Origin of the sequence: Streptomyces sp. NBC_00209 (genome assembly GCF_045206345.1) — a bacterium.
Classification (GTDB): domain Bacteria; phylum Actinomycetota; class Actinomycetes; order Streptomycetales; family Streptomycetaceae; genus Streptomyces.
On record NZ_CP108121.1, the window covers coordinates 396262 to 452448 of the forward strand.

Annotated in this window: 52 protein-coding genes (2 of these 52 cut by a window edge); 18 read left to right on the forward strand and 34 right to left on the reverse strand. The window is 71.5% G+C overall.

The features are described from left to right. From OG867_RS01830 to OG867_RS01840, 3 genes are all read right to left on the reverse strand, one after another. On the reverse strand, window positions 1–270 hold the beginning of the coding sequence (locus tag OG867_RS01830) for a tetratricopeptide repeat protein (RefSeq protein WP_406281924.1). It extends 543 nt beyond the left edge of the window; only the first 270 of its 813 coding nucleotides appear in the window; it begins with the start codon at window positions 268–270; its stop codon lies off the left edge, out of view. Window positions 271–322: 52 nt separating this feature from the next. After that, entirely contained in the window at window positions 323–934 is a 612-nt protein-coding gene (locus tag OG867_RS01835) for a TetR/AcrR family transcriptional regulator (RefSeq protein WP_406281927.1), read from the reverse strand. A 71-nt stretch (window positions 935–1005) separates the two neighbouring features. After that, window positions 1006–1980: a GNAT family N-acetyltransferase gene (locus OG867_RS01840; RefSeq protein WP_328903659.1), complete on the reverse strand. Its 975-nt coding sequence runs from the start codon at window positions 1978–1980 to the stop codon at window positions 1006–1008. Window positions 1981–2167: 187 nt separating this feature from the next. On the opposite strand from OG867_RS01840, the gene OG867_RS01845 reads away from it, so the two are divergent. Next, a complete protein-coding gene (locus OG867_RS01845; protein ID WP_328903658.1) occupies window positions 2168–2899 on the forward strand; it encodes a MerR family transcriptional regulator in 732 nt (243 codons plus the stop codon). A 55-nt stretch (window positions 2900–2954) separates the two neighbouring features. Here the strand turns inward: OG867_RS01845 and OG867_RS01850 are convergent, their stop codons facing one another. The 4 genes from OG867_RS01850 to OG867_RS01865 are packed head-to-tail and all read right to left on the reverse strand — an operon-like array spanning window position 2955 to window position 8738. After that, complete coding sequence (locus OG867_RS01850; protein ID WP_406281930.1) at window positions 2955–5162, reverse strand: 3-hydroxyacyl-CoA dehydrogenase NAD-binding domain-containing protein; 2208 nt, start codon at window positions 5160–5162, stop codon at window positions 2955–2957. Window positions 5163–5192: 30 nt separating this feature from the next. Next, the gene (locus tag OG867_RS01855) at window positions 5193–6407 is read right to left on the reverse strand and encodes an acetyl-CoA C-acetyltransferase (RefSeq protein ID WP_406281933.1); all 1215 of its coding nucleotides are present in this window, start codon (window positions 6405–6407) and stop codon (window positions 5193–5195) included. 37 nt (window positions 6408–6444) lie between these two features. Then, window positions 6445–7587: an acyl-CoA dehydrogenase family protein gene (locus OG867_RS01860; RefSeq protein ID WP_328903655.1), complete on the reverse strand. Its 1143-nt coding sequence runs from the start codon at window positions 7585–7587 to the stop codon at window positions 6445–6447. Continuing rightward, window positions 7587–8738: a CaiB/BaiF CoA-transferase family protein gene (locus OG867_RS01865; RefSeq protein WP_328903654.1), complete on the reverse strand. Its 1152-nt coding sequence runs from the start codon at window positions 8736–8738 to the stop codon at window positions 7587–7589. Before OG867_RS01865 ends, OG867_RS01860 begins: the two co-directional genes overlap by 1 nt. Before the next feature lie 213 nt (window positions 8739–8951). Here OG867_RS01865 and OG867_RS01870 point away from each other — a divergent pair, with 213 nt between their 5' ends. Further along, window positions 8952–10142 (forward strand): saccharopine dehydrogenase family protein, encoded by a 1191-nt coding sequence (locus tag OG867_RS01870; protein WP_406281937.1) that lies wholly within the window; start codon window positions 8952–8954, stop codon window positions 10140–10142. 6 nt (window positions 10143–10148) lie between these two features. On the opposite strand, the gene OG867_RS01875 is transcribed toward OG867_RS01870, so the two are convergent. Further along, a complete protein-coding gene (locus tag OG867_RS01875; RefSeq protein ID WP_406290704.1) occupies window positions 10149–10811 on the reverse strand; it encodes an endonuclease V in 663 nt (220 codons plus the stop codon). Window positions 10812–10878: 67 nt separating this feature from the next. On the opposite strand from OG867_RS01875, the gene OG867_RS01880 reads away from it, so the two are divergent. The 4 genes from OG867_RS01880 (at window position 10879) to OG867_RS01895 (ending at window position 14828) form a co-directional block, all read left to right on the forward strand. Then, window positions 10879–11172 carry a YciI family protein gene (locus OG867_RS01880; RefSeq protein ID WP_328903652.1) on the forward strand — a complete coding sequence of 98 codons (294 nt, stop codon included), beginning with the start codon at window positions 10879–10881 and terminating at the stop codon, window positions 11170–11172. Window positions 11173–11320: 148 nt separating this feature from the next. Further along, window positions 11321–11734, forward strand: coding sequence for an SsgA family sporulation/cell division regulator (locus tag OG867_RS01885; RefSeq protein WP_328903651.1), 414 nt, complete (start codon window positions 11321–11323; stop codon window positions 11732–11734). A gap of 315 nt (window positions 11735–12049) precedes the next feature. After that, a complete protein-coding gene (locus tag OG867_RS01890; protein ID WP_328903650.1) occupies window positions 12050–13681 on the forward strand; it encodes an ATP-binding cassette domain-containing protein in 1632 nt (543 codons plus the stop codon). Window positions 13682–13853: 172 nt separating this feature from the next. Then, entirely contained in the window at window positions 13854–14828 is a 975-nt protein-coding gene (locus OG867_RS01895; RefSeq protein WP_328903649.1) for an acyl-ACP desaturase, read from the forward strand. A gap of 4 nt (window positions 14829–14832) precedes the next feature. Here OG867_RS01895 and OG867_RS01900 read toward each other — a convergent pair whose 3' ends face one another. Further along, window positions 14833–18210 carry a hypothetical protein gene (locus tag OG867_RS01900; RefSeq protein ID WP_406281942.1) on the reverse strand — a complete coding sequence of 1126 codons (3378 nt, stop codon included), beginning with the start codon at window positions 18208–18210 and terminating at the stop codon, window positions 14833–14835. Window positions 18211–18282: 72 nt separating this feature from the next. Here OG867_RS01900 and OG867_RS01905 point away from each other — a divergent pair, with 72 nt between their 5' ends. Further along, on the forward strand, window positions 18283–19197 hold the full coding sequence (locus tag OG867_RS01905) for a chitosanase (RefSeq protein ID WP_406290707.1): 915 nt from the start codon (window positions 18283–18285) through the stop codon (window positions 19195–19197). Between the two features lie 28 nt (window positions 19198–19225). On the opposite strand, the gene OG867_RS01910 is transcribed toward OG867_RS01905, so the two are convergent. Further along, window positions 19226–20809 (reverse strand): GMC family oxidoreductase, encoded by a 1584-nt coding sequence (locus tag OG867_RS01910; RefSeq protein WP_406281945.1) that lies wholly within the window; start codon window positions 20807–20809, stop codon window positions 19226–19228. 97 nt (window positions 20810–20906) lie between these two features. Beyond that, window positions 20907–21161 (reverse strand): WhiB family transcriptional regulator, encoded by a 255-nt coding sequence (locus tag OG867_RS01915; RefSeq protein WP_018100193.1) that lies wholly within the window; start codon window positions 21159–21161, stop codon window positions 20907–20909. 145 nt (window positions 21162–21306) lie between these two features. Here OG867_RS01915 and OG867_RS01920 point away from each other — a divergent pair, with 145 nt between their 5' ends. Next, window positions 21307–23490 carry a DEAD/DEAH box helicase gene (locus OG867_RS01920; RefSeq protein WP_406281948.1) on the forward strand — a complete coding sequence of 728 codons (2184 nt, stop codon included), beginning with the start codon at window positions 21307–21309 and terminating at the stop codon, window positions 23488–23490. 13 nt (window positions 23491–23503) lie between these two features. Here the strand turns inward: OG867_RS01920 and OG867_RS01925 are convergent, their stop codons facing one another. The 3 genes from OG867_RS01925 to ligD all read right to left on the reverse strand — a co-directional run bounded on the left by OG867_RS01925 (window position 23504) and on the right by ligD (window position 26664). After that, entirely contained in the window at window positions 23504–24451 is a 948-nt protein-coding gene (locus OG867_RS01925; protein ID WP_406281951.1) for a multicopper oxidase domain-containing protein, read from the reverse strand. Between the two features lie 147 nt (window positions 24452–24598). Continuing rightward, window positions 24599–25660 (reverse strand): ABC transporter permease, encoded by a 1062-nt coding sequence (locus OG867_RS01930; protein WP_328903644.1) that lies wholly within the window; start codon window positions 25658–25660, stop codon window positions 24599–24601. Further along, window positions 25657–26664, reverse strand: coding sequence for a non-homologous end-joining DNA ligase (gene ligD / locus OG867_RS01935; protein WP_328904524.1), 1008 nt, complete (start codon window positions 26662–26664; stop codon window positions 25657–25659). The genes OG867_RS01930 and ligD overlap by 4 nt, the downstream gene beginning before the upstream one ends. Before the next feature lie 97 nt (window positions 26665–26761). Between ligD and OG867_RS01940 the strand changes: the two genes are divergently transcribed. After that, on the forward strand, window positions 26762–27826 hold the full coding sequence (locus OG867_RS01940) for an ATP-dependent DNA ligase (RefSeq protein ID WP_406281954.1): 1065 nt from the start codon (window positions 26762–26764) through the stop codon (window positions 27824–27826). 147 nt (window positions 27827–27973) lie between these two features. After that, a complete protein-coding gene (locus OG867_RS01945) occupies window positions 27974–28927 on the forward strand; it encodes an IS481 family transposase (protein ID WP_331720360.1) in 954 nt (317 codons plus the stop codon). Here OG867_RS01945 and OG867_RS01950 read toward each other — a convergent pair. The 14 genes from OG867_RS01950 to OG867_RS02015 form a co-directional block, all read right to left on the reverse strand. After that, a complete protein-coding gene (locus tag OG867_RS01950; RefSeq protein ID WP_406281957.1) occupies window positions 28924–30117 on the reverse strand; it encodes a lytic transglycosylase domain-containing protein in 1194 nt (397 codons plus the stop codon). The genes OG867_RS01945 and OG867_RS01950 overlap by 4 nt on opposite strands. Before the next feature lie 28 nt (window positions 30118–30145). After that, entirely contained in the window at window positions 30146–30874 is a 729-nt protein-coding gene (locus OG867_RS01955; protein ID WP_406281960.1) for a hypothetical protein, read from the reverse strand. Window positions 30875–30907: 33 nt separating this feature from the next. Beyond that, window positions 30908–31438, reverse strand: coding sequence for a hypothetical protein (locus tag OG867_RS01960; protein WP_406281963.1), 531 nt, complete (start codon window positions 31436–31438; stop codon window positions 30908–30910). 75 nt (window positions 31439–31513) lie between these two features. Continuing rightward, on the reverse strand, window positions 31514–32125 hold the full coding sequence (locus OG867_RS01965) for a hypothetical protein (protein WP_328903639.1): 612 nt from the start codon (window positions 32123–32125) through the stop codon (window positions 31514–31516). Then, entirely contained in the window at window positions 32122–32643 is a 522-nt protein-coding gene (locus OG867_RS01970) for a hypothetical protein (protein ID WP_406281966.1), read from the reverse strand. Before OG867_RS01970 ends, OG867_RS01965 begins: the two co-directional genes overlap by 4 nt. Then, window positions 32640–33902 (reverse strand): MCE family protein, encoded by a 1263-nt coding sequence (locus OG867_RS01975; protein WP_406281969.1) that lies wholly within the window; start codon window positions 33900–33902, stop codon window positions 32640–32642. Before OG867_RS01975 ends, OG867_RS01970 begins: the two co-directional genes overlap by 4 nt. Then, window positions 33899–35065 (reverse strand): MCE family protein, encoded by a 1167-nt coding sequence (locus tag OG867_RS01980; RefSeq protein WP_328903636.1) that lies wholly within the window; start codon window positions 35063–35065, stop codon window positions 33899–33901. The genes OG867_RS01975 and OG867_RS01980 overlap by 4 nt, the downstream gene beginning before the upstream one ends. Beyond that, window positions 35062–36174 (reverse strand): MCE family protein, encoded by a 1113-nt coding sequence (locus OG867_RS01985; protein WP_406281972.1) that lies wholly within the window; start codon window positions 36172–36174, stop codon window positions 35062–35064. Before OG867_RS01985 ends, OG867_RS01980 begins: the two co-directional genes overlap by 4 nt. A gap of 1 nt (window position 36175) precedes the next feature. After that, a complete protein-coding gene (locus tag OG867_RS01990; RefSeq protein WP_328903634.1) occupies window positions 36176–37192 on the reverse strand; it encodes an MCE family protein in 1017 nt (338 codons plus the stop codon). Then, entirely contained in the window at window positions 37189–38220 is a 1032-nt protein-coding gene (locus OG867_RS01995) for an MCE family protein (RefSeq protein WP_406281975.1), read from the reverse strand. The genes OG867_RS01990 and OG867_RS01995 overlap by 4 nt, the downstream gene beginning before the upstream one ends. Then, window positions 38217–39521, reverse strand: coding sequence for an MCE family protein (locus OG867_RS02000; RefSeq protein ID WP_406281978.1), 1305 nt, complete (start codon window positions 39519–39521; stop codon window positions 38217–38219). The genes OG867_RS01995 and OG867_RS02000 overlap by 4 nt, the downstream gene beginning before the upstream one ends. After that, window positions 39521–40324 carry an ABC transporter permease gene (locus OG867_RS02005; protein WP_026171148.1) on the reverse strand — a complete coding sequence of 268 codons (804 nt, stop codon included), beginning with the start codon at window positions 40322–40324 and terminating at the stop codon, window positions 39521–39523. Before OG867_RS02005 ends, OG867_RS02000 begins: the two co-directional genes overlap by 1 nt. Window positions 40325–40327: 3 nt before the next feature. Then, window positions 40328–41188, reverse strand: a complete 861-nt coding sequence (locus OG867_RS02010) for an ABC transporter permease (protein WP_328903631.1) — start codon at window positions 41186–41188, stop codon at window positions 40328–40330. Further along, complete coding sequence (locus OG867_RS02015) at window positions 41185–42180, reverse strand: ABC transporter ATP-binding protein (protein WP_164398591.1); 996 nt, start codon at window positions 42178–42180, stop codon at window positions 41185–41187. Before OG867_RS02015 ends, OG867_RS02010 begins: the two co-directional genes overlap by 4 nt. Window positions 42181–42950: 770 nt before the next feature. On the opposite strand from OG867_RS02015, the gene OG867_RS02020 reads away from it, so the two are divergent. Further along, window positions 42951–43886: a hypothetical protein gene (locus tag OG867_RS02020; protein ID WP_328903629.1), complete on the forward strand. Its 936-nt coding sequence runs from the start codon at window positions 42951–42953 to the stop codon at window positions 43884–43886. Between the two features lie 69 nt (window positions 43887–43955). Here the strand turns inward: OG867_RS02020 and OG867_RS02025 are convergent, their stop codons facing one another. The 3 genes from OG867_RS02025 to OG867_RS02035 all read right to left on the reverse strand — a co-directional run bounded on the left by OG867_RS02025 (window position 43956) and on the right by OG867_RS02035 (window position 46794). Further along, window positions 43956–45470, reverse strand: coding sequence for a DUF6801 domain-containing protein (locus OG867_RS02025; protein ID WP_406281983.1), 1515 nt, complete (start codon window positions 45468–45470; stop codon window positions 43956–43958). Between the two features lie 51 nt (window positions 45471–45521). Further along, window positions 45522–46064 (reverse strand): hypothetical protein, encoded by a 543-nt coding sequence (locus OG867_RS02030; RefSeq protein ID WP_406281986.1) that lies wholly within the window; start codon window positions 46062–46064, stop codon window positions 45522–45524. A gap of 112 nt (window positions 46065–46176) precedes the next feature. Then, window positions 46177–46794 (reverse strand): hypothetical protein, encoded by a 618-nt coding sequence (locus OG867_RS02035; protein ID WP_406281989.1) that lies wholly within the window; start codon window positions 46792–46794, stop codon window positions 46177–46179. A 746-nt stretch (window positions 46795–47540) separates the two neighbouring features. Between OG867_RS02035 and OG867_RS02040 the strand changes: the two genes are divergently transcribed. From OG867_RS02040 to OG867_RS02065, 6 genes are all read left to right on the forward strand, one after another. Then, complete coding sequence (locus tag OG867_RS02040) at window positions 47541–48755, forward strand: helix-turn-helix domain-containing protein (protein ID WP_406281992.1); 1215 nt, start codon at window positions 47541–47543, stop codon at window positions 48753–48755. A gap of 217 nt (window positions 48756–48972) precedes the next feature. Beyond that, on the forward strand, window positions 48973–49236 hold the full coding sequence (locus tag OG867_RS02045; RefSeq protein ID WP_406281995.1) for a hypothetical protein: 264 nt from the start codon (window positions 48973–48975) through the stop codon (window positions 49234–49236). Window positions 49237–49328: 92 nt separating this feature from the next. Further along, window positions 49329–49802, forward strand: a complete 474-nt coding sequence (locus OG867_RS02050) for an SCP2 sterol-binding domain-containing protein (protein ID WP_406281998.1) — start codon at window positions 49329–49331, stop codon at window positions 49800–49802. 4 nt (window positions 49803–49806) lie between these two features. Then, on the forward strand, window positions 49807–51021 hold the full coding sequence (locus OG867_RS02055) for an acyl-CoA dehydrogenase family protein (protein WP_406282001.1): 1215 nt from the start codon (window positions 49807–49809) through the stop codon (window positions 51019–51021). An 82-nt stretch (window positions 51022–51103) separates the two neighbouring features. Next, window positions 51104–51931: a hypothetical protein gene (locus OG867_RS02060; RefSeq protein WP_406282004.1), complete on the forward strand. Its 828-nt coding sequence runs from the start codon at window positions 51104–51106 to the stop codon at window positions 51929–51931. 217 nt (window positions 51932–52148) lie between these two features. Continuing rightward, window positions 52149–54221: an MDR family MFS transporter gene (locus OG867_RS02065; RefSeq protein ID WP_406282007.1), complete on the forward strand. Its 2073-nt coding sequence runs from the start codon at window positions 52149–52151 to the stop codon at window positions 54219–54221. Window positions 54222–54234: 13 nt separating this feature from the next. Here OG867_RS02065 and OG867_RS02070 read toward each other — a convergent pair whose 3' ends face one another. From OG867_RS02070 to OG867_RS02080, 3 genes are read right to left on the reverse strand one after another with little or no spacing between them, the layout of a single operon-like run. Then, entirely contained in the window at window positions 54235–54690 is a 456-nt protein-coding gene (locus OG867_RS02070; protein ID WP_328903619.1) for a YchJ family metal-binding protein, read from the reverse strand. 56 nt (window positions 54691–54746) lie between these two features. Further along, entirely contained in the window at window positions 54747–54983 is a 237-nt protein-coding gene (locus tag OG867_RS02075; RefSeq protein WP_018100225.1) for a DUF397 domain-containing protein, read from the reverse strand. Further along, on the reverse strand, window positions 54983–55843 hold the full coding sequence (locus OG867_RS02080) for a helix-turn-helix domain-containing protein (protein WP_406282010.1): 861 nt from the start codon (window positions 55841–55843) through the stop codon (window positions 54983–54985). Before OG867_RS02080 ends, OG867_RS02075 begins: the two co-directional genes overlap by 1 nt. A 208-nt stretch (window positions 55844–56051) precedes the next feature. Here OG867_RS02080 and OG867_RS02085 point away from each other — a divergent pair, with 208 nt between their 5' ends. Beyond that, window positions 56052–56187, forward strand: the start of a protein-coding gene (locus OG867_RS02085; RefSeq protein ID WP_328903617.1) for an ATP-binding protein. It continues 323 nt past the right edge of the window; the window shows 136 of its 459 coding nt (coding positions 1–136); it begins with the start codon at window positions 56052–56054; the stop codon falls past the right edge of the window.

The following is a 56187-nucleotide window of genomic DNA, read 5'->3' on the forward strand; positions in this document are numbered from 1 at the left end:
CTGCAAGTGATCGGGCCCGAAACTCTCGCGGCAGAACGACAGCGCCTCGTCGTACGCGGTCACGGCCTCGGCGTGGCGGCCCTGGGCGCCGGTGGCGACGGTGACCAGGGTCAGCGCCACCAGGAGCTCTCCCCGGGCGTCGGGCCGTGACCGGGCCACGGCGCGCGCCTGCGCCTCCGCCTCGGCGTAGCGGCCTGCCTGGTGCAGCTCGGCGGCGCGGATGACGGGGGACGGTTGCGTACGTCTGACGCGTGATCGGAAGAACTTCATGGCCGGAGCTTAGAGAGGGGGCGCGTGGTGTCCCGCGCCGGGGCGCTCCGCCTCAGGCGGCGAGCAGCGGCACCAGGCAGCGGCGGGCGAAGTCGCGGACCTGGGTGTCGTCGTCCAGCTCGAAGCAGCTGACCGGGTTGAGGAGGAAGGAGACGGTGATCCGGACCATGAGCTCGGCGACGGGTGTCGGGTCGGTCTCCGGTCCGCCCTCCAGCCGCCGCACCTCGCGCAGCCTGCCCGCCAGATAGCCCCGGATCGCGAGGAAGGCGGGGCCGCTCCCCACGGTGAGGAAGGGCAGCATGGTCTCGGGCTCCAGGCGCAGCAGCCCGCCGATGAGCGGGTGTTCGCGGATGTGCCGGAGCACGGCGACGAAGCCCTCGACCAGCCGGTCCTCGGGGGTGGGCAGCGCGGCGACGGCCTCGTCCACCTCCTCCACGAACCTGCGGTACTCACGCAGCAGGCACGCGGACACCAGGCTGTCCTTGTTGCCGATCCGCCGGTACACGGTCACCCGGGACACCCCGGCGCGCCTGGCGATGTCGTCCACGGTGGACCGGCGCAGCCCGAAGGTCATGAACTGCTCGCGCGCGGCATCGAGGATCTGCTCCCCCAGTGCGTCGGTGGGTGCGCCGGGCCCCGCCTCTTCCCTGCCGCGTACCCCCATGAGCCCTCCCCGGTCAGCCCGCACACCCGCAACAGAGTGACACGCCTCGTATCCCCGTGCCAGGCGGGGCGTCAGCCCGGCAGCGGCTTGCGGTAGCGCACGTACTCGTTGCGGCGCCGGAAGCCGACGCTCTCGTAGAGGTCGTACGAGCGGTGGGGGTTGGCCGTCCCGGTGTACAGGCGGGCGCCGGCGGCGCCGTGTTCGCGCAGGCTGCGCAGGCCCGCGAGCAGGACGGCCCGCCCGACGCCCAGCCGCCTGGACCCGGCGCGCACGCTCACCTCCTCGACCTCGCCGGTCGTGCGGTCCCGGGCGCGGAGCGAGCAGAGGGCGACCCCCGCCATCTCCTCGCCCTGCCAGGCGGCCCGCCAGCAGGCCGGGTCCGCCGTGGCCAGGAAGCGGTCGTACGGCCACTCCTCGGTGAAGGCGGCGTCCCGGTACGAGTCGACCACGGTCCGCCAGGCCGCGCGGTAGTCGTCCGGCCCGACGGGCCCGATCCGGATGCCGGGCGGCGGCTCCCCGGCGTCCGGCAGCGCGCCCAGGTCCGGCAGTTCCAGCTCGACCAGGCTGAACACGCGCCGGTATCCGGTGTCCGTCAGCAGCCGCGCGGCCTCCCGCTCCCCGGCCATGGCGTTGGCACCGAACACCGCTGTCGCCGCCGTGCCCTGCTCCGCGACGAGCCCCCGGACGTGCCCCTCGGCCCACGCGAGCATGGCCGAGCCGACGCCGCGCCCCCGGTGGCCGGGCAGCAGGTGGCCCCGGTGCAGATACAGCCAGGTCCCGTCCCGCTCCCGCCACCACCGGACGGCCGCGTACCCGACGACGGCACCGCCGTGCTCGATGAGGACCTGGTCGCGGGCCGGGTCCGCGAGCGCATCGGACGCCGTGCCGATCGCCTCCGCGTCCGGCAGCCCCTCCACGACCGAGCCGGGGTCGACCCGGTCGTGCTCCGCGCTGCCCGCGCGCACGGCGGCCATCGCGCTGTGGTCCTCGGCGCCCCGGTACGCCCTCAGCACGTACCCGGGCACGCCGGTCCCGCTCTCCGCCATGACTCCCCCTCCCGATGCCCCGCCGGGGCCTCAGCCGAAGTCGTCCACGGTCACCGACAGGCGCCGGGCCGTCAACCGCGTTTCTGTTCATGCTGGGCGGCGGCACCGGCAGCGGCCCGCCCGCACTTTCACATCAGTGGTGAGACAGCAATACTGTTGCACCGAGCACCGGACACGAGGAGCGGACATGGCGACCGAGGCCGAGGAGCCGAGGCTCACCGTTGACGAGCTGGCGGCTCGCGCCGGGGTGACCGTGCGGACGGTGCGGTTCTACAGCACCCGGGGGCTGCTGCCGCCCCCGGTGATCGGGCCGCGCCGGGTCGGGCACTACGGGCACGACCACCTGTCGCGGCTGGCGCTCATCGAGGAGCTTCAGCACCAGGGCATGACGCTCGCCGCGATCGAACGGTACCTGGAGCAGCTGCCGCCCGATCTGAGCGCCCACGATCTGGCCATCCACCGCGCCCTGGTCGCCTCCTGGGCGCCGGACTCGCCGGAGGACGCCTCGCGGGCGGAGCTGGAGCGGCGGGCCGGACGGTCGCTGAGCGGTCAGGACCTCGACCGGCTGGCCGCGCTGGGGGTGCTGGAGCGGGCCGCGCCCGAGGACGGGGTCTTCCGGCTGGACCCGGGGCTGCTCCGGCTCGGCGTGGAGCTGCTCGACGTGCCGATCGCGCACGAGACGATCCTCGCCGCCCGTACGGTCCTGCTGGAGCACACCCGGTCGGCCGCGCAGGAGCTGACCCGGTTGTTCCGGGACGAGGTGTGGAATCGGTACCGGGAGCGGGAGGCGGACCCCGAGCACGTCAAGGCGATGAAGTCGCTGTCCGCGCACATGCAGCCGATGGTGCTCCAGGCCCTGGTGACCGCGTTCCAGCGGTCGCTGAAGGAGGAGCTGCGGGCGGCGTTCACCGCCGAGTGAGCGCACGGAGTGCCGTACCGCCCGGGAACGGCGGTACGGCACTCGGCGGACCGGGTCAGTCGTGGAAGGTCTCGCCCTTCTCCGCCTTCTCCACCAGCAGCGCGGGCGGCAGGAAGCGGTCCCCGTAACGCTCGGCGAGTTCCCGGGCGCGGGCCACGAAGCCGGGCAGGCCGCCCTCGTAACCGTTGATGTACTGGAGCACGCCGCCGGTCCACGGCGGGAAGCCGATGCCCATGATGGAGCCGATGTTGGCGTCGGCGACGGTGATCAGGACGTTCTCCTCCAGGCAGCGGACGCTGTCCAGCGCCTCGGAGAAGAGCATGCGCTCCTGCATGTCGGTGAACGAGATCTCCGTGTCCCGCTTCGCGCTGTGCCCATCCGGGGAGCGACCCCCGGAACCCCCGAAATGCTCGCGCAGGCCCGGCCACAGGCGGGTGCGCCTACCCGTCGCGTCGTACTCGTAGAAGCCCGCGCCACCGCTGCGGCCGGGGCGGCCGAACTCGTCCACCATCCGGTCGATCACGGTGTCCGCCGGGTGCTCGGGCCAGGTGCCGCCCGCCTCCTCGACGGCCTTGCGGGTCTCGTTGCGGATCCTGCGCGGCAGGGTGAGCGTCAGCTCGTCCATCAGCGAGAGCACCTTCGCCGGGTATCCGGCCTGCGCGGCGGCCTGTTCGACGGAGGCGGGCTCGACGCCCTCGCCGACCATGGCGACGCCCTCGTTGATGAACTGGCCGATGACGCGCGAGGTGAAGAAGCCGCGCGAGTCGTTGACGACGATCGGGGTCTTCCTGATCAGGCGGACCAGGTCGAACGCGCGGGCCAGCGCCTCGTCCCCGGTCTTCTCGCCCTTGATGATCTCGACCAGCGGCATCTTGTCGACCGGCGAGAAGAAGTGCAGCCCGATGAAGTCGACGGGACGCGAGACGCCTTCGGCAAGGACCGTGATCGGGAGGGTGGAGGTGTTGGAGCAGAGCAGCGCGTCGGGCTCGATGACGTCCTGGATCTCCTGGAACACCTTGTGCTTGAGCGCGGTGTCCTCGAAGACGGCCTCGATGACCGCGTCGCAGCCCGCGAGGTCGGCCACGTCACCGGTCGGGGTGATGCGCGCCAGCAGCTCGTCGCGCTCGGCCTCGGTCGTACGGCCCCGGGACAGCGCCTTGTCGAGCAGTTTCTCGCTGTACGCCTTGCCCTTGGCGGCGGCCTGCGCGGAGACGTCCTTGAGGACGACCTCGATCCCGGCCCTGGCGCAGGAGTACGCGATGCCCGCGCCCATCATCCCGGCGCCGAGGACGGCGACCTTGCGGACCCGGCGCTCCTCGATGCCCTGGGGGCGGCTGGCACCGGAGTTGACGGCCTGGAGGTCGAAGAAGAACGCCTGGATCATGTTCTTGGAGACCTGGCCGGTGACCAGCTCGGTGAAGTACCGGGCCTCGATGGTCAGGGCGGTCTCGAAGTCGACCTGGGAGCCCTCGACGGCGGCGGCGAGGATGTTGCGCGGCGCGGGCATGGGCGCGCCCGCGATCTGCTTCTTCAGGTTCGACGGGAAGGCCGGCAGGTTCGCGGCGAACTTCGGGTGCGACGGGGTACCGCCGGGGATCTTGTAGCCCTTGACGTCCCAGGGCTGCCGGGACTCCGGGTGGGCGTCGATGAAGGCGCGGGCCTTGTCCAGCATCTCCTCGGGCGTGGCGGCGACCTCGTGGACGAGGCCGTTCTCCAGCGCGCGGCGCGGGGTGTACTGGGTGCCCTGGAGGAGGACCTTGAGCAGGGCGTCCGCGATGCCCATGAGGCGCACGGTGCGGGTGACGCCGCCGCCCGCGGGGAGCAGGCCGAGGGTGACCTCGGGGAGGCCGATGCGGGAGCCGGGCGCGTCGAGGGCGATGCGGTGGTGGGAGGCGAGCGCGATCTCGTAACCGCCGCCGAGGGCCGCGCCGTTGATGGCGGCGACGACCGGCTTGCCGAGGGTCTCGATGCGGCGCAGCGAGTTCTTGATGGCGGTGCCGGTGTCGAACGCGAGCTGCGCGTTGTCCGGACCGATCCGGATCATTTCCTTGAGGTCGCCGCCGGCGAAGAAGGTCTTCTTGGCGGAGGTGTAGATGACGCCCCGGATGGAGTCCTTCTCGGCCTCGGCGCGGTCGGCGACGGCCGCGATGGAGTCCTTGAACGCCTGGTTCATCGTGTTGGCGGACTGGTGGGGATCGTCCAGTACGAGGGTGACGACGCCGGTCTCGTCCTGTTCCCAGCGGATGGTCGTGCTCTCGGTCATGGGTGTGTCTTCTCCGTAGGAAGGGGACGGTCAGAGACGCTCGATGACGGTGGCGACGCCCATGCCGCCGCCGACGCACAGGGTGGCGAGGCCGTAGCGCTGGTCCCGCCGCTCCAGCTCGTCGATGAGGGTGCCGAGGATCATGGCGCCGGTGGCGCCCAGCGGGTGGCCGAGCGCGATGGCGCCGCCGTTGACGTTGACCTTGTCGAGGGAGACGCCCATGTCCCGGACGAAGCGCAGGACGACCCCGGCGAAGGCTTCGTTGATCTCGATGAGGTCGATGTCCTCGATGGTCAGTCCGGCCTTGGCGAGCGCCTTGCGGCTGGCGGGGGCGGGGCCGGTGAGCATGATGGTCGGCTCGGAGCCGGAGACGGCGGCGGAGACGATACGGGCGCGCGGGGTGAGTCCGTAGCGCTCGCCGATCCCCTGGTTGCCGATGGCGACGAGGGAGGCGCCGTCCACGATGCCGGAGGAGTTGCCCGCGTGGTGGACGTGGTCGATCTTCTCGACCCAGTGGTACTTCTGGAGCGCCACCGCGTCGAAGCCGCCCATCTCGCCGATCGTCGCGAAGGAGGGCTTGAGCGCGGCCAGCGAGTCGGCGGTGGTGCCGGGGCGCATGTGCTCGTCGTGGTCGAGGACGACGAGGCCGTTGCGGTCCTTGACGGGGACGACGGACCGGGCGAAGCGGTTGTCCTTCCACGCCTCGGCGGCGCGCTCCTGGGAGAGCGCGGCGTACTCGTCCACATCGCGGCGGGAGAAGCCCTCGATGGTGGCGATGAGGTCGGCGCCGATGCCCTGCGGGGCGAAGCCGGTCTCGTAGTTGGTCATCGGGTCCATCGCCCAGGCGCCGCCGTCGGAGCCCATCGGCACGCGGGACATCGACTCGACGCCGCCCGCGAGGACCAGGTCCTCCCAGCCCGAACGCACCTTGGCGGCGGCCAGGTTGACGGCTTCGAGGCCCGAGGCGCAGAAGCGGTTCTCCTGGACGCCGGCGACGGTGTCGGGCAGGCCGGCCGCGATGGCGGCGATCCGGGCGATGTCGGAGCCCTGGTCGCCGAGCGGGCTGACCACGCCGAGGACGATGTCGTCCACGGCGGCCGGGTCCAGGCCCGGGAAGCGGGCGCGGATCTCGTGGATCAGGCCGACGACGAGGTCGATGGGCTTGGTGCCGTGCAGGGCGCCGTTGGCCTTGCCGCGGCCGCGCGGGGTGCGGATCGCGTCGTAGACGAATGCTTCGGTACTCAAGACAGCTGCCTTTCGAGGGTGGTCCGGGGAGGCGGGGTCAGGCGAGCAGCGAGCGGCCGATGATCTCCTTCATGATCTCGGTCGTGCCGCCGTAGATGGTCTGGATGCGGCCGTCGGTGAATGCCCTGGCCACCGGGTACTCCGCCATGTAGCCGTAGCCGCCGTGGAGTTGGAGGCAGCGGTCCGCGACGCGCTTCTGCAGTTCGGTCGCCCACCACTTCGCCATCGAGGCGTGCACGGCGTCGAGGGTGCCGTCGGAGTGGTCCACGATGCAGCGGTCCAGGAAGGCCCGGGTGACGGCGCACTCGGTGGCCATCTCCGCGATCTCGAAGCGGATGTGCTGGAGCTTGGCGAGCGGCCGGCCGAACGCCTCGCGCTCCTTCACGTACGCGGTGGTGATCTCCAGGAGGTGTTCGGCGGCGGCGATCCCGGCGACGGCTATGCCCATGCGTTCCTGGGCGAGGTTGGTCATCAGGTGGAGGAAGGCGCCGTCGCGCTCACCGAGCAGGTTCTCCTTGGGGACACGCACGTCGTTGAAGAACAGCTCGGCCGTGTCCTGCGACTTCTGGCCGATCTTGTCGAGGTTGCGGCCGCGCTCGAAGCCCTCCGCGCCGCGCTCGACCACGATCAGCGAGAGGCCCTTCGCACCGCCCTCCGGGGTGGTCTTCGCGACGACGACCACCAGGTCGGCCAGGATGCCGTTGGAGATGAACGTCTTGGAGCCGTTGAGCAGCCAGTGGTCGCCCTTGTCCTCGGCGGTGGTGCGGATGCCCTGGAGGTCGGAGCCGGCGCCGGGTTCGGTCATCGCGATGGCGGTGATGGTCTCGCCGCTGCAGAAGCCGGGCAGCCAGCGCCGCTTCTGCTCGTCGGTGGCGAGGCCGGTGAGGTACGGGCCGATGATGTCGTTGTGCAGCCCGAGCGCGATTCCGGGGGTGCCGGCCCGGGTGAACTCCTCGGCCAGGACCGCGCTGTAGCGGAAGTCGGTGGTGCCGCCGCCCCCGTACTCCTCGGGCACCGCGAGGCCGAGGAGGCCCTGCCGGCCGGCGGCGCGCCACGCCTCGCGGGAGACGATGCCGTCCTTCTCCCACTGCTCGTAGTGCGGAAGGACCTCCTTGGCGAGGAAGGTGCGCACGGTCTCGCGGAACGCGTCGTGCTCTTCGGTGAAGATCTGCCGCTGCATCAGGGAGTGGGGTCCTTCCGGGTGGTCCGCAGGCCGGGCACGTCCCAGTCGGCGGCGACGGCTTCGGTGTCCGCGCCCGGCAGGACGGGCCCGGTGCGCACGGACGTGGGTGTGGCCGAGAAGCGGGGCGCGGGCGCGGGCTGGGTGAGTCCGCCGTGCTCCACGAAGGTGCCGCGGGCGGCGAGATGCGGGTGGTGCGGGGCCTCACGGAGCGAGAGGACCGGCGCCACACAGGCGTCCGACCCGTCGAAGAGCTCGGTCCACTCGGCGCGGGTACGGGTGCGGAACCGGTCCGCGACGGCGGCGCGCAGCTCGTCCCAGCGGCCCAGGTCGTTCCGGTCCGGGACGGTGTCCGCGATACCGAGGAGCTGCGCGAACTCGTCGTAGAACCGCTGTTCCAGCGGGCCCACCGCCATGTACTGCCCGTCGGCGGTCTCGTACGAGCCGTAGAACGGGCAGCCGCCGTCCAGCAGGTTGGCGCCGCGCCGGTCCTGCCAGCCGCCGGCCGCGAGCATGCCGTGGATCATCGTGGCGAGGTGGGCGGCGCCGTCCACGATCGCCGCGTCGACCACCTGTCCGGAGCCGCCGGGCGTACGGGCGTGCTGGAGGGCGGCGAGGATGCCGACGACGAGGTAGAGCGAGCCGCCCGCGTAGTCGCCGACCAGGTTGGCGGGGACGGTGGGCGGCTCGTCCGGCCGGCCGATCATGGAGAGGGTGCCGGTGAGCGCGATGTACGCGATGTCGTGCCCGGCGCGCTCGGCGAGCGGTCCGTCCTGGCCCCAGCCGGTCATCCGCCCGTAGACCAGTCGCGGGTTGCGGGCCAGGCAGGCGTCGGGGCCCACGCCGAGGCGTTCCGCGACGCCCGGCCGGTAGCCCTCGATGAGGACGTCGGCGCGGGCGGCCAGGTCCAGGACGGCGGCCGGGCCGTCCGGGGCCTTGAGGTCGACCAGCACGGAGCGCTTGTTGCGGTTGGTGAGGTCGCGGGCCGGGTCGATGCCGAGTCCGGCGCCGCCGGGGCGGTCGACGCGCACCACGTCGGCGCCCAGATCGGCCAGCAGCATCGCGGCGAACGGGCCGGGGCCGATACCGGCGAGCTCCACCACCCGGATCCCGTCGAGGGGCCCGCGCGGGCCGTTCCCTGTACTCGCCATCGAGCCCCCAGCGGTATGACACAACTGATGTAACATCGATGATGCTAAGAACGCACCGCGCTCCGCACAACCCCCTGGGCCGAGCAAGCGCTTAGTTCTTTTCGCGGATCCTCATGGATACTCCCCCATGGCCCCCTCCCGCCCGCACACCGCCACGGCGGCCGCGCTAACCTCTGCTCGCCCCATCCGGTGCCGTCCCCCGCGGAGGCTTTCGTGAACAGGCAGAACGGGGCCGCACGCCCCTATGACGTAGTCCTTTTCGGCGCCACCGGCTTCGTGGGCGCGCTCACCGCCGAGTATCTGGCCCGGCACGCCCCCGACGGCTGCCGCTGGGCCCTCGCCGGGCGCGACCGCGCCAAGCTGGAGAAGCTGCGCACCCGGCTGACCGCCCTCGATCCGCGATGCGCGGACCTGCCCCTGCTGGAGGCGGACGCGGCCGACTCCGCTTCGCTGCGCGCGCTCGCCGAGTCGGCGCACGTGGTGGCCACGACCGTCGGCCCCTATGTCTGGTACGGCGAGCAGCTGGTCGCCGCCTGCGCGGAGGCGGGGACGGACTACACGGACCTGACGGGCGAGCCGGAGTTCGTGGACCGGATGTACGTGGCGCACGAGACCCGGGCCCGCGAGACCGGCGCCCGCATCGTGCACGCCTGCGGTTTCGACTCCGTGCCGCACGACCTCGGCGCCTACTTCACGGTCCGGCAACTGCCGGAGGACGTGCCGCTGCGCGTCGACGGCTTCGTCCGCAGCAACGCCGTCTTCTCCGGCGGTACGTTCGCCTCGGCGCTCACCGCGATGGGCCGGGGCGCCCAGACGGCGCGCGCCGCGAAGGAGCGCCGGCTGTACGAACCCCGGCCGGCCGGCCGCCGCGTCCACGCCCCGCTCGGCCGCCCCCGCTTCAGCCCGGAGACCGGCACCTGGGCGCTTCCGCTGCCGACGCTCGACGCGCGGGTCATCGCCCGCTCGGCGAAGGCGCTGCCCCGCTACGGCCCCGACTTCCGCTACCGCCACTACGCCTCGGTCAAGCGCCTCCCCGTGGCCCTCGGGTCCACCGCCGCGCTCGGCGTGCTGCTCGGCGCCGCGCAGGTGCCGGCCGCGCGGGAGTGGCTGATGGGGCGTTACGAGCCCGGCGCGGGCCCGGACGCGGAGCGCAGGCGGCGCAGCTGGTTCACCGTGCGGTTCGTCGGCGAGGGCGGCGGGCGGCGGGTGTTCACGGAGGTGTCGGGCGGCGATCCGGGGTACGACGAGACGGCGAAGATGCTCGCGGAGTCCGCGCTGTGCCTGGCGCTGGACGAGCTGCCGGCCACCTCGGGGCAGGTCACGACGGCCGCCGCGATGGGCGACGCGCTGCTGGACCGGCTGGTGGCGGCGGGGCTGCGGTTCCGGGTGGCGGCGGTGCACTGAGCGGCTTCAGCCGGTGGCCTCGCGCAGGGCCCTGCGGCAGAGGGCGTCCGCCCTGCGCGTCGTCTCCGGCTGCCGGAAGTGCCGGGCGAGCGCGAGGGTGTGCGCGACGGCGTTGTCCAGACCGGTGCGGTGCCCGACGGAGACGTAGACCGGTTTGGTGCCCGCCCGGGTGCGCAGGGCCCGGCCGACCTCCTCCGCCCCGTCCAGCAGCGGCGACTGGTCCCCGCGCTCCGGTCCTGGCGGTTCGTGGGTGAAGGTGAACGGGCTCTTGGCGACGCCGATGACCGGGAGCCCGGTGAGGACGCCGAGGTGGCTGGCGAGGCCGAAGCGGCGGGGGTGGGCCCTGCCGTACCCGTCGCAGACGACGAGCCCGGGGTCGGCGCCCAGGTTCTCCAGGGCCGCCAGGACGGTCGGCATCTCGCGGAAGGCCAGCAGCCCCGGGACGTACGGGAAGCTGACCCGGCCGACGGCGGTCGCCTCCTCCACCACCTCCAGCGTCGCGGCGTCGAGCACGACGGCCGCCGCCGCCACGATGTCCCGGTCGTCGTCGTAGGCGACGTCGACCCCGGTCACCCGGCCGGTGCCTGGTGGCGGGCCCGGCTCGTCGAGGATCACCCGGCCGCGCAGGGTCTCCTGCACGGCACGGGCCTCGGCGGCGTCGGAAGGCATGGGAAGCGCTGTCATGGTGCGCCACCCTAGGCGGTGCTCTCAACGCCCCCGCCGGTAGCCTGAGATCATGTTCGTACTTGAGCTGTCCTACACCGCCCCGCTGGACCGCGTCGACGCGACGCTGGACGCGCACGTCGCCTGGCTCGACCAGCAGTACGAGGCCGGGGTGTTCATCGCCTCCGGGCGCAAGAACCCCCGGGACGGCGGGGTGATACTCGCGGTCGGGGACGACCGGGCGGCGATCGAGCGGCTGGCGTCGAGCGATCCGTTCGTGGTCGAGGGCGTCTGCGCGTACCGGATCACCGAGTTCATCGCCACCAAGACGTCGGACGCGCTCGCCCCGTACCGCCAGCGGCTCTGACGGATGCTCCGCCCGTAACGGGGCACGTGAACAGGCAGCGGCGTGCGGTGATACAGCTCACGCCGTTTCCCGATGCACGGATCGGCGGCTTCCGTCGTCTTTACGGGTGCCGGGAACCGTTCGTCCGGTCGCGAGAGGGAGCAGGTTCGTGTCCACGGTCATCGAACAGTCCGTACAGGCCCGCATGGTGGCGTCCGCGCCGCGGATGGAGACGCTGCCCGCCGTCCTGAGCTATGACCGGGCGGACCCCTTCGCCGTACGCATGGCGTTCCCCGCGCCGGCGACGCTGGAAGGGACGGAGGTGTCCTGGCAGTTCTCCCGGGACCTGCTCGCCGCCGGGATGGAGGTCCCGTCCGGGCTCGGGGACGTACGGGTCAGACCGTTCGGTTACGACCGCACGGTGCTGGAGTTCCACGCCGCCGAGGGGATCGCGATGGTGCATGTGCGCACCGAGGATCTGCGGCGTTTCCTGCGGCGGGCCCAGGAGCTGGTGCCCGGCGGCCACGAGCACCGCTTCCTCGACCTGGACCGGAATCTGACCGAGCTGTTCGGTTCCCGCTGAGTCCACGCCCCTTGCGCGCGGGGCCCGTCAATTCGGTTGCCCCCTCTCCGAGCCCCGCGTAACTTCTCCGGTGTCCTTGTCGTCGCTGAATGGAGCAGGCCGTTGAAGGTCTGAGGTCCCGAGACACCGTGTCGCGTGCCATGACCGGCCTATGCCGTGTCCGCGCGCCCGAGTGCGACCTCAGCTCTCCGAGCCGTCCTCCGCGACCAGGGCCTTCCCTCCGCGATCCCGGAATTTCCGCCGGAACGCGTCGAATGCCAGTGGCCGGTGTCTCGTCCCGTTGCCCTGTCCTTCCTCGCAACCGGGAGATTCCTCATGTCTGCCCCCACCGCCCACATCACCTGTTCCGCGCTCTCCCTGGTCTGGCCCGACGGCGGCCGGGCCCTGGACGGCCTCCAGCTCTCCGTGGGCCCCGGCCGCACGGGGCTCATCGGCCTCAACGGGGCCGGAAAGTCGACCCTGCTGCGGCTGCTGGCCGGGGAACTCGAACCCACCGGGGGCCGGATCACCGTCTCCGGCGACGTGGGCTACCTGCCGCAGAACCTGGTCCTGGACACGGAGTTGCGCGTCGACGCCGCGCTCGGGATCGACACGGTCCGTGCGGCGCTGCACGCCATCGAGGCCGGTGACGTCGGCGAGGAGCACTTCGCCGCCGTCGGCGACGACTGGGACGTCGAGGAGCGGGCCCGCGCCACCCTCGACGGACTGGGCCTCGGCCACATCGGGCTCGACCGCACGATCGGCGAGATGTCGGGCGGCGAGTGCGTGATGCTGCGGCTGGCCGCGCTCCTGCTGGCCCGGCCCGATGTGCTGCTGCTCGACGAGCCGACGAACAACCTGGACATGTACGCCAGGCAGCGCCTGTACGCGGCGGTCGACGCCTGGCACGGGGTGCTCGTCCTCGTCAGCCACGACCGGGAACTCCTGGAGCGCGTCGACCAGATCGCCGACCTGCGGGACTCCACCGTCACCTGGTACGGCGGCAACCTCTCCGCGTACGAGGAGGCGTTGGCCGTCGAGCAGGAGGCGGCCGAACGCATGGTGCGCGTCGCCGAGGCCGACCTGAAGCGGCAGAAGCGCGAACTGGTCGAATCGCAGGTGAAGTCGGCCCGGCGCAGACGGTACGGCGAGAAGCTGTTCGAGCAGGGCAGCGTGCCGAAGATCGCCGCGAGCGCCCGCAAACGCTCCGCCCAGGAGTCGGCGGGCAAACAGCGCCTGATGCACACGAGCCGGCTGGCCGACGCCAAGGAGCGCCTGGACGAGGCCGTCGACGCCGTCCGCGACGACGACGAGATCAGAGTCGAACTGCCGCACACCCGGGTCCATCCGGGCCGGGGCGTGCTGGTCCTGCGCGATCTGGAACTCGCTCACGGGGCACGGGTGCGGGGCCGGTACGAGGTGCGCGGTCCGGAGCGCATCGCGCTGGTGGGGCGCAACGGGGCGGGCAAGACCACGCTGCTCCGTACGCTCGCCGGCGAGCTGGCACCGGTCTCCGGGGAAGCGGTCACCGAGGTCCCGCTGCGCTTCCTGCCCCAGCGGCTCGACGTGCTGGACGACGGGCTGAGCGTGGTGGAGAACGTGGCGCGGTTCGCCCCGGACGCCACCAACAACCACATCAGGGCGAGGCTGGCGCACTTCCTCTTCCGGGGTGCGCGGGCGGACCGGGCGGCGGGGACGCTGTCGGGCGGGGAGCGGTTCCGGGCGGCGCTGGCCGCGCTGCTGCTGGCCGAGCCCGCGCCCCGGCTGCTGATGCTGGACGAGCCGACGAACAACCTCGACCTGGCGAGCGTACGACGGCTGACCGAGGCGCTGGGGGCGTACGAGGGGGCGCTCGTCGTGGCCAGTCACGACGTGCCGTTCCTGGAATCGCTGGGGATCACCCGCTGGCTGCTGCTCGACGGCGAGCTGCGGGACACCACGGCCGAGGAGGTACGTGCCGGGCTCTGACGCGGGAACGAGGGGGTGTGCGCCGGTCCGGCGCACACCCCCTCCGGCCTTCGGTCACGCAGAGTGAGCGACGCTCGCCCGTTCGGGCTTGGCCAGAGCCTTACCGCCGCTTTAACCTACGGTCTCGTAACCTACGAGTCCGTAGGTAGTTCTCCCGTCCCCAGGAGCCCCCGTGACGATCACTTCTCCCCACCTCGGCAGTTCACAGGCGTGGACCGATGCCCACCTCCTGTTCGCGCTGGAAGAGGTGGTCGAGAAGGAGCTCAACCGGCACCTCAAGGTCGCCAAGGACTGGATGCCGCACGAGTACGTCCCCTTCTCGGACGGGCGCAACTTCCCCGGCGTCTTCGAGGACGGCGAGGCGTGGCAGGCCGAGCAGTCCAAGGTCACCGACATCGGCAAGATCGCGCTCGTGGTGAACCTCCTCACCGAGGACAACCTCCCCAGCTACCACCACGAGATCGCCTCGCTCTTCGGCCGCGACGGCGCCTGGGGCACCTGGGTGCACCGCTGGACGGCCGAGGAGGGCCGGCACGGCATCGTGATGCGGGACTACCTGCTCACCTCGCGCGCCGTCGACCCGGACAAGCTGGAGCAGTTCCGGATGGCGCACATGGCGGAGGGCTTCGAGTCCGACAACCGGCACTCGATGCTGCACTCCGTGGCCTACGTGGCCTTCCAGGAGCTGGCGACCCGCGTCTCGCACCGCAACACGGGGCACCAGTCGGGCGACCCGGTCTGCGACCGGATGCTGGCGCGCATCGCGACCGACGAGAACCTGCACATGGTCTTCTACCGCAACCTGCTGGGCGCGGCGTTCCAGCTGGCCCCCGACCTGACGATGCAGTCCGTGCGCGACGTCGTCGTCAACTTCCGGATGCCCGGCCACGGCATGCCCGGCTTCGAGCGGGCCGCCGCGCAGATGGCGATCGGTGAGATCTACAACATGCGCATCCACCACGACGACGTCATCCAGCCGGTGCTGCGCTATCTGAAGGTGCTCGACATCGACGGCCTGGGCCCGGAGGGCCTGAAGGCGCAGGAGGAGCTGGGCCTGTACCTGCACGGCCTGGACACCGAGGCGGCGAAGTTCGACGAGAAGCTGGCCGCCCGGAAGGCCCGGGTGGCGGCCCGCGCCCAGGGCTGACCGCTCACTCCCGGACCGTCACCTCCGCGTACGCCGCGTCGCGCACCTCCGCCTCCGGGTGGCGCCGCAGCAGCCGCAGCTGGGTCCGCCACGGACCGGTCCACCCCGTGTGCCGTCCGCCGGCCGCGACCAGCCGCACCGCCAGCAGGCCGTGCGCGAGGCCGCCGTCCTCGGCGAGGCGCCCCGCCACCGCGAGCATCGTCGCCGCCCCGTCCTCGCCCCGCGGGACACCGTGGTGTGTGCCGTACAGGAGGGCGACGCGGGCGGCGAGCACGGGCCGGCCGGTGACCAGCAGGGCGATGCGGTCCAGCGCGGCGTGCAGCGCGTCCGCGTCGCCCTCCGGGTCCACCGCCCTGGCCAGCAGCTCCGCGGCCTGCGGTACGTAGTCGCGGTGGCCGGCCAGCCGGTCGCCGGCGGCGGCGAGCACGGAGCGCAGGGTCGCGTCCGCGCGCGCCCCCGCCGCCGAGACCAGGCGGTTCACCAGATGCACGGCCCGCTGCCGCTCGGGCCGGTCGCGGTCGCTGCCCGCGTCGTCCATGGCCACGGAGTCCGCGAGCGTGGCCAGCGCGCCCATCAGCGCCCGCGCGGCCTCCCCGGAGGCGGCGGGCGCGGCACCGGCCAGCGCGTCGGCGGAAGAGCGCCAGGAGCGGCGGCGCGCCAGGTCCGTCGTGGCGGCGGCCAGCACCTCGCAGATGCCCGGCTCCCACGGTATCCAGCGGGCCACCACGGCATGGGCGGCGGCGGCCGACTCCTCGTCGTCCGTGCCGCACACCTCCCGCACCAGGCGCGCGTAGCCGGTGCGGTGCGCGCCGGGCAGGTCCATGGGCCGCACGCGCAGGACGGCGGTGCGCAGCACGGTGGGCCCGGCGGCGGCGTCCGCGAGCAGCCGCCACATCCGCTCGTCGCCGAGCAGCCCGATGGCCCCGGCCACGCAGGCGGCCCGGACGTCCGGGTGCTGGTCGGGGGTTTCGTAGCCCTCGGTGACCAGGTCGGCGGCGGTCTCCCGGGGCAGCCGGGCCACGGCGAGCCGGACGGTCTCCTTGCGGCTGGTGACCTTGCCGGTGCCCGGGGCCAGCCGGGCGCGGAGCATCGGGGCGAGGACGGAGGGGCGGACGTCCTGGGAGGCGCGGCCGGCCGCGAAGACGGCGACCCGGGCGCGGTCGTCCCCGGTGTGGGCGAGCAGGACGGGCAGCACCTCGGGGGCACGGTCGGTGTGGCCGAGCGCGGTGAGCGCGGCCTCGGCGAGCACGACGTCGTCGGAGCCGGTCCACTCCCCCAGCGACTCGGCGCCGCTCCCGGGGATGCGGGCCAGGGCTGCGACGGCGTGCGCCCGTCCGTGCAGCGGCAGCTTCCCGTCGCGCGCCGCGTGGCGCAGGGCGCGTTCGGCGGCGCGGTGCTGGCGGGGCACCCAGCGGCGGATCTCGGGTCCGGGGTGGACGGTCCAGGGGCGGCCGGGGGTCAGGAAGCGGCCGTGCGGCGGCGGGGTGGCGAGGTACGGGTCGAGGAGGTCGGTCCGGGTGCGGGTGAGGACCGCCAGCACCTCGGGCAGGGTGCCGGCCGAGGGGTCGAGCGCGAGCAGCCGTTCGACGCGCTCGCCCCGGTCCGTGTCCGGTTCCAGCCACAGCCGGACGGCGGTCCGCGCGGTGGTGACCGAGCCGAAGCGGATCGCCTGCCACAGCAGGTCCTGGAGCTCGGGCAGCCCGGCCGCGCGGCGGCCCAGCGCCCGGACGAGCGCGAACGCGAGCCCGTAGTCGCTCTTCTCGGCGCCTGCCTCCAGCCAGGGCCGCAGGGCCTCGAACACGTCGTGCTCCTGGCCCCTGCGCAGAGTGCGGTCGAGCCGCCCGAGGTCGGCGCCGCCGGTGTTGCCGGAGATCCGGACCAGGGTGCGCAGCGACCAGCTGACCAGGCCCTGTCGGCCCGGGGCGCGACGGCCGGTGACGGCGTGTTCGCGCAGCAGCCGCACGGCGAGGGTGCTCAGGGCGCGCCGGGTGGCGTAGGAGGAGTCCCGGGCCTCGACGGCGTCGGCCGCGATCCGGTCCAGGGCCGGTTCCATGGCCTCGGTGAACAGGGCGGCGGGGATGTCCGCGAGGGCGAGGAGGGCGGCCGAGCGGACGGGGTCCTGTTCGTTGCGGAGCCTGGCCATGTCGTCCAGGAGTACGGCGACGGGCCCGGGCGCTCCGGTGCGCCCGGCGTTGCGGACGAGCAGCGGCCAGACGAGGGCCCGGTCCGCGGCGGCGGGCCGGCGGGTGGCGGCGAGCAGCCGGTCCCACACCTCGGCGGCCGGGAGGTAGGACTGGGCGAGCAGCACGGTGTGCCAGTCCTCGCCGCGTTCGGCGGCCCGGTCCGCCATGCGCCGGGCCTCGTCGGCGACGCCGCTGCGGGGCAGTGCGTCGAGGAGGTCCGCGTCGACGGCGGGGCCGCCGGGGCCGCGTCCGGCGGTGACCGAGGCGTGCAGGGCGGTGCGCCGGCCGGGCGGGAGGGCGGCGAGGAGCCGGGCGAGGCCGGCCGAGTCCTGGGCCAGGGCGCGGCCCAGCTCCACGACGAGCCCTTCGGGCGCGGTGCGGGCGAGGCGGAACAGGACGCCGTCGGGCACCCGGCGCGCGCCGTGCTCCAGCAACGGCCGGGTCTCGGGGCGCAGCAGCAGCCGGGCGGTGCGGGCCGGGTCGGCGGCGGCGAGGGCGTTGAGGCGGCGGGCCGGCGGCCACGGCAGGGTGGCGGGGCCGAAGCGGTCGAGCAGGTCGAGGACGCGGGCGGGCCGGGCGGCGGCGGTGGCGGCGATCCCGGGGGCGTACCGCTGCCACCACTCCGGGCGCTGCGGCTCGGCCAGTTCGGCGAGCTGCCGTTCGACGGCGTCCAGGAGGGGGCCGGGGTGGCGGCGGCCCAGGCTGCTCCAGCCGCGTACGGCGTACAGCAGTTCGGGCAGCAGCCGGGCCACGGTGTCGGCCGGGCAGCCCGGGAGCAGCACGGCCGCCTCGGCGTCGCCCCAGTCGGTGCGCACCCGTTCCAGGAGCCGGGCGGCGAGGTCGGTGCGCCGATCGCGGACGACAGCCCGGAGCAGGCGGCGGCGCGCGGCGCGGGGCAGGTCGTCCAGGGCCTGTTCGTACGCCTCGTCGGGGACGCCGAGGCTCCGGGCGACCCGCAGGGCGTGGCCCTGCACGAAGGGGTCCCGGTCGGCGAGGTGCGCGCCGGTCCACTCCGCGTCGCCGCCGACGGCCGCCGCGATGACGGCGAGGCCCCGCTCGTACGGGCCGCCCCGATCCAGCTCGTCAAGGACGCGGCGCAATTCCCCCGAAGCGGACAGAACGCGTGCCCGGGCGGCGAGTTCGCGCATGCGCCGGGGGTACGGAAGCGGGTCGAGGGCCTTCAGCAGGGCGTCGGTCATGGGGCGATTCTGCCGTGCGGGGGTGTGCCGTCCGGGGGCGGGCGGGGACCGTACGCTGTGCCGGTGAAACCTGTGACCCGCTTCGTTCTCATCGGTGCGCCGCTGGCGATAGCCGTCGCCCTCGTCCTCAACACCGGCGACGACGCCGGACTGCCCACGGCCTCCCCCAAGGCCGCCGAGGCGTCGGCCACCGGGCCGTTGAACCCGGACCCGTTCGCGGCGGCGGACGACGAGGAGCGCGCGGAGATGAACAAGCGGGTCGGCCGGGCGCCGGCCGGGCTCGCCGCGCCGAAGACGCGCGAGATCGCGTGGGAGCTGCTGGCCAGCGCGGAGGGCTCGACGCTGGACTGGCGCACCCAGTACGCGACGATCGAGGACAGCGGCGACGGCACCGGTTACGCGGCCGGGCTCGTCGGTTTCTGCTCCGGTACGCACGACATGCTGGCGTTCGTGGAGGCGTTCACGAAGGACCACCCGGACAATCCGCTCGCCCCGTACCTGCCCGCGCTGCGCAAGGTCGACGGGACCGGTTCGCACGAGGGCCTGGACCCGGGGTTCACGGGCGCGTGGAAGAAGGCGGCCGAGGACCCGGCGTTCCGCACGGCACAGGAGGAGGTCCGCGACAAGCAGTACTTCGAGCCCGCGGTGCGCCTGGCGAAGCTGGACGGACTCGGCACACTGGGCCAGTTCATCTACTTCGACACCATGGTGCTCCAGGGGCCGGGGCACGAGGCGGATTCCTTCTACGGCATCCGGCAGGCGGCGCTGGCCGAGGCGGACACGGTCGCGGAGGGCGGTGACGAGTCGGCGTACCTGGACATCTTCCTGGACACCGCGCGGGCCGTGATGAAGTCGAAGAAGAACCAGCAGCACGACACCTCGCGCATCGACACCGCGCAGCGCGTCTTCCTGGAGGACGAGAACCTGGGCCTGGAGCCGCCGCTGACCTGGAAGATGTACGGGGAGACCTTCCGTATCCCGTCGTGATCCCGGCCCCGCGGCGGCCCCTTGCCCCTTATGCGCGGGCGTCCTGCCTGATCAGTTCGGCGGCCTTCTCGGCGATGGCGACCGTGGGCGCGTGGGTGTGCCCCCGGGTGATGCGCGGCATGACGGAGGCGTCGACCACGCGCAGGCCACGGACGCCGCGCACCCGGAGCCGGGGGTCGGTGACCGATCCGGGGTCCTCGCCCATCCGGCAGGTGCCGACGGGGTGGTAGAGGGTTTCCGCCCCGGTCCGGATCGCCTCGGCCAGGCGGTCGTCGTCCACCTCGCCCGGGTAGTGGCCCATGGGCGTCGAGGTGTGCGGGGCGAGAGCGGTGTGGGCGAAGAGCCGTTCGGCGTGGCGGACGCCGTCCATCATGCGCCGCAGGTCGGGGACGGCCGCGAGGTAGCCCGGGTCGATGCGCAGCGCGGAGCGGGGGTCCGGGTGGTCGGTGTCCAGGGTGATGCGGCCGGTGCTCTCGGGCTGGAGCAGGACCACGCCGATCGTGACGCCGTGTTCGGTGGGCGGGGTCAGTCCGTGGTCGATGAACGGGGCCGGGGCGAAGATCAGTTCCAGGTCCGGGGCGGCCGGTGCGGAGGCGCTGCGGACGAAGGCGACGGCCTCCGCCAGGTTGGAGCTGAGCGGTCCGCGCCCGGTGAGCAGGTAGCGGGCGATGTTGACCGGGGTGTCGGCGCCCGTCAGGGTGACCGGGCGCGGGCAGTGCAGGGTGACCGCGAAGGACAGGTGGTCCTGGAGGTTGCGGCCGACGTCCGGTGACGCGGCGCGTACCTCGACGCCCGCGCGGCGCAGTTCGCCGGGGTCGCCGATGCCCGAGCGCAGCAGCAGGTGCGGGGAGCCGATGGCGCCGGCGCTGAGGATCACCTCGCGGCGGGCGGTGAGCGTGCCGGAGCTGTCGGTCTCCACCCCGGTGGCCCGGTCGCCGTCGAAGGCGAGGGCGCGGACGCGGGTGTGCGGGAGGATGTCCAGATTGGCGCGCCGGGCGGCCGGTTTCAGGTAGCCGTCGGCCGCGCTCCAGCGCCGTCCGCGCCGCTGGTTGACGGGGGTGAGGGCGACCCCGCTGTGGTCGGGCGCGTTCAGTTCGGGCAGGAACGTCAGGCCGTCGTCGCGGCAGGCGGTGACGAAGTCGGCGGTCAGCGGGGACGGGCTGCGGGGCGGCGCGATGTGCAGCGGGCCCTCGGTGCCGTACACCGTGCCGTCGCCGGCCGGACCGGCCCAGCGCTCGGCGCGCCGGAAGTAGGGGACGATCGCGTCGTGCCCCCAGTCCGGCCCGGCGGACGCCGCCCACGCGTCGTAGTCGTCGCGGTGTCCGCGTACCCACATCATCGCGTTGATCGAGGAGGAGCCGCCCAGCGTGTGGCCGCGCGGCCAGAACAGCTCACGGCCGCCGAGGGCCGGCTGCTTCACCGTGCTGAAGTCCCAGTCGAACGGGGTCCTGAACAACTGCGGGAAGGCGGCCGGGATCCGGATCTCCTGCTTGCGGTCGGGTCCGCCCGACTCGACCAGCGCGACCCGCACGGTGGGGTCCTCGGACAGCCGCGCGGCCAGCACGCAGCCGGCCGAACCCGCCCCGACGACGACGTAGTCGTACTCGCTCAACTCGGCTTCTCCTCCAGGTCGACGCGGGTTCCGCCACGGTCACGAAGGCCGCGTACGGAAACGGTGGAGGCCGAAGTCTCGCACGCGCGGGGCTGTTTCAGGCCCGCTCGCGGCCAACTCTGCGCAGCCGTTCCCGCTCCTTCTCGGACAGGCCGCCCCACACGCCGAAGCGCTCGTCGTTGTCGAGGGCGTACTCCAGGCACGCCTGCCGTCCCTCGCAGGCGTTGCAGAGCTGTTTGGCCTCACGGGTGGAGCTGCCGGGGGCCGGGAAGAAGAACTCGGGCCCCGCCTGGGCGCACAGTGCTGTCTCCTGCCAGGAGAAGGCGGGGTCGGTCGCGGTGTTGATCAGCATGACGGCCACAGTGCCCTGCCGCGATAAACGACTGATCAACGCCGCGTCAATGGCGCGTCCGCCCGGCCGGGGTGCCGGCACCGCATGGGACGATATGAGCCACGTACGCGGAGAGCGGCGGGGTCGCGGAGACAGAGGGACGTACATGACCGAGGGCGGGGCACCGGCCGGGCGGGCCGCCCGGGAGCTGCTCGTCCGCGCCGACGGCCTGCTGGACGCGGCACGCGGGGTCCTCGCGGACCACACCCGGGCCGTCACCGCCGTCCGGACGTGTCTGGACCCCCTGCTCGACACCCTCGTGCGCGCCGATCTCGCCGCCATCCCCGTCTCCCGGCTGAAGGACGTCACCGAGGGCCGGCTGCGCCTCGGCGCGATCGAGCAGGCGGGGTTCACGACGGTCGGCCAGGTGTACGGCGCGAACCGCTACGAGCTCCGCCAGATCCCCGGCGTCGGCGCGCAGACGGCCGACCAGGCCCTGGCGGCGGCGGGCGGCATCGCGCACGCGGTGCGGGACACCGTCGCGGTGCGCGTGGACGTGGACGACCGGAACGAGGCCGTGACCGCGCTGCTCGGCGCGGTGTACGGGCTGGTGGCGGCGGGCCCGGACACGCGGCGGGCGGTGGACGGGGCACGGGCGCTGGCCGGGCGCCTCGACCCGCTGCTGACGGCGGCCGGTCCGGCGCGGGGGCGGCTGCGGCTGCTGTTCGCGGGGCGGCGGTCGCGGGACGGGGTGCGGGAGGCGGTGACCGGGGTCCGGGCGGCCGTCGCCGACGCGGTGGAGCGTGGGCTGCCCCCGCTGTTCGCCCAGGCGTCGGCCGATCTGCTGCGGGAGCCGGGGTCCCCGGCCGCCGCCTGGGTCGACTTCGAGCTCCGGTCCGCCGAGTACTACAGCCTGCTGGCGGAGCTCTCCGGCTCGGGGCCCGACCGGGACGCGGCGGAGGGGTTCCTGCCGTCGGGAATAGCCGACCGGGTGCGCGGGCTGCGGCTGGACGACGCCCGGCTGCGGGTCTCCCTGCGCGGCTACCAGTCGTTCGGTGCCCGGTTCGCGCTCGTCCAGAAGCGGGTGATCCTGGGCGACGAGATGGGGCTCGGCAAGACCGTCCAGGCCATCGCGGCCCTGGCGCACCTCGCGGCGCGCGGGGAGACGCACTTCCTGGTGGTGTGCCCCGCGAGCGTCCTCATCAACTGGACGCGGGAGGTCCGGGCCAGGTCCACGCTGCGCGCGCTGCCGGTGCACGGTCCTGAGCGGCGGGAGGCGTTCGCGGAGTGGCGGGAATCCGGCGGCGTCGCGCTGACCACCTTCGACGCGCTGCACGCCCTGCCGGACGCCGGGGAGAGCGGGGTGCGGCCCGGGATGCTCGTGGTGGACGAGGCGCACTACGTGAAGAACCCGGAGACCCGTCGTTCGCGCGCGGTCTCCGGCTGGTCGGGGCGCACGGACCGGGTGCTGTTCCTGACCGGGACGCCGATGGAGAACCGGGTGGAGGAGTTCCGCAGCCTCGTCCGCCAGCTCCGGCCCGAGCTGGCCCCCTCGGTCGGCGCCGGGCATGGCGCGGCGGGCTCGCAGGCGTTCCGCCGCGCCGTGGCCCCCGCCTATCTGCGGCGCAATCAGGAGGACGTCCTCGCCGAACTGCCCGCCGTGGTCCAGGTGGACGAGTGGGAGGAGTTCAGCGAGGGCGACCTGCTGGCGTACCGGGAGGCGGTGGCCGAGGGGCACTTCATGCGGATGCGCCGGGCGGCGTACGCCCGTCCGGAGACCTCCGCCAAGCTGGACCGGCTGCGGGAACTGGTCGCGGAGGCGGCGGGCAACGGTCTGAAGGTCGTGGTGTTCTCGTACTTCCGCGAGGTCCTGGAGACGGTGCGCGGGGCGCTCGGTGACGGGGTGTCCGGCCTGCTGTCGGGGAGCGTGGCGGCGGCCCGGCGCCAGGAGATGGTCGACGCGTTCACGGCGGCGGACGGGCACGCGGTGCTGCTGAGCCAGATCCAGGCGGGCGGGGTCGGGCTGAACATGCAGGCCGCGTCCGTCGTCATCCTGTGCGAACCGCAGATCAAGCCGACGACGGAGCACCAGGCCGTGGCCCGGGTCCACCGGATGGGCCAGATACGGACGGTCCGGGTGCACCGGCTGCTCGCCACGGACAGCATCGACCAGCGCATGCTGGACATCGTGGCCCGCAAGGAGCGCCTGTTCGACGCGTACGCCCGGCGCAGCGATGTCGCCGAGACGACGCCGGACGCGGTGGACGTGTCGGAGGGCGAGCTGGCCCGCCGCATCGTGGAGGAGGAGCAGCGGCGCCTCGGCGCGGCCGCCCGTCCGTCCGTGACGTAAGGCCCTGCCCGCCCTACCCGTCGTGTCCGGGGACGGTGCCGTCCCGGTCGGCGACGAGGAGCATGCCGCCCATGCCCCGGTCGGCGTGGCTCTGCACATGGCAGTGGTACATCCAGGCGCCCGCGCCCACGTGTTCGCCCGCGATCACCTGGAAGCCGAAGGAGTCCGCCGGCCCGACGATCTTCGTGTCGACCACCCGGCTCGGGTCGTCGGGGCCGGTGAGCATGCCCGTACGGTTGTCCGCCCAGCGGTGACCGTGCATATGGAACGTGTGGTAGAAGTCGCCGTGCGTGATCATGACGACTTCGAGCCGGTCCCCGAGCGTGGTCGTGAAGTCCGGGCTCTCTCCGGCCGGGGTGTTGTTGATGGACATGCCGTTGAAGACGATCGTGATCGTCTTGTCCGGCAGGATGTCGCCCCGGCGCCGGACGACCAGCGGCCCGTAGAGCCCTTCGCGGATGCCGCCGGTGCCGTGGTCGGAGCCGACGGCGTGGTCGTGGTAGTGCCAGTAGCCCGCGCTGCCGGGCTGCCAGGTGCCGTCGCGGCGCAGGCCGGGGGTGTGGGTGCGCCAGGTGTACGTGCGGGTGGCGCCGGGTTCGACGGTGCTGTGGTTCATCCGGGTGCCGTCGCTGGCGATGTCGTAGTCGACGCCGTGCGCGTGCAGCCCGGCCGGGACGTCCAGGGTGTTGACGAACTCGATGTGCAGGGTGTCGCCCTCGTTGAGCTCGATGAGCGGGCCCGGCACGGTGGCCTTGCCCTTTTCGAGCCCGTAGCCCATCCGGCCGTCCGGCAGCTTCTCCACGTACATGCGGATGTGCCGGACCACTCCCCCGGCGGGCGCGCGCCGGACCGGGTGCGGCAGGGCGGCGGCGGGGGCCGGGAGGGACAGCGATGCCACCCCCGCCGCCGCCACGGCCCCGCCGCCCATCAGCATCCGCCGGCTGAAACTTCTGCGGTCCATGTCGAACTCCCCACTGCTGACGGGTGCTGCCGAGGCTATGGCGACGGGCCGTGACCGACCCGGGAAAATCGCTTACCCACAGTAAGGACAAAGTCCGCCCCAGGGCCGCCAAGCCCGGTGGGCGAGTCGCGACATACGCCTGTCGGATCAGGTGAGGGTCTCCGCGTGCCGCGGCATGTGCTCACGGCCGCCGGGGTGACGGTGGCGCCACACCCAGAAGACGGTGCACGAGACCAGCGCCCAGGCCGCGAGGACCAGGTACGGGAAGACGCGCTGGTGGCCCTGGTAGTAGACGGCGGTGTGCTGGGCGTTGACGGAGGCGCCCGGGGGCAGCCAGCGTCCGATGTGCCCGAGGAGCGAGGGCAGCAGCGGCCAGGAGACGGCACCGCCGGACGACGGGTTGCCCAGGAGCACCATGACGCCCCAGGTCGGCAGCATCGCCCAGCGGCCGATCAGGGTGTTGAACAGGGTGAAGACCATGCCCGAGGTGAACATCGTGAAGGCGAGGATCAGCCAGGACTCGGTGAAGGGCAGATCGACCGCGCCCAGCAGCCAGTCGACCACGGCGGCGATGGCGAAGGCGCCGAGGAGCGAGTACGCGACGGTGAAGCCGATCCGCTCCAGCGGGATCAACGACCGGGCGTGCACGCTGAGCTGGATGGCGCCCACGAAGCCGACGATCACCGCGGCGAGCGAGATGTAGAAGAGCGCGAGCCCGCGCGGGTCGCCCTTCTGCAGGGGTTTGACGTCCTGCACGGCCACCGGGATACCCAGCGCGTCCCCCACCTTCACGGCGGACTCGGCGAGCAGCTGGGCGACGGCCGCCCCGGAGGCCGCGGCCACGTCCAGGGACACGCCCCGGGCGCCGGACCGCACGATGGCGAAGACCCGCTGCTCCTCCAGGGCCTCGCGCGCGGCAGCCGCCGTCGGGTAGACGTGGATGACCAGGGAGGCGTCGAGGGCCTTGTCCATCCCGGCGACGAACTCCCGGCCGCGCACGGTCTCCGGCTCACTGACCACGGCGGTGGGGACGCTGTGCGGGGTCGGGTTGGCCATGGCGTACGTGTAGGAGCCGGCGAAGAGCCCGGCGGCGGCGGAGAGGATGAACAGCAGGACGATCGCCGGGAAGTACGGGGACTCCTTGAAGCCTTGCCACTTCTGGCCCCGGGTCAGCGGCCGCCCGTGCGCCCCGTGCTCCGGCTCGCTCACGCGTCGTCCTTGTCGCGGCGGGCGCGGCTCGGCTGCACGCGCTTGGGCTCGCCCGGCATCTTCGGGTACTCGGGCGGGTAGGGCAGGTCGCCGGGGCCGCCGTCGCTCGCGTGGCGGTCGGCGAGTTCGAGCAGCGAGTCCAGGCGGTACGCCTCCTGGTCCATGTCGGCGTGCACGTCGCCGTGTTCCGCGTACCGCACGGGCATGGTGCGCAGGTCGAAGTCGCGGGGCTCGGCGTCGTCCACCTCCTCCCAGCGCAGCGGGGCGGAGACCGGGGCGTGCGGGAAGGGCCGTACGGAGTAGGCGGAGGCGATGGTGCGGTCGCGGGCGGTCTGGTTGTAGTCCACGAAGATCCGCTCGCCGCGCTCCTCCTTCCACCAGGCGGTCGTCACCCGGTCCGGCATCCGGCTCTCCAGCTCCCGCCCGACCGCGATGGCCGCACGCCTGACCTCGGTGAACGTCCAGCGCGCCTCGATGGGCACGAAGACGTGGATGCCGCGCCCGCCGGAGGTCTTGGGCCAGCCGCGCAGCCCGTGCTCCTCCAGGACACCGCGCAGCTCCTGGGCGGCGCGGACCGCGTCGGCGTAACCGGTGCCCGGCTGCGGGTCCAGGTCGATGCGGAGTTCGTCGGGGTGGTCGGTGTCCCCGCCCCGGACCGGCCAGGGGTGGAAGGTCAGGGTGCCGAGGTTGGCGGCCCAGAGGACGGCGGCCACCTCGGTGGGGCACATCTCCCGGGCGGACCGCCCGCTCGGGAAGGCGATCGTGGAGGTGGGGATCCAGTCGGGGAGGTTCTTGGGGGCGCGCTTCTGGTAGAAGAACTCGCCCTCGACGCCGTCAACGAACCGCTGAAGGGTGGTGGGCCGGTTGCGCAGGGCGCGCAGGATGCCGGGGCCGACGGCGAGGAAGTACTCGGCGACGTCCCTCTTCGTGTAGCCCTTCTCCGGGAAGTAGACCTTGTCCGGATGCGACAGCCGGACCGCCCGTCCGGCCGCGTCCAGTTCCACCGCTGTGCCCGCTGCTGCCATGTCGGCCACGGTAGGCCGGGCACACATATGCCGCATATCGGGGGACTCCGGCCGCCGTACGGTCCAGAATCGGGCCATGGACCTGCCGGTGATGCCGCCCGTGAAGCCGATGCTCGCCAAATCCGTGAAGCGGATTCCGCCGGGCATGCAGTACGAGGCGAAGTGGGACGGCTTCCGGGCGATCGTGCACCGGGACGGTGACGAGGTGGTGATCGGCAGCCGGACCGGCAAGCCGCTCACCCGGTACTTCCCCGAGGTGGTCGACGCCGTCCGGGACAATCTGCCGGAGCGGTGTGTGGTGGACGGTGAGATCGTCGTCGCACACGACGGCCGCCTCGACTTCGACCGGCTCAGCGAGCGCATCCACCCCGCCGCATCGCGGGTGCGGTTGCTGGCCGGGGAGACCCCGGCCGCGCTGATCGCCTTCGATCTGCTGGCGCTGGGCGACGACTCGCTCCTGGACACCCCGCAGGCGGACCGGCGCACGGTCCTGGAGGCGGCACTCGCCGGGGCGTCGGCGCCGGTGTATCTGGCCCCGTCCACGACCGACCCGGCCCGCGCCGAGGAGTGGTTCGAGCGGTACGAGGGGGCGGGTCTGGACGGGGTCGTCGCGAAGCCGCTCGACGCGCCGTACCGGCCGGACGTCCGGGCCATGTACAAGATCAAGCACGAGCGCACCGCCGACTGCGTGGTGGCCGGCTACCGCCTCCACAAGAGCGGCCCGGTCGTCGGCTCGCTGCTGCTCGGCCTGTACGACGACACCGGCGCGCTCCAGCACGTCGGGGTGTGCGCGGCCTTCCCCATGAAGCGCCGCGCGGAGCTCGTCACCGAGCTGGAACCCCTGCTGACCGATGCCGAGGACCACCCCTGGCACGCCTGGGCCGAGGCCGAGGCGCACGCGGGCGCCCGGCTGCCGGGCGCCCCGAGCCGCTGGTCCGGCAAGAAGGACATGTCCTGGGTGCCGCTGCGGCCGGAGCGGGTCTGCGAGGTGGCGTACGACCACATGGAGGGCGACCGCTTCCGGCACACGGCCCAGTGGCGCCGCTGGCGGCCCGACCGTATGCCGGACAGCTGCACGTACGCACAGCTGGAGGAGGTCGTCCGCTACGACCTCGCCCAGGTCCTGGCGGGCGGCGGCTGAGCCCTTCGGAACACCCGGCCGCGGCCCTAGTTGTTCTGTCCATGGAGGTTGGTGACGGATCCCACGGCTTGGGGATCTTGAACGAGTGAGGGCCTTCCGGGTTCGGTGTGGATTGCGACATCTACACGGAACGATCAGAAGGCCCTCATGCCCCACCGTAATGCACCCCTGACCGAGACCGGGCGTCTGCGTCTGGCCCGCTGCGTCGTCGAGGACGGCTGGCCTCTGCGCCGGGCCGCCGAGCGCTTCCAGGTCTCGCCCACCACGGCTCAGCGGTGGGCGGGGCGCTACCGCGAGCGGGGCGAGGCCGGGATGACCGACCGCTCCTCCCGGCCCCACTACAGCCCGCGCCGGACACCGACCCGTACCGAGCGGCGGATCATCAAGGTCCGTGTCCTGCGGCGCTGGGGACCAGCCCGCATCGCCTATCTGCTCGGGCTGAACCCGGCGACCGTGCACCGCGTCCTGACTCGCTACAAACTCGCCCGCCTGGCCCATCTGGACCGAGCGACCGGCCGGGTGATCCGCCGCTACGAGCATGCCGCCCCCGGTGACCTCGTGCACGTCGACATCAAAAAGCTCGGCAACATTCCCGACGGCGGCGGCCACAAGGCCCTCGGCCGGCAAGCAGGCCGCAAGAACCGGGCGGGCGCCGGCATGAGTTTCCTGCACAACGCAGTCGATGATCATTCCCGTCTCGCCTACAGCGAGATCCTCACCGATGAGAAGAAGGAAACCGCCGTCGGATTCTGGCAGCGCGCCCACGCCTACTTCGCCGCCGCCGGGATCACCGTCCAGCGCGTCCTGACCGACAACGGTTCCTGCTACACGTCGTACCTCTGGCGCAACTCACTTGTTTCACAGGGCATTTCACACAAGCGCACCCGCCCCTACCGGCCCCAGACAAACGGGAAGGTCGAGCGGTTCAACCGGACCCTGCTGGACGAGTGGGCCTACGCCAAGGCATATCGGACCGAGACCGAACGGCGTGACGCCTACTCGCGATGGCTCCACACCTACAATCACCACCGCGGACACACCGCGCTCAAGGGCCAACCACCCGCCAGCCGCGTCCCTAACCTCACGGGTCAGTACACCTAGTCCGCCGTGGGCGGCAGGGTGGGGGTGGTGCAGGGTTCGGCGGTCTCCGTGGGGTCCGGTGAGGGCGAGCCGGTGGGCTCGGTGGTGTCGGTCGGGTCCGGCGTCGGGGTGGTCGTGCAGCCCGGGTCCGGCTTCGTCGTGGTCGGGTCCGGGTCCGGGGTGGTGCTCGGGTCCGGGGAGCCGGGGTCCGACGGATCGGGCGAGGGACCGGTGGTGTCCGTCGGGTCCGGGTCGGGCGTGGTGCCGGGATCGGGGTCGTGGGTGCCGGGTGTGGTCGGGCGGGTACTGGGCTGCGGGCCGACCTCGATGCCGCCGCCGTCGTCCTTGGGGCCGGAGCCGCCCACGGGGTGCTCGGGCTTGTTCGGGCTGCCCGCGCCGGGACTCCTGGGGATGGGCCCCGTGCCGTCGGTGACCGGGTGGATGCCCTTGCGGTAGAACTCCAGCCAGGACAGCACCGTACGCAGATAGGGCTCCGAGTGGTTGTAGCTGAGGATCGCCCGGTTCAGGTCGGAGGGGATCGACAGATCGCGCGTACCGGCGCACAGGTAGGCCCCGGCGGCGAGCGCCGCGTCGTACACGTTGTTCGGGTCGCGGCGGCCGTCGCCGTTGCCGTCGCGGCCCCAGTGCGCCCACGTCGAGGGGATGAACTGCATCGGGCCGACCGCCCGGTCGTACGTCGCGTCCCCGTCGTAGGCGCCGCCGTCGGTGTCCGCGATGTTGGCGAACCCGGCACCGTCGAGGACCGGGCCGAGGATCGGCGAGACGGTGGTGCCGTTCCTGTCGACCCGGCCGCCGGCCGCGTGCCCGGACTCGACCTTGCCGATCGCCGCCAGTAACTGCCAGGGCAGCCGGCAGCCGGGGTCGCCGCGCCCCATCGTGGTCTCGGCCCTGCGGTAGGCGGCGAGCACGGTGGCCGGGATACCGGCCTCGGCCCAGGACTGCTTGGCCGCGGGGCTCTGCTTCTCGCCCTTCTTCGGCGGCTTCGGGCTCTTCAGCGGCGGGAGTTCGGTGTGGTACGAGTCGTCGTTCGGGACCTCGGACCAGACGACGCCGTCCGTCTTGTGGCGGGGCTTCGGACTCTCCTCGTGCGCGGCGAGCTGGGGTGCCTGGGACGCCGTCAGCGCGGCCATCGCGGCGACCGCCACGGCGGTGCCGCCGAGTTGGCGGCGCATGGTGCCGTTGAACCTCATGCGTGCTCTCCTTGGTGGGTCGCCTCGGTCACCGGGTGAAGGTGTCGATCGCGGAGATCCGCCAGCTGCCGCCCTTGCGGACCGCGTCCACGCTGAACATGGCGGCGGCGTACGTGGTCTCCTCGGACTTGCCGGTACGGGTGTTGCGCTGGTCGGCGTAGATCAGCAGGCGGGCACGGTCGCCGTCGAGCAGCTCCACGCCGCTGTCGGTGACGGTCGTGGTGAGGACCAGCTTCTGCTTCGGTGCCTGCTCCCGGACCTCGGCGAGCATGTCCGCGTGCTGCTGGACCGCCTTGCCGGTCAGGTACTTCGTCACCGCCGCCTCGGCCTTGGTGGGTGAGGCGTAGTCGTACGAGAAGACCGCGCCGACGGCCTCGGTGATCTGGCCCTTCACCTCGCTGGTGCGGCTGATGTCGGTCAGGGCGGTGTTCTGCCGGCCGGGGTCGTCGCGCAGGCTCGCCGCCGAGGCGAACGCCCAGGCGGCGACGGCGCCGAGGACGAGGGTGAGGACACAGAGGACGGCGGGCAGGCTGAGGCGCGGGCCGCGCCGGGGGGTGACCTTCTTCGCCTTCGGCTCGGCCTCCCCCTCGTCCTCCTCGCTTTCCGGAACCTCCTCGGCGTGCGTGGCGTCGGGCTTCTCCAGGTCCGGGCCGCCTCCGGTGCGGGGCCGGGGCGGGGCGGTCGTCGCGGCGCGTTCGGCGGCGGCGACGGTGGCCAGGCGGCGCTGACGGTTGACCAGGTGACGGGTGGTCGACATGTCCGGGTTCCTCTCGGTGCGGGGGCGGGGGTGTCAGCCGGCGGTGTTGCCGACGGGCGCCTGGCCGAGGGCGCTGAGCTTCCACCCGTCGGGGGTGTGGGTGAGCTGGCCGAGCATCCGGCTCTCCTTCACCGCGGGCTTGCCCTTCGGCGCGGTCACGGTCACCCGGAGCGCCACCATGACCCCGGCCTTCCCGGCCCGGTCGTCCAGCTCGGTGACCGCACCGGCCAGCACCTTCGCGGTGCTGACGGTCTTCGCCTCCTGAATCTGCTTCACGAACCCGGCGCGCCCGTCGACCAGTTGCTGGTGCAGGTCACCGGTGGTGGAGTCCTCCCAGCTGTCGAGCCCCTTCTCGATCTGCGCGTGGTCCAGCGTGTTCATGTTCTGCACGGCCTGCTCCCCCGCCGCCAGCACCTCGTCGCGGGTCTGGGCGTACGCGGCCGAGCTGTCGTGCCCCGCCTGGTAACGGGACACCCCGCCCCAGCCCGCTGCGGCGGCCGCCGCGACCGTCAGCACGATCGCCACCGCCACCAGCGGATTTCTCGTCATCGCTACCCGTGCCATCGCTGCCTCTCCCTGCCGGCGGTCCCGCCGTGCTGTGCTGTCCGTGCTCGGTGGTGCGGTGGTGCCTCTCGCGATCTACCGGGAGGTGATCTCCACGATCGTCCAGTGCCCTTCGCGCAGTTGGGCCGTGACGGAGAGCTGCGCGGCCGCCTTGCTCGCCGCCTTGCCCTTGCGCTCGTAGACCTGGTCGAGGAAGACGAGCAGGTGGGCGCTGTCGGGCGTCAGCCGGGTCACCCCGGCGCGCACGACATGGGTGGTGAGGGTGAGCTTCTGGTCGGCCGACTGCTTCTCGACCTGGCCGAACAGCGCCGCGTACTGCTGGAGCGCCTTGCCCGCGAGCAGCTTCTGCGCGGACGCCTTGGTGGCGGCGGTGCCGTCGGGGCTGTACGAGAAGACCTTGCCGAGCGCGTTGGTGACCTCGCCGGCCACCTGGGCGGTCGCCGCGCTGTCGGTCAGCGCCAGGTTGGACGTGGCGGGCGTGTCCCGCACCTGCCTCCCCGCCACGTACATGACGGCCCCGGCGGCGAGCAGGACGACGACGAGGACTGCGGCGAGGACGCGCGGCCGGCGGCGGGCGGGGCGGGTGCCGGTGTCGTCGGTGTGGTCGTTGGCCTCCGGCGGCTCGGCACCGGCGGGCGGGTCCTCCGTGACGGCCGTGCTCTCCTCGACGTCCACGTCCGTGTTCATGCGCCGCTCCCTATGCCGAGCGCCGTGAGCGCCTTGATCTTCCAGCCGTCCCCGGTCCGGGCGAGCGTGGCCTCGAAGCGTTTGCGCTCGGTGCCCGCCTTGCCGGTGCGCGGGGTGACCTCGACGTCGACGGTCGCGATCATCAGCGCGGTGCCGGTCCGCTCGTCCAGCTCCGTGAGCGCGGCGTCGGTGACCTTGCCGCGCGCGGTGGCGCCGGATGCCTTGAGGTCGGCGGCGTCCTTCTTCCGGGTCCGCTTCAGCTGGTCGTGCAACGGGCCCGTGGCGGACTCCAGCCAGCCGGCCAGGCCCGCGTCCACGCTCGTCGCGTCCTTGCCGTCCAGCGTGTTGAGCCGGGCGAGCGCCTGCCGGCCGTCCGCGAGGGCGGCGTCCCGGCTCTTGGCGTAGGCCAGGTCGTCGTCGCCGCGCGCCTGGGCGTACGACCAGCCGCCCAGGGCGCAGACGAGGGCCGCGATCAGCAGGACGGCCCAGCCGCCGAGGCTTCGCGTACGGGGGTTCACTCGCCGTCCTCCTGTCCCAGGCCGAGCAGCCCGGCGATGCCCCGGGCCTCCGGTGCCGCGTCGGTCGCGGCGCCGAGCACGCCGGGCAGCCGGTCCTCCTCGGTGTCCCCGAGGAGCAGCGCGCCGGCCTTCGCCGGTGGGGGCAGCGGGCCGCCGGTCGGGGCGTTGGCGCTGCCCCGGACGTCGATGCCGGTGCCGGGCGAGGCGGCGCAGCGGGCCTTGGTGTTGACGGCGGGGGCGGGTGAGAGGTCGAGGCCGTTGCGGTAGGTCGTGCCCTCGTAGCCGGCGGTGCAGGGCAGCGGCTCGAAGAAGGTGATCGACATGCCGAACCGGGCGCCGTCCTCGTCCACCGCGCTGGCTCCGGCGGCCGCGACGGCGGGGAGTTTCACGAGTAGTTCCTCCAGGCCGCGCTGGCGGGTGACGGCGACGTCGGAGGTGGTGAGGAGGTTGGCGACGACGACCCCGAAGCTGGGTTCGACGTCCCGGAGCAGTCCGCTGATCTGGTTCGTCGCGTCGGGGGCGGCGGCGATCAGCTTGCGCAGGTCGGTGTCGGACCCCTTGAGCTGGGCGGCCAGTTCCTTCGCGCCGGAGGCGAACCCCTTGAGCGCTTCGCCCTGTTCGACCTGGGTACGCAGGACGGTCTTGCCGTCCTCCATCAGCCGGATGTTGACGGGCAGCGCGTCGTCGGCGGCGTCCACGAACTCGCTGCCGGTGTCCAGGAGGACCTGGAGGTCGTCGCCGCGCCCGCTGAACGCGGTGCCGAACTCGTCCACGACGGTGCGCAGCGATTCCAGGTCGACCGAGGAGGTGAGGTCGTTGACGCTGGTGAGAACGTTGGTCACGGGCGCCGGGACGGTGGTCTCGGCCTGGTCGATGACCGAGCCGTTCGCGAGGTAGGGGCCCTCGGTGCGGGTCGGCCGCAGGTCGACGTACTGCTCGCCGACGGCGGAGAGGTTGGCCACGACCGCCTTGAGGTCGTCGGGGATGCCGGGCGCGGACTTGTTGATCCGCAGCTCGGCCTCGACGCCGTCGTCGGTGAGTTCGATGGGCCCGACCCGGCCGACCGAGACCCCTCGGTAGGTGACGTTGGAGTGCGTGAAGAGACCGCCGGTGCGCGGGAGTTGCATGGTGACCGTGTAGTAGTCGCGCATGCCGACGTAATGGCCGAGGTCGGCGTAGCGCACACCGAGGTAGGCGAGCACCAGCACGGAGACGATGAGGAAGGCGATGTTCTTGAGCCGGATGGCGAGGGTGATCATCGGTTGCTCCCCTTCGAGTCCGTGGGCCGGCTCGTCGTCGGCGCCGAGGTCGCGGGAAGGGGCAGCGGGAGTCCGGCGCCGGCGACCGACGGGGACTGGGCCGGCGGGGTCTCCGGGTCCGGGTCGTAGGCGGGGATGATCTGGGTGCCGGGTTCGGCCGTCAGGTCCAGGTACACGTTGAGGTAGTCGCCCTTCACGCCGCGCAGCACCTCGTCGGTGAACGGGTAGGTGAGCAGTACCTGGAGGGAGTCGGGCAGGTCGTTGCCGGAGTCGGCGAGGGCCCGCAGGGTGGGGGCGAGGGCCTTGAGGTCGGCGATGGTGTCCGCCTTGCTCCGGTTGATGGTGGTGACGGCGACGTCGGAGAGGGTGTCCAGGGAGCGGAGCATCGTCATGAGGGAGCCGCGCTGTTTCTCCAGGACCTTCATGCCGGGGCTGAGCTTGGTGAGGACGGTGCCGACCTGCTCCTTGCGGCCGGCGAGGGTGCTGGAGAGCCGGTTGACGCCGTCGAGCGCGGCGGTGATGTCGCCGCGGTGGTCGTCCAGGTTGGTGACGAGCTTGTCGACCCGGTGGAGCATGGACTTGACCTGGGGTTCCTGCCCGCTGAGGGCCTTGTTGAGTTCGGTGGTGATGGTCTTGAGCTGCTGGACGCCGCCGCCGTTGAGGAGCAGGGACAGGGCACCGAAGACCTCTTCGACCTCGGGGTTGCGGTTGGTGCGGCTGAGGGGGATGCGGTCGCCGTCGGCGAGGGTGCCCTTCTCCTTGCCCTTGGCGGGCGGCTGGAGCTGGACGTACTTCTCGCCGAGCAGGCTGGACTGTTCCAGGTGGGCGTAGGCGTTGGCGGGCAGGCCGATCTTCCCGTTCACCTTCATGGTGACCCGGGCCTGCCAGCCGTTGGGCGCCAGCGAGATCTTGGTGACCCGGCCGACGGCGACGTCGTTGACCTTGACCGAGGACTGCGGGGAGAGGCTGAGCACGTCCCCGAAGTCCGCGGTGATCTCGTACGGGTGGTCGCCGAGGTCGGCGCCGCCGGGCAGCGGCAGGTCCTCGATGCCGGAGAAGTGCGGGGCTCCGCATCCGGTGACGAAGAGGGTGCAGCACAGGCCGAGCGCGACGAGTCCGCCCGTGGTGCCGAGGGCCGCCGGTCTGCGCGGTCGCCGGTTCATCGGTTCGCCCCCTTCGTGTCCTTGGCTTCCTTCGGGGTGCCGTAGACCGTTCCCACGGCCGGGAGCGGTAGCGCGGGAAGCGCCTGTTGCCGTTCGGCGTCCACCGGGGAGAGCCCCTGGAGGGCGAGGCTGGATTCGAGGAGCGGGCCGCCCATGCTGAGCTCGTTGAGGTTGGTCCGGCCGTTGAGCGTGCGGTGCTCGGGGTCGTACGCGTTGAGGACGTTGCCCGCCGAGAGCGGCAGGACGTCCATCGACTCGGCCAGCGAGGCCCGTTGGTCGACGAGGGCCTGGGTGATCGGCACGAGGGCGTCCACGTTCTTCTTGAGCTCGCCCCGGTTGTCCTTGATGAAGGTCTTCACCTGGCCGAGGGCGGTGCCGAGTTCCTTGAGGGCGGCGCCGAGGTTCTTCTTGTCGTCGGCGAGGAAGCCGGTGACGGAGTTCAGCTGCTCCTCGGCCGCCCGGACGTTGCCGTCGTTGTCCTTCAGCATGATGGTGAAGGTCTGGAGGTAGGACAGCGTGCTGAACAGGTTGCCGCTCGACTTGTCCAGCGTCTTGGTGGCCTTGCCGAACTGCTCGATGGAGTCGCCGATGTCCTTGCCGTTGCCCTTGAGGTTCTTGGCCCCGGTGTCGAGGAGCCCGGCGAAGGCCCCTTCGGCGTTGGCCCCGTCGGGCCCGAGCGCCGTGGACAGTTCGGTGATGGACGCGTAGAGCTGGTCGACCTCCACCGGCGTCGCGTTGTTCGCGGCGGGCAGCTGGGCGCCCTCCTGCATGGCCGCTCCCCCGGTGTATGCGGGGGCGAGCTGGACGTAGCGGTCGGCGACCAGGCTGGGGGCGACGACGACGGCGTGCGCGTCCTTGGGGACCTGGACGCCCTTGTCGATGTGCAGGACGACCTTGACATCCTTGCCGCGCGGTTCGACGGATTCGACGCGGCCGACGCGTACGCCGAGTATGCGCAGGTCGGACCCGGCGTAGACGCCGGTGACCTGGTCGAAGTAGGCGGTGACGGTGGTGCCGCCCCGCTCCTCCAGGGCCGAGACCCCGGAGGTGGCGGCGACGGCCACGACGACGAGGCCGGCGCCGATGCCGATGACGCGGGTGAGTCTCATCTCAGTGCCCGCCTTCCTGCTTCGGAGGCATGCAGCCGGTCGCCGGGGGTGTGTTCGCGGGCAGGTAGTTCTTCGGGACGACACCGCAGACGTAGTTGTCGAACCAGCGGCCGTTGCCGAGGGTGTTGCCGACGAGCCGGTTGTAGGAGCCGGCGAGCGCGAGCACCTGGTCGAGGCTCTTGCGGTTCTTCTTGAGGACCTCCGTGACCCGGCCGAGCGCCTTGAGGGTCGGCTTCAGCTGCTTGTTGTTGTCGGAGACGAGACCGGTGAGCTGGGTGCCCAGGTCGCGGGTGCCGGTCAGCAGCAGGTGGATGGAGTCGCGGCGGGCCTGGATCTCGCCGAGGAGCAGGTTGCCGTCGTCCAGGAGGGTTTCGAAGCCGCTCTTCTTGTTGGCGAGGGTCTTGGTGAGCTGCTTGCTGCCCTTGAGCAGGGTCGCCAGCTGCGCGTCGCGCTCGGAGACGGTCTTCGACAGCGCGGAGAGCCCCTTGGCGGCGCTCTTCACGTCGGGCGGGGAGTCCTTGAAGGTGGCCGAGATCGTCTCGAAGCTCTTGGCGAGCTGCTTGGTGTCGATCTCGCCGATGGTCTCGCCCAGTCCGTTGAACGCCTGGGTGACGTCGTACGGGGATGTGGTGCGGGAGGCCGTGATGCGCTCGTCCGGGTCCTGCGGGGAGTCGCCGAGCGGGTCGACGGCGAGGTACTTCTCGCCGAGGAGCGTCTTGATGGCGATGCCGACGGTGCTGGCGTTGCCGATCCAGGCGTCCTTGACCTTGAAGGTGACCTTCACCTTGGCGCCGTCCAGGGAGACCCCGGTGACCTTGCCGACCTTGACGCCGGCGATGCGGACCTCGTCGCCCTCGCCGAGTCCGGCGGACTCGGTGAAGTCGGCGCTGTAGGTCGTACCGCCGCCGATGAAGGGGAGCGAGTCGGCCCGGTAGGCGCCGAAGCCGATCAGGGCGAGCAGGAGGAGTCCCACGATGCCGACGGCGACGGGGTTGCGATGGCGTATCGGCTTGATCATGACAGGCACCTCGGCTGGGTGATCTCGATGCCGGTCGGCGGGGTGCTGCCGTCGCTCGTCGTCACGCCGCTGACCCTGGCCTCGCAGAGGTAGAGGTTGAGCCAGGAGCCGTACGAGGTGAGGCGGCTGATGGCCGCCATCTTGGCCGGGGTCTTCTGGAGGAAGTTCTCGATCTTCGGGGTGTTGTCGGCCAGGTTCCCGGAGAGCCGGCCGAGCTGCTTGATGTCGTCCTTGAGGGGCGCCCGGCCGTCCTCGAAGAGGTCCGCGGTGACCGTGGTGAGCGCGCCCATCGCGGTGACGGCCTCGCCGAGCGGCTTGCGGTCGCCCGCGAAGCCGGTGACGAGGGCCTGAAGCGTGTCGACCAGGTCGTTGAAGCCGGCTTCCCGGTCGTTGACGGTCTTCAGGACCGAGTTGAGGTTCTTGATCACCTCGCCGATCACCTTGTCCTTGGCGGCCACCGTGCCGGTCAGCGAGCCGACGTGCTGGAGGATGGAGTCGACGGTGCCGCCCTCGCCCTGGAGCACCTGGACGATGGAGCCGGCCAGCTCGTTGACGTCGGGCGGTGAGAGCCCTTCGAAGAGGGGCTGGAAGCCGTTGAAGAGCTGGGTGAGGTCGAGGGCCGGGGTGGTGCGCGACAGCGGGATGGTGGCGCCCGGGGCGAAGCTCTCGCCGACGGGGCCCGCGCCCTGGTCCAGGTCGATGTAGCGCTGGCCGACCATGTTGAGGTATTTGATCGACGCGGTCACGGAGGCCGGGAGTTTCTTGCTCTCGCGGACGCTGAAGGAGACCTCGGCGACCCGGCGGTCGGCGACCTCGACCGACTCGACCTGGCCGACCTTGACTCCGGCGACGCGGACGCTGTCCCCGACGATGAGACCGGTGGCGTCGGTGAACCGGGCCTTGTACGAACGGGTGTCGCCCACACCGGTGTTGGCGATGGACAGGGCCAGGACCGTGGTGGCCAGGCTCGTCACCACGATGAAGACGATCGATTTCGCGAGCGGTCCCGCGACGGAGCGGCGCTTCACTTGAGCTTCACCTCCACACCGCGGAAGGCCGGTCCGATGAGCACGCTGCTCCACTCGGGCAGGGCCTGCGGCCGGACTTTCAGTGAGGGAGCGACCAGCTCGTTGACGAGCCGGCTCTCCTGCGGCGAGTTGGGCATGCCCAGCGACGGGTCGGCCGCCGGGACCTCGACCGGTGTGGCCGGGTCCGGGTCGGCCGGGGCGCTGTCGGCGGCGGTCCTGGCGTCGGCGGTGGGCACGGTCTGGCCGACGTACGGGATGGAGTAGCAGTGCGGTCCGCCGGTCGCGTTGTAGACCGGGGTGTCCTTGCCCGCGACGTACTTGCCCTTGGACGGCACGGTCTTGAGGGTGACGTGCAGACCGGGCTGGTCGGTGCCCTTGCCGAGCGCCTTGTCCATGGCCGGGACGAAGTTGGCCACGGTGCGCAGGGTGCAGGGGAACTCGGAGGAGTACTTCGCCAGGGTCTCCAGGGTGGGCCTGCCGCTCGCGGCGAGCCGGATGAGGTTGTCCTTGTTCCGCTGGAGGAAGGCGGTGACGTCGCGGGCGGACGCGGTGGTGGAGCCGTACACGTCGGCGAGGTTCGCCTGCTGTTCGGCGAGGGTGCCGCTCGTGGTGGTGAAGTCGGTGAGGGCGTCCAGGATGTCGGGGGCGGAGTCCGCGTAGAGCCGGCTCACCTTGACGAGTTCCTTGATGTCCTCGTTGAGCGTGGGGAGTTGGGGGTTGAACTTCTGGAGGTGGGCGTCCAGCTTCACGAGGGTGTCGCCCAGCTTCTCGCCCCGGCCCTCCAGCGCGGTGGAGACCGCGTTGAGGGTGGCGGACAGCTTCTCCGGCTTCACGGCGGTGAGCAGCGGCAGGACGTTGTCGAGGACCTCTTCCAGCTCGATGGCGTTGCTGGACCGGTCCTGCGGGATGACGTCGCCGGCGCCGAGCGTCTTCGTGGAGGGCACGGGGGGCGGTACGAGGGCGACGAACCGTTCCCCGAAGAGGGTGGTGGGCAGCATCTGGGCGGTGACGTCGGCCGGGATGCGGTCCAGCTTGTCCGGCTTGATCGCGAGGGTGAGCCGGGCCCCTCCGCCGTCGGCCGCGATGTTGCGGACCTGGCCGACGACGACGCCGCGCAGCTTCACGTCGGCGTTCTCGTGCATCTCGTTGCCGACGCTCGACGTGCGTACGGTGACGGTCGCGTCGTGCGTGAAGTCCTTCTCGTACACCGAGACCGAGACCCAGATGAGGACGGCGGGCACGAGGAAGAGGGCGACTCCGGCGGTTCTGCGGGTGGCGGTCCGGGTGGCGCGTGAGGTCATCAGCCGGCCACCTTCACCGTCGTCGTGGCGCCCCAGATGGCGAGCGAGAGGAAGAAGTCGGTGACGCTGATCAGCACGATCGCGTTCCGCACGGAGCGGCCGACGGCCACACCGACCCCGGCGGGTCCGCCGGTGGCGTGGAAGCCGTAGTAGCAGTGGGCGAGGATCACCATCACGCTGAAGATCAGCACCTTGAGCACCGACAGGAGCACGTCCGCCGGGGACAGGAAGAGGTTGAAGTAGTGGTCGTACGTGCCCGCCGACTGCCCGTTGAACAGGACGGTGACGTAGCGGGACGCGACGTACGAGGAGAGCAGCCCGATCGCGTACAGCGGGATGATCGCGACGACCCCGGCGATGATGCGCGTGGTGACGAGGTAGGGCATCGAGCGCACACCCATCGATTCGAGGCCGTCGACCTCCTCGTTGATGCGCATGGCGCCGAGCTGCGCGGTGAAGCCGGCGCCGACGGTCGCGGAGAGGGCGAGTCCGGCGACGAGCGGGGCGATCTCGCGGGTGTTGAAGTACGCGGAGATGAAGCCGGTGAACGCGGCGGTGCCGATCTGGTTGAGGGCCGCGTAGCCCTGGAGTCCGACGACCGTGCCGGTGGCCAGGGTCATCGCGATCATCACGCCGATGGTGCCGCCGACGACCCCGAGGCCGCCGCTGCCGAAGGCGACCTCGGCCAGGAGGCGCTGGACCTCCTTGAGGTAGCGGCGCAGGGTGCGGGGGATCCAGATCAGTGCCCGTACGTAGAAGGTGAGCTGGTCACCGGATCTGTCGAGCCAGCCGAGCATTGACATGGGTCAGCTCCCCTTCGCGGGGACGATCTGCAGGTAGATCGCCGTGAGGACCATGTTCACGAAGAACAGCAGCATGAAGGTGATGACGACGGACTGGTTGACCGCGTCGCCCACCCCCTTCGGGCCGCCGCGCGGGTTGAGGCCGCGGTAGGCGGCGACGATGCCCGCGATGAAGCCGAAGATCAGCGCCTTGACCTCGCTGACGTAGAGGTCGGGCAGCTGGGCGAGGGCGGAGAAGCTGGAGAGGTACGCGCCCGGGGTGCCGTGCTGGAGGATCACGTTGAAGAAGTAGCCGCCGAGGGTGCCGACGACGGAGACGAGGCCGTTGAGCAGGACGGCGACCAGCATGGTGGCGAGCACGCGCGGGACGACCAGGCGCTGCACGGGCGAGACGCCCATGACCTCCATGGCGTCCAGCTCCTCGCGGATCTTGCGGGAGCCGAGGTCGGCGCAGATCGCGGACCCTGCGGCCCCGGAGACCAGCAGGGCCACGATGATCGGGCTGGCCTGCTGGATGACGGCGAGGACGCTGGCGCCGCCGGTGAAGGACTGGGCGCCGAGCTGCTGCGTGAGCGAGCCGACCTGGAGGGCGATGACCGCGCCGAACGGGATGGAGACGAGGGCGGCGGGCAGGATGGTCACGCTGGCGACGAACCAGAACTGCTCGATGAACTCCCGTACCTGGAAGGGCCGTCGGAAGGTCTCCCGGGTCACGGTCCCGGCGAGCGCGAACAGCCGCCCGGTCTCGCGCAGGGGGGCGGCGAGCTTGCTGGGGCGCGGGGCCTCGGGCGCCTTCGTGGGCTCCGGGGCGCGGTCCACCGGCTCCGGTTCGCCGGGGGGCCGTACGGGCATGGGGGCGGTCACCGGCGTCCACCGCCCACGGCCGGGCTGTAGCTGTTGAGGATGGCGGTACGGGCCGCCTCCGGCAGCTCGCCGAGCATCGACATGACGCGTTCCCGGCGGCGCAGGGCGCCTTGGCGCACCGGCAGGCCCGGGGTGGGCTCCAGCTGGGGGACGACGGTGCGCGGGGCGTTGGCCGAGCTGATGCCCTGTCCGTAGCCGTTCAGTTCCTCGGCGGCGAGGGTGGCGGCGTCCTTCTCCTCGGACATGCCGATGGGTCCCTCGCAGCGGCCGGCGAGGAACTGGTTGACGACGGGCAGGTCGCTGGTGAGCAGCACCTCGCGCGGCCCGAAGGTGACGAGGTTGCGGCAGAACAGCATCCCCATGTTGTCGGGCACGGTGGAGGCGATGTCCAGGTTGTGGGTGACGATGAGCATCGTCGCGTCGATCTGCGCGTTGAGGTCGACGAGGAGCTGGGAGATGTACGCGGTGCGGACCGGGTCGAGGCCGGAGTCCGGTTCGTCGCAGAGGATGATCTGCGGGTCGAGGACGAGGGCCCGGGCGAGGCCGGCGCGCTTGCGCATACCGCCGGATATCTCACCGGGGAGCTTGTTCTCCGCCCCGAGGAGGCCCACGACGTCGATCCGCTCCATGACGATGCGGCGGATCTCGGATTCCTTCTTACGGGTGTGCTCCCGGAGCGGGAACGCGATGTTGTCGAAAAGCGACATCGACCCGAAAAGAGCGCCGTCCTGGAACATGAGACCGAAGAGCTTGCGCGTCTCCATGATGTCCCGCTCGGAGCCGTTCACCATGTCGACGCCATTCACGAGAACGCGCCCGCGCTCAGGTTTGAGGAGGCCGATGATGGATTTGAGGAACACCGTCTTTCCCGTGCCGGACGGGCCGAGCATGACACTGACCTCGCCTGCGGGAAGCGTGAGCGACACATCCTGCCAGATGTTCTGCTTGCCGAAAGACTTGGTGAGCCCTTCGACCACTACTTCGATTCCCATCCCACCTCCTGCGTGCGCTCACGAAGTGACAGAAATGCGCCGAGGGGCGCACGTTAAGTTCACCGGCACCGCCAGGACAAGCCCTTGAGCAGCCCATTCGTAAAGATCCGGTCCGTTTGTCATCGGATGACAAATTCCGGTTCCGATCTTGTGAAGTACTGCGTACTGCCGTCCGTCGGTGCAGGCCGGAACCCCGCGGCCCAGGGGGCCGGATATGCGTCCGGGCTCCCTGCCGACGGGTGAGCAATCCCCGGACGCGCCGGAGGAGTTGCTGACGGAGGCGACGCTACGGGTGAGTAACCTGGGCCGCAATACCAGGTCATCAAGTTTTCGCGCGAGAGCGCGACGGGGTCGGTACTTTCTCATCGACTGAGCAGGGCGGCCGGAAAAACTGTCTCCGGGTGACAAGTTCCGGGGTCGGCCGGCAGGACTCGTACGCCGCACAGCGCATCGAGAAGCGCTCGGGACCGGCTCGAATACACAAGCGGCAGCCGGGATTCCGCATAGCCGGCGGGCCGCGGTCGGCGCCCCACCCGTGAGGGTCTGCGCACGAAGTGACAAGAAGGCCGGATCCTGTACTCATCCCTGACAGAGATGCACGTCCCGTCCATAGATTCTCATACGGCGGCATTGTGTAGCGGTGTTTCCCGCCAGTAACCTCACGGCTCGGTGAATGGGATTTCGTACCGGACGCGTCCGACGGCGTCCCGGCACCCGCATTCCGCATTCCGTGCTCAATTCGCTGCGCACATCGGAAACAAGGGGAAGACATGAGAACCTCGAACCGGGTACGTGTGGGGCTGCTGGCCTCCTTCACCGCACTCGCCGCCGTCGCGTCCATCAGCTCGGCCACGGCCGCCACGACGACGCTGAACGGAAGCTGGGCGCCCTTCAGCCGCTGCCCGGTGGACGACCCGGCCATGCTGGCGGCCGACGGGGCGACGGATACCGCGATCTGTGTCTCGTCCCACTCGGCGAGCGGCTCCATCAAGCTCGGGAACACCGAGGTGCCGGTCGGCGCGAGCGACCTCCAGGTCGGCGTGGTCAACCACCCGGGCGGCACGTCCACGGTGATCTCCCCGGCGGACGGCGCGCTCATCGCCGACTCCGCGAAGGTGCCGGGCGGGTTGCTCGGGCTGATGTGCCCCAGCGACATCCCCGTCATCACCGGCATCTGCGGCACGCTCAGCGACGTCAAGCTGAACCGGGTGACGGCGACCATCGAGTCGGTCAACACCCCGACCGGCTTCCAGCTCGTGGCGGGGACGACGACCGGCAAGCCGATCCTCACCCTCCCGGTGCGGATCCACCTCGAAAATTCGCTCCTCGGAGACAAGTGCTACATCGGTTCCTCCTCCAACCCGATCCTGCTCAAGCCCCAGAACGCGACCCAGCCGGCCATCTCCAGCGAGAAGTTCGCCGGGGACGGTACCCCGGATACGGCCGGAGTCATGAACCGGCTCAACCTCCTGGGCGCCACTCAGACCGACACCACGTTCGCGGTGCCGGGTACCAACGGCTGTGGCCTGCTCGGCTCGCTGAACTGGGCGGTCAACCTGAAGACGGGCCTGCCGTCGGCCTCCGGCGACAACAACGTCACGCTGGACGGCGCGCAGACGTACGTGGCGACGATGAACAAGCCGCGTGACCAGGCGCCCGACGCGGGCAAGCTGCTGGCGCAGTACTGGCACTCGGCGGTGCGGTAGCCGCTGCCGCGCCGTGCAGCCCTGATGGGGCCGCCTCGTGGAGGCGGCCCCTTCGGTGTGCCGGGCGGACTACGTGGACGGCTTCGTTCCGGGCAGTTCCGGCAGCGGTGGCGGGCAGTAGGACCTGGTGGGGCTGGCGGGATTGCAGGTCGAAGCCTGGTTCATGAAAATCCGGTTTCCCGGTCCCGAGAGGGAAGCGGTGAAGAGCGGGTTCAGGTCCTCTCCGCCGGTCCCGCAGCCGGTGAAGGCCGGGATGTCGACCTCACCCTCCAGGAGGCCCCCGACGCCCACGTTCTTGTACGCCTCGCCCCCGTTCAGGACCACCTTGAACGGCTTCGACGTCTTGCAGTTGCTTCCCACGTCCAGCGGCGTGCCGTTGATCTTGACGTCGTGGAGGCGCAGGGACTGCTCGAAGTAGACCGTGGAGAAGGTAATTCGGTTGGGGGCGGACCCGACGTTTCCGATGGAAATGGTCATGGGGCCGTTCTCGAACGACACCATCGCCGTCACCGGCTGGAACCCGAAGGCGAGGAAGGTGGATTCGGCGTCCGGGAGGTCCAGATTCGCAAGCGAGTCGATGCGGGCGTACGCACCACCCTCTTCCTTCGCCGCTCGGGCGAAGGAGCGCTTCGACGACAGGACGCTGATGAGCTCGGGGGCAGCGGGATTGTTGATGATCATGGCGCCGTTCAGCTTGCGCACGTTGGCCAGACCCAGCGCGTTGGCGCACATGAAGGTACCCGGGAGTTCCGTCGCCCTGAGGGGAGCGCCCGGCGGTGCCTGCGGTGCCTCGCTCGCGTCCATCTCCCCCACCGGTTGTTCGACGGGACACCAGTCGGGATCCTCCTCCTCCGCGGCGGCAGCGGCGGCCGACCGCTCCACGGCGATGTCCCCGTCCCCCGCTCCGGCTGCACCGTCCGCCGGGGTGGTGGGGGTCCCGGAGGGCTCGTTGCCACCGACCTCGATCACGTGTGTGGTGGCGACCTGTCCGCTCTCTCCCTCCTTCAGCCGGCACGTCACCGTAGCCAGAGCCGGTTCGCCCGCCTCGGGGGCCGCCGTTGCGGACCGCAGCTCGACGGTGAACTCCCCCACGGAGAAGTAGACGTCCCCTGCGGCCCCGAACGTCACGTAGGGGACCTCACCGGAGTGGACGAGAGTCACGTCGCCGTCAGCGGGAAGGGGCGTACTCGGCGCGTTGAGCTCCCACGGCGCCTCGGCCGACTCGCCGTTCTGGGCGACCCTCACCTTGAGGGCGGCCCGGCTGACAACGGCCTCGGCCCCCTCGGGCAACAGCCCGGCGAGATCGGCGCGAGAGAGCGTGAGGGCGAACGACACAGGCCCCGGCTGCACGGGACGGTCGACCTCGCCGGTCGCCGGAACGTCCACCGACAGGGCCACGGTGGCCGCCACGGCCGCCGCATCACTGTCCTCGGTTCCGCAGGCTGCGGCCAGGCTGACGGGCCCCGCGCTCTCGTCGGCCGCCGAGCCTCCGCCCGACAACAGCCCCGCGAGCAGGGCCAGTCCGGCGACGGAGGCGACCTTCACGGAGCGCCCCGCACGGGTCACGGGTGTCTGGGTGTGCATATCGGGGGTGTCCTCCACGGGGTGCGAGCGGTGGTTCGTACCGGGTTGCGCCTAGCCGGTCACGTGGTACGTGGCGCTGTAGTGGGCCACGTCGTCGTCGTTGACCAGCCCGAGCCAGGCGGCCTCGGACACGAGCAGGTCCCCGTCGAGGGCGAGCTCGTCGGTGGTGTTGTCGAAGGGGCCGGAGAGGAAGCCGGCGACGTCGAAGGAGCAGCCGAAGCCCTCGACGTGGACCGCGAGACCCTGGACGTTGTACCCACTCGGGTTCGAGGGGCTCGGACCGGCAGCCAGGACCTGCCACGGGATACCGGTGGCCGTCAGCGCGACGTTCATGCCGCTCATCGTGCAGTTGGTGAACGAGAGGAGGCCGACGTCGGCGGCGACCGGGCCGGTGTCGTAGAGCCAGCCACTCGCCTCGGAGGAGTCACACGTCAACGGCCCCAGGGTCGCGTCGTCGGAGTGCGCCGAGTACGGCCCCGGAGGTGTCAGCGTCTCCACGGAGACGGTACCGGCGGCGGCCGAGGAGACCGCACTGCCGAGGGCCGTGACGAGGGCGGCCGCGACGACAGCGGATCTCCGCACACGAAGTTTCACGAACTCACGTCCTCACAGTCGGGACACCTTACGTACGACGCCCCCAACGAGAAGGCCGGGCCGGCCGCGGAGAGGCTCCGCGGCCGGCCCGTCCCCGTGTGCTCCAGCGGCCTTACGGTGTGGTGATCACCGGCGACGTGCCGGTCGAGGTGACCTTGACGTGGTACGAGGCGTTGAAGGACGCCACGTCGTCGTCGTTGATCAGGCCGAGGCAGTCGGCATTCGACGCGACGAGGTCGGTGCCCGACCCGTCGATGACCAGGTCACCGGTGCTGTTGTCGAAGTAGCCGTACACCTTGCCGGTGAAGTCGGCGGAGCAGCTGAAGCCCTCGATGTGGGCCGAGATGCCGGTGACGTTGCCCTTGACCCGGCTGGAGTTCGAGGGGTCCACACCGGTGACGTTGATCGTCCACGGCGTCGCGGTCATCGTGACGTCGAAGTCGAGACCGCCGACGGTGCAGTTGGTGAAGCTGATGTTGCCGATGGTGGCCATGTTGGCACCCGTGGCGCTGCTCGCGTTGACCGTTCCCGCCGTCACGTCCGAGGAGTCACACTCCAGGTTCGCGAAGGGGACGTCCAGCGTCGGGTAGGTCGCGTGGGCGGTGTACGCCCCGGACGGGGTCGCCGACCACGAGGACGTGGTGCCGGCGGAGGCGGTGGTCACCGCCATACCGAGGGCGGCGGCGCCGGCGGTGACGATGATGGCGGCTCTACGTGCAAGGGTGTTCACGGAATCCGGTTCCCTTCGAGGGTGTGTGACCTACACCGGGGGGCCACTTCCGGCCGGGTGAGCGGCGCTCCCGGAGTGGGGGGTCACGAGACAGGAATGTGGCAGTCCGACCTGACGGGCTGCTCGACCTCTTGCGTTCGGCGATGACGCTACGGGCGAGTAATGTCGCTCCGCAACACACCGGAACAAAGAATCTCCACAATCATCGTTCTCTCTCAGAAATTGCTTGCGAGGCGAGTACGGCCCGCCGATTTTTTATCGAGAAGTGAGCAGTTCCACCGAGGCGGACACCCCCACTCCTGCTCACCCGGTGAGGGTCCGACCCCCGCCGCCGCCCAACGCCCCACGTCACAGCCCTGCCATGCGACCTCCCCCGGCACACCGCCGCACTCTTGACTTCCCCCTGCCGACGCAGTGGAATTCACCGCGAATAGCGCAGGCGACATTGTTCGGGGAGTCCGGAAGAGCACATCGGAGCCACCGCCGCAATAGCGGAATCCGGGCCCCCGCATCCGCACCGCACGAGTGATCCACGAGCGGGACTCAAGCGCGGAGGCCGATCGGACAGGTGGCTGAAACCAGCCGATGCGTGGCCCATACATTTCGTCTTGTCCTGCCTGTGTTCAGAGCCACATACGTGGACTATCTTCGGCAACCGACGTTGGTATGCACCTGAGGACGGGTGGGAGCGCTCTCCCGTCCCGCCACCCCCCATCGGGCGCCGAAGAGCAAGAAGGGGTCAAGGTATGCCGGGAGTTGCGCAACCCTCGGAGCTCGGAGAGCCACTGGGACCGCTGCCGCAGGAGTTCGCGACGATCGTGCGGCCCGAACTGCCCAGCCTGATCAAGGAGATCGGCTTGGAGGTCACCCGCGCCTACCCCGAGTACGCGCGGCTCCTCGACGGACCGTACGGCCAGGGCATCCGGGTCGGCGTCGAGCAGAGCATCTCCGTGTTCGTGGACCAGGTGGCCGAGCCGGCCGCCCCCTCCGCGCTGCGCGACGAGATGTGCCGCAGGTTCGGCCGGTTCGAGGCGTACGAGGGGCGCAGCCTGGACCAGTTGCAGGGGGCGTACCGGCTGGGCGCCCGGGTCGCGCTGCGCCGGGCGAAGAAGATCGGCAGGCGCTACAACCTCTCCCCCACCATGATGCTGACGTTCGCGGACGCGCTGTTCAGTTACGTGGACGAGCTGGAAGCCCTGTCGCGCGAGGGGTACTTGGAGGTGAGGTCGGCCTCCGACGATCACACGGACACCTTGCGGCGCAGGCTGCTGCACCTGATCCTCGCCGGGCGGCCGGTGCCGCGCGTGGCCATCGCGGAGCTGTGCGAGCAGACCGGCTGGACGCTGCCGGACGAGATGACGCTCGTCGCCGTGCGCCCGTCGCCCGATCTGGACCGGCTGGCGATCGACCGCGACGTACTGGCCGACTTCACCGACCCGCAGCCGCACTTACTGATCCCGGGCCCCTTCGACGACATGCGAAGACGCATGCTCGAACACGCCCTGCCGGGCGTCCGCGCCGCGATCGGCCTGACCGTCCCCTCGTCGCTGGCCTCGGACTCGATCCGCTGGGCCCGGCGGGTGCTGGAACTCGTGGACGCGGGCGTCATCGAGGACGCGCCGGCCATCCTCTGCGACGACCACCTCATCACCCTGTGGCTGCTCTCCGATCCGGTCCTCCTCGACCAGCTCGCGCGCCGCGAACTCGCCCCGATGGCCAACATCAGCGCCAACCGGCGCGAACGGCTCATCGAAACACTCAGGATCTGGCTCGACACCCGGGGCACGGCGGCCCAGATGGGCGAGCTGCTCGACGTACACCCCCAGACCGTCCGCTACCGGATGCGCAATCTGGAATCGATCTTCGGCGATCAACTGGTCGATCCGGAGGCGCGGTTCTCGACGGAGACCGTGCTCCGCGCCATGCAGCTGCGCGCCCGCAGCAACGACACACCCATCTGAACAGCGCGCGACGCACCTTCGGCCCGACGAGCACCTCACGCGACGTCAACCTACTTGCTGGTAAGAGGAAATAGCCGGTCATTCCCAAACGGTTGCCACACGGAGACGTACTCAACGCGAAACCAGGAACTGCGTCTCGTTATATGGAGTGGAGTCGGTCCGCCCACCCGGCGGTCCGACGCCCGACCTCCTGGCCACCATCGAGAGGGAACCCCCCATGACCGCCTCGCACCTGCTCGTCCCCGTCCCCATCCCGGACCGCATCGCCGCGCTCATCGGCGCCTGCACCCCCGCGCACATCCTCCATGCCGAGCTCGACGCCGACTGCGCCGCGCGGGAGGTGCGCAGGTTCCGGGGGCCCCGGCTGGGCATCGAGGACCAGGCCGACCGCGAGTTCGCCCTGTCGGAGCTGGCGCGCGCCAACAAGGTGCTCGCCGCCCACCATCCCCGGCTCGTGGTGCGTCCCGGCTCCGTCTGGTGACCTCGCACGACAGCCCGCCGCCCACCTTGCGAAGAGACCGCGACGCCCTTACCTTACTCAAAAGTAAGTTTACTCCAGAGTAAGGAACTGGTGTGGCCGACAACAGCAGCGGCAAGGTCACCGGCGAACTGGCCGCCCTCGACTTCGCGGCCGTCTCCCCCGAGGAGTTCGCGCGGATCGTGCAGGGGCTGTCCGCCAAGCAGCTCGCCGAGGTCATGCACGGGGAGCTGCGCGCCCGGGTGCTCGGCGAGGTCTTCGGCCGGATGAAACAGCAGTTCCGCCCGGAGGCGGCCGGGGCGCTCACGGCGCTGATCCGCTGGAAGATCACCGGTGACACGGAGGTGGTCTACGAGACCTCGATCGCGGACGGCACCTGCACCGTCGGCGAGGGCCGCTCGGACGCGGAGCCGCGTACGACGCTGGTGATGGCGGACGTGGAGTTCCTGAAGCTGGTCTCCGGCAACGGCAACCCCATCACCATGTTCATGATGCGCAAGCTGAAGGTGGCCGGTGACGTCGGCCTGGCCTCGGGCCTCACGCGCTACTTCGACATCCCGAAGGCGTGAGCCGATGAGCTACTTCTCCCTCGCGCTCACCGAGGAGCAGCAGGACCTGCGCGACTGGGTGCACGGCTTCGCCGCCCAGGTGGTGCGCCCGGCGGCGGCCGAGTGGGACGCCCGCGAGGAGACGCCCTGGCCGGTCATCCAGGAGGCCGCCCGGATCGGCCTCTACGGGTTCGAGTCGCTGGCCGACATGTACGGGGACCCGTCGGGGCTCTCCCTCCAGATAGCCAACGAGGAACTGTTCTGGGGCGACGCGGGCATCGGCATGGCCCTGTTCGGCACCTCGCTCGCCGTCGCCGGGATCTTCGCCTCCGGCACCCCGGACCAGCTCGCCGAGTGGGTGCCGCAGTGCTATGGCGACGAGGACGACCCGAAGGTCGCGGCGTTCTGCGTGTCCGAACCGCAGGCCGGCTCCGACGTCTCCGCGATGACCACGAAGGCCCGGTACGACGAGGCGAAGGACGAATGGGTGATCTCGGGCCAGAAGGCGTGGATCACCAACGGCGGCATCGCCGAGGTCCATGTCGTCGTCGCCTCGGTCGACCCCGCGCTGGGCGCGCGCGGGCAGGCCGCGTTCATCGTGCCGCCGGGCACGGCGGGCCTGGCCGCGAGCCGCACCATCAAGAAGCTCGGCCTGCGCGCCTCGCACACGGCGGACGTCTTCCTGGACGACGTACGGGTGCCGGGGCACTGCCTGCTCGGCGGCAAGGAGAAGCTGGACGCCCGCCTCGCCCGGGCCCGCGAGGGCGGCACCGCCAAGGGGCAGGCCGCGATGGCCACCTTCGAGGTCAGCCGCCCCACGGTCGGCGCCCAGGCGCTCGGCATCGCGCGCGCCGCGTACGAGTACGCGCTGGAGTACGCGGGCGACCGCGAGGCGTTCGGGCGGCCGATCATCGAGAACCAGTCGATCGCGTTCGCCCTGGCCGACCTGCGTACCGAGATCGAGGCCGTACGGCTGCTGATCTGGCAGGCCGCGTGGATGGCCCGCAACGACCGTACCTTCGACGCCGGACAGGGCTCCATGTCCAAGCTCCGCGCGGGCGAACTCGCGGTGGCCGCCACGGAGAAGGCCGTCCAGATCCTGGGCGGCGCCGGATACAGCCGGGAGCACCCGGTGGAGCGGATGTACCGGGACGCCAAGATCTACACGATCTTCGAGGGGACCAGCGAGATCCAGCGCCTGGTCATCGCGCGGGCGATCTCGGGGCGGCACATCCGCTGAGCACGGGGGCGGCGGGCGGGTGCGGATCCGGGCCAGCGAGGATGGGCGGGTCCGTACCACCGCCGCACCCGGGGGAAACGCCATGCCCGCCGTCCTGCGCCCGTCCGTCCTCTTCGTCACCGACCTCGCCTACGAGGCGCGCGGCCGGCGCTACTGCGACGAGGACATCCGGCTGACGGCGCGGCTGCGCGAGAGCTTCGACCTCGCGCTCTGCCACCCGCGCGACGCCGCCGCGCTGCTGGACGGCTTCGACGCCGTCGTCGTACGCAACAGCGGCCCGGTCCTGCACTACCAGGAGGCGTACGACGCGTTCCGGGTCCGGGCGCGGGAGCTGGGCAGCCGGGTCTACAACCCGCTGACCGGGCGCGGGGACATGGCGGGCAAGCAGTACCTCGTGGACCTGAGCCGCGCCGGGTACCCGGTCATCCCCACCGTGGACCGGGCGGCGGACCTCGGGCTGCTGCCGGACGCCGAGGGCTATGTGGTCAAGCCGAAGCTGGGCGCGGACTCGGTGGGCCTCACCTTCGTGACGACCCCGGAGCTCGATCCGGGCGCCGACGGGACCCTGCTCGTCCAGCCCCGGATCGACTTCCGCTACGAGGTGTCCTTCTATTACGTCGACCACGACTTCCAGTACGCGCTGCACGCCCCGGACCCGGAGCGGCGCTGGGTGCTGGAGCCGTACGCGGCGAGCGCGGCGGACCTGGCGTTCGCCCGCTCCTTCGTGGAGTGGAACACGCTGGACCACGGCATCCAGCGGGTGGACGCCTGCCGGACGGCGGACGGCGAGCTGCTCCTCGTAGAACTGGAAGACCTCAACCCGTATCTCTCACTGGACCGGGTAGCCGCCCCCGTACGGGAGGCATTCGCCACCCGCATGACGGCGTCGCTGCGGAATCTGCTGGCCTAGGGGCCGCTCGTTTGGATTAGGCCGGGCTCGCGGGGTCTGGTGCCGCACCTCGCCGCGTTGTCGTCAATCACCAACGCTCCGCGTTGCCTCAATCCTCCGCCTTGCGATGCACGGCACCAGACCCCGCTCCCTGATCCGGCCTAATCCAAACGAGAGGCCCCACACATCCGGACGTGCCCCGCATGCGGGTGACACGACGCGATGTGAGGGTGCAAAGGTGAGTACTGCCAGCGAGACCGCCCCCGCCGCGCAGAGTGCCGCCGCGCCGCCCGTGCTCGATCCCCGCCGCCGCAACATCGTGTTCGCCACGATCGTGCTGGGCATCCTGCTGGCCGCGCTCGACCAGACGATCGTGGGCACCGCGCTGCCGACGATCGTCTCGGACCTCGGGGGCGCCGCCCATATGTCGTGGGTGGTCACCGCCTATCTCCTCGCGGAGACCGTGGCGACGGTGCTGGTCGGCAAGTTCGGTGACCTGTTCGGGCGGAAGATCGTCTTCCAGCTGTCCGCGGTCATCTTCATCACCGGCTCGTTCCTCTGCGGGCTCGCGACGAACATGACGCTGCTGATCGTGTGGCGCGGCCTCCAGGGCATCGGTGCGGGCGGTCTGATGGTCACCTCGATGGCACTGATCGCCGACGTCATCCCGCTGCGCGACCGGGGCAAGTACCAGGGCGCGATCGGGGCCGTCTTCGGTGTGTCGACGGTGATCGGTCCGCTGCTCGGCGGGCTGTTCACCGACCATCTGACCTGGCGCTGGGCGTTCTACGTCAATGTGCCGATCGCGATCGCGGTGGTCATCGCGGCGGCCCGTACGATCCCGTCCGTGAAGGCGGCCGGGCGGCCGGTCATCGACTACCTGGGCATCGCGCTGGTCACCGTCGGGGCCAGCTCCCTGATCCTGGCCACCAGCTGGGGCGGCAACGAGTACGCCTGGGGCTCCGGTGTCATCATCGGCCTGTTCGTCCTCGGTCTCGTGGCGCTCGCGCTGTTCTGCCTGGTCGAGTTCCGGGCGAAGGAGCCGATGCTGCCGATGCGGCTGTTCGGCAACCCGGTCTTCACGGTCTGCTCGATCCTCAGCTTCATCGTCGGGTTCGCGATGCTCGGCGCGATGATCTTCCTGCCGACGTACCTCCAGTACGTGGACGGCGACTCGGCGACCCTCTCGGGGGTACGGACGCTGCCGATGGTCGTCGGTCTGCTCGCCGCGTCCATCTTCAGCGGCAACGTGGTCAGCAAGACCGGCCGCTACCGGATCTTCCCGATCATCGGCTCACTGGTCATGGCGGTGGGCCTGTTCCTGCTCTCCCGGATGGGCCCGGACAGCGGGGTCTGGCTGGAATCGCTGTACATGCTGGTGCTCGGCATCGGCATCGGGCTCTCCATGCAGGTCCTGACCATCGCCGTGCAGAACACGGTGGACTACGCGGACCTGGGCACGGCGACCTCGGGCGTCACGTTCTTCCGTACGCTCGGCAGCTCCTTCGGCACCGCCGTCTTCGGCACCATCTACGCGAACGCCCTCGGCCCGCACCTCAGGGACGGGATCACCGAGGCCGCGCGGGCGGGCGGCGACCCTGCCGAGCTGGCGGAGGCGTCGCAGAGCCCGGAGGGGCTGCACGCGCTGCCCGGCACCCAGTCGGCGCCGCTGGCCCAGGCGTACGCGGACACCCTGCACACGGTGTTCCTGTGGACGGTGCCCGTGGCGCTGCTCGGGTTCGTCGTCGCGCTGTTCCTCAAGCAGGTGAGGCTGCGGGACACGGTACGGGCGGGCTCGACGGACATGGGTGAGGGCTTCGCCTCGCCGAACACCCAGGACTCGGCCCGGCTGCTGGAGTTCTCGGTGGCCAAGGTGCTGCGGCGGGTGGACCCGGAGACGGCGCGGCGGATCGTCCTGGAGTCGGACACCCGGCTCGACATGGCGGGCGCCTGGGCGGTGATGCAGGTCGAGCTGTTCACGCGGATGGTCGGCCACGCGGGGCTCCGGCTGATCGCTTCCCGGCACCGTATCCCGCCGGAGGTCCTGGTGCCGGTCTTCGACCGGATGATCGAGGAGGGCTTCCTCACCGGGGACGGCCATCTGTTCCAGCACACCGCGGCCGGCAGCCGCGAGGCCCGGACCATCAACGACGCCTGGGCGCGCTGGCTCAACGAGCAGCTGGGCGAGGACAGCGAGCGCCCGGACGACGCCCGGCTGCGCGCAGCGGTCGACGTGATCGCGAAGCGGCTGCTCGCGGAGGACCTGACGCAGGAACTGGCTCCGGTGGCCCCGGCGGGCGCGCCGGTCTGAGCCCGGTCTCTCCTCAGTCCGCGAAGACCGCGGTCTCATACACCCAGGCGCCCTCGTGCCGGACGAAGCGGCTCTTCTCGTGCAGGGAATCGGCGCGTCCACCCACCGTGCAGTGGGCGCGGAAGGTGACCGTGCCGGTGGTGTGGAAGGCGCTGCCCTCCGTGGTCTCCAGGACCTCCAGCCCCTGCCAGCGCTGCCCGGGGTCGAGGTCGAGGACGTCGGGGCGGTGGTCCGGGTGCCAGGTGCGCAGCAGGTACCCGGCGTCCCGGACGACGAAAGCGGCGTACCGCGACCGCATCAGCGCCTCGCACGTGGCCGCCGGGGCCCCCGCGTGCAGCCGGCCGCAGCACGCGGCGTAGGCGGCGGGCAGCCCGCAGGGGCACGGCGAAGCCGCGCTGATCTCCGGGAGGGGGGTGGTGCGGGGGCTCGCGGCGGACGGGCGCCGGGAGCGGGAGGTGCGTCGGGACATGCGTCCATTGTGACGTGCGCGGATGCGCGGGCCCGACGGAGGGCCTTCGGTGCGGCTCAGGTCAGCAGGAAGTCGGCCTGGCCGGCCTTGGCGCCCTGGATGAACGCGGCGATCTCGTGGTGGGTGTAGATGAGGGCGGGGCCCTCGGGGTCGGCGGACTGGCGCATGGCGATTCTCCCGTCGGCCAGTTTCATGGCCTCGACGCAGTTGCCGCCGTTGCCGCCGCTCCAGGGCTTGTACCAGCCTTCGGAGCCGAGGTCAGCGGCGGGCATGCCGTTGTATATGGGTGTCATCACAGCTCCTTGCGGAAGTCCCGGAGGAGTTCCTTCGTGCGTTGTGCAGTCGCGGCCTGGGCCGCCATGCGGTCCATGACCTCGAGGTAGGAGGCCACCTCCGGTCGCGCGTCGAAGTAGACGGCCCCGGTCAGGTATTCGCTGTAGACCATGTCGGGCAGCTCGGGGACGGCGAACCGGAAGAGCACGAACGGTCCGTACGTCCCCGGGTGGTGACCGGTGGAAAACTCCGCGATCTGCAGGGTCACGTGGGGCATCGTCGTCGCTTCCAGGAGCTTGTCCACCTGGGCGCGCATGATCTCGACGCTGCCCACCGGACGGCGCAGAACGGTTTCGTCCATCACCACCCACAGGCGTGGGGCGTCCGGTCGGGTCAGCAGGGACTGCCGTTCCATCCGCAGCGCCACATGGCGCTCGATGTCCTCCGGCCGGGTCTGGCCGACGGCTCCGGTGCGCATCACCGTCCGCGCGTAGTCCTCGGTCTGGAGCAGTCCGGGGACGAAGTGCGGCTCGTACATGCGCAGGAGGCTCGCGGCCCCCTCCAGGCTGACGTACATGCTGAACCAGTCCGGCAGCACGTCGTGGAACCGCTGCCACCAGCCCGGCCTGTTGGCCTCCTCCGCGAGCTCGACGAACGCGTCGTTCTCCGCGTCGGAGATCCCGTACGCCTTCAGCAGCGCCTGGACATAGGGGATCTTGAGCGCGACCTCGGCCGTCTCCATCCTGCGGACCGTCGCCGCGGTCACACGCAGCACCTTGGCGGCCTGGTCCCGGCTCAGACCGGCACGCTCCCGCAGTTCCTGCAGACGCTTGCCGAGAACGACCTGGCCCACGGTCGGGGCGGACCGCGGTTCGCTCACTTCAGACCTCCCCCACGCGCTGTATTTGGGTGCAGTGTGCCATGCGCCTGCTGTCAAAGACACAGCCACTCTGGAATTTTCAGAGTGCCTCTTGCCAAGTGTTCGTGACAGGTAGAGAGTTGGGGTGCGAAACCAGTTGACCTGTCGCGCCCTCGGCCTTTTCGAAGATCGCGAAGCGTGACGCAGCCCCCACTGTGAGGATTCGGTCGTGGCACCTGGCAGTGCGCTCATCCCCCGGCTCGTGGAGACCGGCCCGGGGACCGAAGCGCTCCGGTACTGCTTCGCGCTGCCCGCGCATCCCGAATCGGTCGCCCTTGCCCGGCGCCTGACGAAGGCCCGGCTCG

What these genes read in the sequence shown, in the direction of transcription:
- OG867_RS02025 (WP_406281983.1), bottom strand. Translation starts at nt 45,470, where the DNA reads ATGCACACCCAGACACCCGTGACCCGTGCGGGGCGCTCCGTGAAGGTC.
- OG867_RS01945 (WP_331720360.1), top strand. Translation starts at nt 27,974, where the DNA reads ATGCCCCACCGTAATGCACCCCTGACCGAGACCGGGCGTCTGCGTCTG.
- OG867_RS01850 (WP_406281930.1), bottom strand. Translation starts at nt 5,162, where the DNA reads ATGACCGAGAGCACGACCATCCGCTGGGAACAGGACGAGACCGGCGTC.
- OG867_RS02040 (WP_406281992.1), top strand. Translation starts at nt 47,541, where the DNA reads ATGCCGGGAGTTGCGCAACCCTCGGAGCTCGGAGAGCCACTGGGACCG.
- OG867_RS02075 (WP_018100225.1), bottom strand. Translation starts at nt 54,983, where the DNA reads ATGACACCCATATACAACGGCATGCCCGCCGCTGACCTCGGCTCCGAA.
- OG867_RS01920 (WP_406281948.1), top strand. Translation starts at nt 21,307, where the DNA reads ATGACCGAGGGCGGGGCACCGGCCGGGCGGGCCGCCCGGGAGCTGCTC.
- OG867_RS01880 (WP_328903652.1), top strand. Translation starts at nt 10,879, where the DNA reads ATGTTCGTACTTGAGCTGTCCTACACCGCCCCGCTGGACCGCGTCGAC.
- OG867_RS01960 (WP_406281963.1), bottom strand. Translation starts at nt 31,438, where the DNA reads ATGGCACGGGTAGCGATGACGAGAAATCCGCTGGTGGCGGTGGCGATC.
- OG867_RS01985 (WP_406281972.1), bottom strand. Translation starts at nt 36,174, where the DNA reads ATGAGACTCACCCGCGTCATCGGCATCGGCGCCGGCCTCGTCGTCGTG.
- OG867_RS01950 (WP_406281957.1), bottom strand. Translation starts at nt 30,117, where the DNA reads ATGAGGTTCAACGGCACCATGCGCCGCCAACTCGGCGGCACCGCCGTG.
- OG867_RS01865 (WP_328903654.1), bottom strand. Translation starts at nt 8,738, where the DNA reads ATGGCGAGTACAGGGAACGGCCCGCGCGGGCCCCTCGACGGGATCCGG.
- OG867_RS02015 (WP_164398591.1), bottom strand. Translation starts at nt 42,180, where the DNA reads ATGGGAATCGAAGTAGTGGTCGAAGGGCTCACCAAGTCTTTCGGCAAG.
- OG867_RS01900 (WP_406281942.1), bottom strand. Translation starts at nt 18,210, where the DNA reads ATGACCGACGCCCTGCTGAAGGCCCTCGACCCGCTTCCGTACCCCCGG.
- OG867_RS01940 (WP_406281954.1), top strand. Translation starts at nt 26,762, where the DNA reads ATGGACCTGCCGGTGATGCCGCCCGTGAAGCCGATGCTCGCCAAATCC.
- OG867_RS01845 (WP_328903658.1), top strand. Translation starts at nt 2,168, where the DNA reads ATGGCGACCGAGGCCGAGGAGCCGAGGCTCACCGTTGACGAGCTGGCG.
- OG867_RS02020 (WP_328903629.1), top strand. Translation starts at nt 42,951, where the DNA reads ATGAGAACCTCGAACCGGGTACGTGTGGGGCTGCTGGCCTCCTTCACC.
- OG867_RS01835 (WP_406281927.1), bottom strand. Translation starts at nt 934, where the DNA reads ATGGGGGTACGCGGCAGGGAAGAGGCGGGGCCCGGCGCACCCACCGAC.
- OG867_RS02045 (WP_406281995.1), top strand. Translation starts at nt 48,973, where the DNA reads ATGACCGCCTCGCACCTGCTCGTCCCCGTCCCCATCCCGGACCGCATC.
- OG867_RS02005 (WP_026171148.1), bottom strand. Translation starts at nt 40,324, where the DNA reads ATGTCAATGCTCGGCTGGCTCGACAGATCCGGTGACCAGCTCACCTTC.
- OG867_RS01915 (WP_018100193.1), bottom strand. Translation starts at nt 21,161, where the DNA reads ATGCTGATCAACACCGCGACCGACCCCGCCTTCTCCTGGCAGGAGACA.
- OG867_RS01965 (WP_328903639.1), bottom strand. Translation starts at nt 32,125, where the DNA reads ATGAACACGGACGTGGACGTCGAGGAGAGCACGGCCGTCACGGAGGAC.
- OG867_RS01840 (WP_328903659.1), bottom strand. Translation starts at nt 1,980, where the DNA reads ATGGCGGAGAGCGGGACCGGCGTGCCCGGGTACGTGCTGAGGGCGTAC.
- OG867_RS02055 (WP_406282001.1), top strand. Translation starts at nt 49,807, where the DNA reads ATGAGCTACTTCTCCCTCGCGCTCACCGAGGAGCAGCAGGACCTGCGC.
- OG867_RS02060 (WP_406282004.1), top strand. Translation starts at nt 51,104, where the DNA reads ATGCCCGCCGTCCTGCGCCCGTCCGTCCTCTTCGTCACCGACCTCGCC.
- OG867_RS02000 (WP_406281978.1), bottom strand. Translation starts at nt 39,521, where the DNA reads ATGACCTCACGCGCCACCCGGACCGCCACCCGCAGAACCGCCGGAGTC.
- OG867_RS01980 (WP_328903636.1), bottom strand. Translation starts at nt 35,065, where the DNA reads ATGAACCGGCGACCGCGCAGACCGGCGGCCCTCGGCACCACGGGCGGA.
- OG867_RS01875 (WP_406290704.1), bottom strand. Translation starts at nt 10,811, where the DNA reads ATGCCTTCCGACGCCGCCGAGGCCCGTGCCGTGCAGGAGACCCTGCGC.
- OG867_RS01955 (WP_406281960.1), bottom strand. Translation starts at nt 30,874, where the DNA reads ATGTCGACCACCCGTCACCTGGTCAACCGTCAGCGCCGCCTGGCCACC.
- OG867_RS01925 (WP_406281951.1), bottom strand. Translation starts at nt 24,451, where the DNA reads ATGGACCGCAGAAGTTTCAGCCGGCGGATGCTGATGGGCGGCGGGGCC.
- OG867_RS02070 (WP_328903619.1), bottom strand. Translation starts at nt 54,690, where the DNA reads ATGTCCCGACGCACCTCCCGCTCCCGGCGCCCGTCCGCCGCGAGCCCC.
- OG867_RS01975 (WP_406281969.1), bottom strand. Translation starts at nt 33,902, where the DNA reads ATGATCACCCTCGCCATCCGGCTCAAGAACATCGCCTTCCTCATCGTC.
- OG867_RS01990 (WP_328903634.1), bottom strand. Translation starts at nt 37,192, where the DNA reads ATGATCAAGCCGATACGCCATCGCAACCCCGTCGCCGTCGGCATCGTG.
- OG867_RS01890 (WP_328903650.1), top strand. Translation starts at nt 12,050, where the DNA reads ATGTCTGCCCCCACCGCCCACATCACCTGTTCCGCGCTCTCCCTGGTC.
- OG867_RS01860 (WP_328903655.1), bottom strand. Translation starts at nt 7,587, where the DNA reads ATGCAGCGGCAGATCTTCACCGAAGAGCACGACGCGTTCCGCGAGACC.